Origin of the sequence: Mycobacterium sp. SMC-11 (assembly GCF_046250095.1) — a bacterium.
Classification (GTDB): domain Bacteria; phylum Actinomycetota; class Actinomycetes; order Mycobacteriales; family Mycobacteriaceae; genus Mycobacterium; species Mycobacterium heraklionense_A.
This window is the reverse complement of sequence record NZ_CP176430.1, coordinates 2,127,981-2,185,651: the sequence shown is the minus strand read 5'-3', so window position 1 is coordinate 2,185,651 and position 57,671 is coordinate 2,127,981. Positions and strand designations below refer to the sequence as shown.

The window sequence follows — 57,671 nt, the reverse complement described above, 5'->3', positions numbered from 1 at the left end:
CTGCGTCGGCGCCATGGGGAGTGTGCGCCGACGACGCTGCCGCGCCGGGTCCCGGGGCCGGCCCGGGCGCGGGTCCCGGTGCCGGTGCCGGTGCGGGGGCAGGAGCGGGTGGCGGCGCGGGGACGGGTGCTGGGCCCTGACCCGGGGCCGGTTCCTCGCCCTCGACGGGCGGTGGCGGCGGCGCTTGCGGCGGCGGCATCACCAGGATCGTCGTCGCCGGCGACGGGGTCGGTGGCGGCGGCTCGTTGGTGGGAACCGACGGCGGCCTTCGAGTCTGACGCGGCGGCGGCAACGGGGCCACTCCGTTGTCCGGCATCGCGGCGATCAGCGAGGCCACCAAGGTCCCGTGCGCATCACAGTCCGACAGCCCGTCGCCGCCGGCCATCACGTAGTCACCACCGGGGATCAGGTTCGGCAGCCGCGGGTGCGGGGTCACGCCGGTGTCGATGACGGCGACGGTGACGCCTCCCCCGCGACCGAACTTCCAGGCCTCCTGCAGGTTGAGCATGTCCATGTAGGCCGGCTGCACGCGGAAGTCGGAGTTCGGCAGCACGCCTACCTCAGTGCAGTACGCGGTCTGCCGCATGGTCTGCGGAGGTCCGGGCGTGCCGTCCGGCGGCAGCGCCGCCGGGTCGATCCCGGGCGGCTCGATGGCGCCGACAGCCGGCATTCCCGCCAGCGAGCCGCTGGCCAACATGATCATCGCGGCGCCGGCGGCCGCGGTGCGCTGCAGCCGACGCACGCCCCTACCGGTACCGGATCGCTTCATAGGTATTCATCAACCACAGTGCCAGCGGGAACAACGGCATCAGGCAGAGGTATTCGATCCACTCGACGAACTTGCGGAACAACGGGCTGTAGATGGTGTTCGGCACGATCACCGCAGACAGCAGCCCAAACATCGGCACCAGCACCAGCACGGCCACACCGACCACCAGTGCGGTGGGCGTCCACAGCACCACCGCGAAGCGCACCACCACAGCTGCGATGATCACCAGCCCAGTCAGCGTCACCGTGACCGCCTGCAGGCGGTCACGGAAAGAACGGCCCCGCAGCACCAGGAACCCGGCGGTCAGGGCGGCCAGCAGCACCGGCAGCCACGACCGGTCCGAGTGGGGGTCGCACAGCCCGGTCATGCACACCGCGATCAGCACGCCCAGCCCGGACAGCAGGCCGGTCATGAACGACCGCGCACGCTCGGCGCGCAGCACCACTTCGCGGACCGACTCCGGCCCCTCCAACGACGGCGGGGCGCCGGGAGTGCTCACCACCGTGGTGGGCAGGTCTGGGCGGGCCTCGAAGACCCACCGGCTGGTGGCCGATGGGAAGACCGGCAGCCGCAGGCCAGCCAGCCAGCGCGACAGCGACGGAGTCCACTGGTAGGCCAGCACACAGACCAGGTACACGCACGTCATGAGGGTTACCGCGCCGGTCAGGAACAGCATCCGCAGCACGCCGGCGAACATCACTGCCACGCTGATCGTGGCGACGGCCGAGTAGGCGGCCAACTGCCGTCCGGTGAGCCGGATGACAGCCAGGGCTGCGATACCGGCGACGCCGAAGCCCAGCGCGGCATGCGCGGCGCCCACCTCACCGGGCACGGCCGCAGCGGCCGCCACCACCAGCGGAACCAGGCCGGTGGCCAGCAGAATGTCACCGACCTGCCGGTCGGACGCGTTGCGCGCCTGCATCAGGATCAGGGCGGCGGCGATCAACACCAGGAAGGCCAGCCCCGCGCCGAAGCCCGCCGTCAGCCAGCTGTCGTGCTGGACCCGCCAGGCCGCGAGCAGTCCGGTGGCCAGCAGCACACCCAGCGACAGGGTCGACACCCCGACCCTCACCGCCGTTGCCGCATCGACCGGAGCGAATCGCTTCGCCAGGTTGACCGAGACCGCGGTGGAGATGTGCTCGATGACCGGCGAACGCCGCTCCCGGTCTTCGATGAAGCGCAGCCACAGCCGGTCGCCGTCGTAGACGTCCTGCTCGGTCAGCGACTGGTTCGGCCGCAGCGCCGTGCCGTCGACCAGGCACAACACCCAGCGACCGCGGCCCTCGGCTTGCAGAGTGGGTTCTTCGAGTTCCTGGAGTCGGCCGTTGATCACCTTCAACAGCGGGTCCAGCATCACCGAGACCGGGGCGTCGGCGTCGAGCAGCGTGCCGATCTGGACGCCGTCACCCGCCATGACCCCGACCACCACGGCCCGGGGGGCCGACGGCGCGAGCTCGCCACCCGCCTGGCCCGACTCGATCGCCGCGGTCATGGCTGCATCACCCGACCGACGAATACTGACCGCATAGAACCCATAGGTGCCGCCTCGCAATTTGTCATTTTTAAAGTCAGTCCAATTCTAAAGGCACTTCATGCAATTCGCACGATTGCGTTTACCCGCAGTTTTCCGTTGCGACACTTGGCATTCGGCGCCTAAATCTACCGAGCAGACCGCTACACCCGCCGATGCGTTTTCCAGGCGCCGTAGGGCAGGGTGTCCAGGACGGTCTTGACGCCCACCTGAACCAGCTGCGGGGTGGCCGGGCAGATCGCCAGCCATGCTTCGCCCGAGCCTGCGGTGCGCGCCTGCTGGTACAGCGCGATCCGGCCGCCCGACCCGTCCTTGAGCGACAGCACCGAGGCGCTGGGGCCCTTCGCATCGTCGCGGTATTGCCGCGCATAGACCGCCGCTTCGGCCGCCGGCTCCGAAAGAGCCTGCCCCAGTGCCGCGACGGTGGCGGCACTGATGCCCATCCGGCGCAGGTCTCCCCCGGTGAAAATATTGAAACCCGAGTCCTGCCAGCTCTGAGTGGCCTCCAGCATCTCCTCCATCGGTACGTTGACCGCGGTGATCTGGGCCGGGTCGGCGTGGTGGATGGATTCCATCCCGTCGATCACCAGCGCGGCGATCGAGGCGGCGTCGGTCACTGAGACGTCGTCGACGGTGATGTCCGTGCCGACGCGTACCGCCGATACCCAGTGCTCACCGCGCCGCGCCAACAGCACCCGGAACTCGTTGTCGGGGATGTCGCGGGTGCCGGGCTCCTGGTCCTCGGCGTCGATGACGCCGTAACGCAGCTTGCCCAGCGACAGCAGCGCGACCACCTCGAGGTCGGGCGCGGCAAGCACCCGCATCCGTGCCGCGACGGTCTCGTTGACCTCGTCGTCGACGACGATGCCCTGCTCGCGCATCACCGCCATGCCGGGGTGTTCCGACAACCAGTCGCTTGAGTCGGTGGAAACGTAAGGACGACACCGCAACTCGGGAGCAACATGGCGGATGTCCAGCAGTGCCTGCAGCATCCAGAAACCCTCGACGTTGACGGTGATGTCGGTGCGAGTGCTCGGGTCCATCACTACCCTCCTCTACCGGGTTGTTCGCTGGATTTGGCTAGTGGACTACTTGGCTATTGGACCACGCGAGAGGGCGTGACCGCTCGGCACCACCCGCCAATTGCAGCACGCGGCAGCACACCCATGGATCGGGTGTGCTGCCGCGCTGCGAAATTGCGGGCGATCAGGCCCAGCTGGAGCCCACCGAAGCGTCGGTGTTGGCCATGTTGTTGCCGGCCGACTGCACCTTCTGACCGTGACTGTTGGCCTGCTCGTAAATCACCGCGAAGTTGCGACCCAACTGCGCCACAAACTCCTGGCACGCCACCGAACCCGCGCCACCCCAGAAATCACCGGCAGCCAACACATCGTGCACGATCGCCTGGTGCTCCGCCTCCAACGACGCCGCCTGGGCACGAATCAACGCACCGTGAGCATCCACATCACCGAACTGGTAGTTAATCGACATGGTCCTGATTCTCCTTCTAGCTCGACAGGATCTGCTGAGAAGCAGCTTCCTGCTGCTCGTAGTGGTTAGCGTCGCGAATCAGACCATCACGCACACCATGCAGCATGTTCACAATGTTGCGAAACGCCGTCTGCATCTGACCCATGGTGTCCATCGACGTCCGCTCCGCCAGACCACCCCAGCCAGCGCCAGAGATGTTGGTCGACGACGCCCACATCCGACGAGCCTCGTCCTCCACCGTCTGCGCGTGCACATCAAAACGCCCCGCCATCGAACGCATCGCGTCCGGATCAGTCATAAAACGTGTTGCCACTGCTCTGTCTCCTTCTCTGAAGTTCGTTGTTTCTGATTGATATTCGTAGTTGACGGGTTATTGCCGCCGGTTACGTCGGTAACCGACGACCGGCTTTGAACGAATGAATGGTTCCCCTTCCATCAGCCCGTAGCCGGTATGCGGTTGGGCCCTGATCAGCCCGCCGCAGCAGCGTTGGCCGCCTCGGTGGCGGCGTAGGAGGTCGCACTGCTGTTGAGCGTGGCGACGAACATCTCGTGGATCGCCGCGGCCTGCGCGCTGACCTGCTGGTACATCGTCGCGTGCGCAGCGAACTGCGCCGCGGTCAGTGCCGAGACCTCGTCGGCGGCAGCCGGGACCACGCCGGTGGTCGGGGCGGCAGCGGCGGCGTTCTGCGCGTTCAACGCCGAACCGATACCGCTCAAGTTCGCAGCGGCAGCCGACAGCGCTTCGGGCTGCGCATTCACAAACGACATTCGAGTCCCTCCTCATCGATCGCGGTCAGCAATCTCTCCGGTGTCGATCGTAAGGGCTCAAAGTGCCCGGGAGTAGCCATAACGCCGACTGTTCACCTGCCGATAACAAGTGTTCATCTGGGGTAACAATCCGGTAGCGAAAGCCAGGCCGTTCGGCCCGTGAAATGGCTCCGTACTGGAAAAACACAGAGCTGGCATTTCCGGCGTGGTCGGCAGCCGCCCTGCCCTGCGATACCTGCGGGCACGAGGCCCTGGTTTAAATCTTGCCGCAATTAATTCACCGCCCGCTCCGGGGCTGTGACAGCTCCAGCAACCACTGTGACGCTGTTGCTCGCGTCACAGCGGTTGCTGGACAAACCGGTCAGCCGGCCGGGGTGGCCGCGCGCTCTTGCGCCGGCGCCCGCCGCAGCTCGGTGGCGGCGACCTGAACGAACACACCGGTGTCCTCGGCCATCAGCAGGCCACGACCGCGGGGCAGCGGGCCGCCCTTCATCTTGCCGCGGATGAAGCCCTCGTCCGGGTCGGCGTCCATCACCAACAGCGGCGCGTTGGCCTGGTGCAGAGCCCGTAGCAGCGGGTCGGCACCGGCGGACGACCAACCGCCGAACGTGCGGGTGGCGATCACGTGCAGGCCAACGTCTGCCGAGCGGGTGACCCAGGGCGCAGCCTTCTGGAACGGCGAGTCGAAACCGGGCGGGAACTGCTGGATGTCGTCGATGATCAAGAAGATCTCCGGCCCGCTCCACCAGGTCCGCGACAGCAGCTCTTCGGCCGACAGCCCCGGCGGAGGTTCACGGTTGGCCAGCGTGGCGGCCAACTCGTTGACCAGCGCGACGGCGCCGTCCAGGTTGTAGGCGAACTTCTCCACGTAGTCCGACCCCAGCGTGGTCAGCAACTGTCGACGCGGGTCGATCAGCCACACCTGGGCCGATGGCCGACCATCCGGGCTGGGCGCCGGGGCACTGCTGGAGCCCGGCGCGTAGAGCCGCTCGATCTCGCTCATGATGGTGGCCAGCGTGGTGGTACGGCCGCACTCGCGACGCCCGGTCACCATCAGGTGGCCGTTCTCGGCGAAGTTCAAGTAGACCGGCTGCAGGTCGAGTTCGGAGATCGCCCAGGCGATGCCGCCCGCTCCCACTCCCTCGCGACGGTCGTTGGCCGCGACCGCGCGCACCTCCTCCAGGCCGAACCGCGCCGGCAGACGCCGCACCGGGCGCACCCGGCCGACCGCCACCTGGCTGACCGCGGCCGCCACGCTGTCGGACTCGAACACCTTCTCGCTGGTGTCGTCCATGGCGGGCCGGGCGATCAGGGTGTGCAGACCAGATTGGGGGTCGCTGTCGAGGCGTACGTAGTTGACCGCGACCATGCCGCGCCCGGGCTTGACCGGGACGTCCTTGGCGAACCGGGAACGCACCAGCTTGGCGTCCTCGACCGCGGCCAGACGCAGCTCGACCCGCGATCCGAAACCGCTTCGCACCGGCGGGCGCAGCTCCGATTCGCGGTCGGCGGTCACGATCACGTGCACACCGAACGACGGCCCCTGGTTGATGATCTGGTTGACCTGCTCGACGAGGACCTCGTTGTCTTCCGAGAGTGCCCGGTAGTTGTCGACCACCAGATAGACGTCGCCGAAACCGTCGTTGGGGATGGCCCCCGGAGCACCTTCGAACTTCCGCCGACGGAAGACGTCCATCGACGCAACGTCGTTCTCCAGGAAGCTGCGCTTGCGGGTCCGCACCAACGCCAGCAGTTCGGCCACCGTGCGGCGCACCCCGTCGGGATCGGTCGGGCCACAGACACTGCCCACGTGCGGCAGTCCGGCGACCGTGGTCAGCGAGGTGCCGCTGTAGGCCAGGCAGTAGAACTGGACCTGTTCGGGAGTGTGCGTCAGCGCCGCCGAGCAGATCAAGGTCTGCAGTGCGGTCGTCTTGCCCGAACCACCGGCCCCCAGGATCAGCACGTTGGCGCCCGGGCCGGAGGTGTCCACCGTCCACGGCGGCTGGTCGTGCTTGAACGGCCGGTCGATGACACCGATCGGGAACACCAGGTCGCGCCGGGTGCCGTAGTCCTGCTGCCACGGGTGGCCCAGGTAGCGGTTCACCAGGTTCTCGACGGTCACCGGGACATCCAGCGGCGGCTGCCACAACCGGTAAGGCTCGAAGTCGATCTGGCGCAACTGGTCGATGATGACCGTGCCGACCTTCGGAGTCCGGATGAAGTCCTCTTCCTCGGCCGGCTCGCCGGGCGCGGCTGCCGGCTTGGAGTCGATCGCTGCGATCTCCTCAGGCGCCTCGATCTCGGGCGTGCTGACGCTGACCTCGAGCGGAGTGAACTCGGTGGTGAACAGCTGCGGCCGGATGTAGTCGACGGCGTGCGTCAACGGCATCTGCTCGTCGTCGAGCATGCCGCCCCGGTGGTAGTCGCGCCACAGGAACTCGGCCTGGAAACGGATGACCTCTTCGCCGCTCTTGCGGAAGTAGCCGAGGCCGGCCTTGGCCGGCAGGTTCACCGCGTTGGGCACGCCGGCGGCCTGCGCGGCACCGGCGGTCTGCGCCTTGAGCACGAGCCGGTAACCCATGTTCTCCATGAGCTTCTCGGCGCGGCTCTCGATGGTCTGTGAGGCCATCATCAGGTGCACCCAGTAGGCGCGGCCCTGCCGGCCGATCGAGTCCAGCACCTCCACCGCGGTGGGCATGATGCGGAACCACTCGTAGAACTCGTCGATCACGACGACCAGCATCGGCAGCGGCGGCAGGCTGTCGTCTCCGCGCGCCCGCATCCGGGACCGGATCTCGTTGTACTCCTTGGCGCCGTCGACACCGGCGTTGTCGCACATGGTCTTTCGCCGGGCGATCTCACCCCACATGGCCTCCAGGAAGCGCTCCATGAGGGCCTGGTCGTCTTCCAGGTCGGTGATGATCCGGGACACGTGCGGCACACCCGCGAACGGCTTGACCGCTGATCCACCCTTGAGGTCGGCCAGCACGAACTGCAGTTCCTCCGGCGAGTGAGCCAGCAGCAGCGACTCGATCACCGTGCGCACCAGGGTCGACTTACCGGAACCGGTGGTGCCGGACATGACGCCGTGCGGCCCGTCACCGCCCTCGTCGAGGGACTTCATGTCCAAGAACAGCAGTTCGCCGTTGTCCGAGCGGTTTCCGAACGGAATCCGCAGCCGGCCCCGGCTGCCCGCATCGCGCCGGCTGGCCCACAGCTCTTCGAAATTGATCCGCCCGGCGTCTTCGATGCCGTAGTAGGCCATGATGTCGCGCGCACCGATGTGGTGCGTCACCTTCTGGCCGATCTCCTCGTAGGCCGCCGCGAGCCGCCAGTGCGCCAACCGCTGTGCGAACTGTTCGGCGTCGGTGGGGCTGACCTGGTCGGCGAGGGCGAAGAACCACTCGTTGTCGTCGATCACCATCCAGGTGTCGCGGTCACGCGGCAGGGCGTTGATGATGCCCTTGTCGTCGAGACGCAGCACCCGTTGTGAGACACCACGCCATTCCGGGGCGCCGGTCAGATCGAAGAACGTCACCCCGTCGATGCCCTCGGTGGTGTTGACGTACTCCCACTGCGGGTCCAGACCGTCGACGATGATCAGGTGGTGCGGGGTCGGGGTCTCCGCCGACGAGCTGGCGTGGCGCGGCATGAAGGATCCACGCCCAGAGAACAGTTCGGCGTGTTCGGTGGCGAAGTCCTGCACCGAGCCGTACACCATGCGGGCATTGCCCGCGGCGTCCTGACGGCGCGGGTCGCCGAAGTGCGGCATCCACTTCACCCAATCCCACTGCGCCACATCCGACGTCACCACGACCATGCGCAGATGGTCGGGCCCGTGCGAGAAGGCCAGTTGGCAGATGATCGCGCGCATCAACCCGAGCACCTGCTCGCGGTCGCCGACCAGCGAGTACCACGGCTCGACCAGCAGCGAGATCATCTTGGGCAGGTTGTAGACCACGCTCTGGTAGCGCCCGAACTCCTGCAGCGCCTTACCGGTCACCGGTTCCAGCTCGATGTCGGTCGGCATGTTCTGCGGCTCACCCCAAGTCACCTCGGGGCGGGTCATCCCCACCCCGACTCGGGCCAGGCCGAAGTTGAGGTCCTTGCCGTTGGGCTGGCGCTCCCACATGCGTGACGACCCCACCGCGGCGGCCAAGGTGGACGGCGCCGGGTGGTACCACCGGTAGTTGGCGTCCATGCTGTCCGCGGACTCCGCCGCCGACTCACGCAGCCGGTCCAGCATGAGCATGAACTGGGCGCGCATCGCGTCGAGCTTGGGCCGACTCAGTTGCTGGGCGCCACCGCCGAAACGGCCGCCGAACATCATCATCGCCACGCCGCCGATCATGAAGATCGGGAAGATCGAGCCGGCGCCCAGGAACATCCGGGAGCCGCTGGCCACGGTCATGGCGACCATGCCCACGAGCAGGCCGACCACCAGCACGCCGACCACCACCAGCCACCACGGCTTGCCTTCTGGCGGCGGGACGCTCAGCGGCGTCGGCAATACGATGTTCTCCGGCTTGACCACCGGCGCGCGTTCCGGCGTCGGCCGGGCGTATCCACGTTTCACTTGGGCACCGCCAATTCTGCTGGGCTCATATCGGTTGGCAGGGTGTCGTGACGGACCAGCGCATCCTGTCGGGACAGGGTCGGGCCGTGTGCCAGCAGGCGCAACGCCACCGATGGCGCCAGTGCCGGTTCTCCGACCAGGCCCAGCGCCTTGCGCTCGTCATCGCCGGGGATCCCGAATCGCACGCCCGAGGCCGATATCCACCACAACGATTCCCGCGTGGAGGCGTCCGGGTCGTTACCGGTCACCGCGACGAAATTGCCGTAGCCGGAACCGAAGTAGACCCGGTCGGCCTCCGGCACATTGGCGTCGTTGGTTTTCACCAGTGACACCACCCGGTTCATCTGCTTCTGCGACACCGGAATTGTGGGGCCGGACACCACCTGCACCCGGGCCCGGCTGTCACCGGTGGAACGCTCCCACCACCAACACGTGGAGGGGTTCTCCTTGATGTCGACGACCTGAAGCGGTCCATCGGGGTATGCCGACAGGTCCAGTCCGGTGACCACCGGCATCTTCGCCAGATCCTGCGGCGTCACCACGGCGGGTGCACCGCCACCGGTGGCGCCGGCGTTCTGCAGGATGCGGGCCACCACCGGCGACACCGTCTGCACGCCGTTCATCAACACGACCGAATACTGTTGCGGCCCAGCCAACTGCGGTGTGGTGAACACCATGCCCACCGGGCCGGGGGCGTTCGGGAAGGCCGGCGGGTGGCCGGCGTCCGGCACAAAGGGCACCGCCAGTTCCGGGCCCACCGGCAAGGCGTCGAACAGCGCCTGGCTCATCGGGCGGGCGTGGTCGACCTGCTCGGGGGTCAGCCCCAGCGGCAGCAGCACCGCCCGGTCGGCGGCGTCGATGCGCGAGCGGCGGCCCTGGCGAACCACCCAGGAGTCGTTGCCGTAGCGCAGCACCACCGCGTCGGGCCCGTCCAGCACCCGGCGGCGGGAGTTGAGTTCCGGGGCGCCGTCGATCACCGTCACGGTCACCGGCGTGACCGCGCCGACGCCCTGGACGTTGGCGACGGTGTCGCAGATCAGCCACGACGACGTCGAGGGCGTCGTGGGCAGGATGTCCGAGGGCGCGCCGGGAATTCCGACCAGCGGGCCGTGCGGCTGCTCGGCTATTTGCGTGGAGCGCACCTTGTGCGGGTTGTCGGCCCGGCCGGCGATCAGTCGTGCCGAGGCCAAATTCAGAGCCGGATATATGGTGTCGCCGACCCGCACATACAGGGCGCCGGAATCACGGTCGGCAATGATCGGCGATTCGTTCATCTGGCCCGACGGACTCAAGAACGACCACAGCAGTGCGCCGAGGCAGACGACCGCCGCGGCCGACACGGAAGCCACCACGGCCAACGACTGGCGCCGACCGGGCTCTACTTCCATTCGAACCTGCCAGCGGGTCAACGCCATCGCAGTCCGTCGTGCCAGGAACTGGTACCCCGTCATCTGGGTACGCGTCGACAGCCCAAGGCCGTAACCGGGTCCCCGCTGTTCGTCAGCCACGGTGCGCCCCAACCCGCACCCGAAGCATTGGCAGCACTGCCGGATTACGGCGCGGTGCCGGTCCCGTATAGGTCGTCATCTACCCCTGCCTGGTCACAAGTTTCTACACTGCGCATGCTAGCTGTGTCGCGCTGCAACTGCCCGCGGTGCAGATTGCAATCTCATGGCGATGGCGAAACGCACTTCGCCTCGTCTTCCTCGAATTATGACCGCGTTAGATGAACGGTCTGTAAAGCGCGAGATCCGCGTGAGTTCACTTGCGTCTTGCTCAGCGGAAAACGCTGGTTTGCCCGCCAAAATAATCGCGGCGATCCCAAGATCGCGCCGGTCGGCGCGCCCAACATCGTGCCGGCTGCGGCACGGCGGCCGTCGCGGCCACCAAAATCCGCACTTGCGATACCTGAGTTTCCTGTCAGAAGCCTGCGCATCTCATGTCAGAGTATCGGGTCACGAGCTTTTTCGCGCTACCGTCGAAAAGTGACCACGATTGATGGACAGGGTGCTGAAGGGCAGCTCGACCCGCGGGGTCCCGCGACCTCACCAGCAACGAAAGAGACAACTCGGCCGGTCGACTACTCCGCGGACGTCGTCGACGTCGAGTTGGAGCTCGAACAGGGCTACCGGACCGAGATTCACAAGAACCACAACGAGACCGTCGACGTCGAGACTTACGGCGGCGGTTTCGACCTCAGCCGGCGCGCGATCGCCCCGCATCTGCGTGTCGGCAAAGATAAGTGGTTCAACCTGCTGTGGCTGATCCCGATCGGCTTCGTCGGGCTGGTGGCGATGATCGCGATCGGCAAAGGCATTCGGCACATGCCGGGCATCGAGGATTTCATCGCCAGGTACCCGGGCAGCAGCCCGTCCACCGAAGTCGCCGGTGGCCTACCGGCCTGGGCCGGGTGGACGCACTTCTTCAACCTGTTCATGATGATCTTCATCATCCGAGCCGGCATCCAGATTCTCTGCGACCACCCGCGGCTGTACTTCAGCCGTAACTCCACTCCCGGCAAGGACGAATGGCTGCGAGTGGGGCCGCCGGTGCCCGATGACCCGTACTGGACGGCCAACGCCGATACCGTCGCCCTGCCGGCGCAGTTCGGGCTGCCGGGCTTCCGGCACTCGATCGGGTTGGCGCGCTGGTGGCACATGGGACTGGGCGTGTTGTGGCTGCTCAACGGTGCGATCTTCTACGTCCTGCTGTTCACCACCGGTCAGTGGCGCCGCATCGTCCCGACCAGCTGGGATGTCATTCCGCACGCCGCCTCGGTGATGATCCAGTACGCATCGCTGGACTGGCCGGACGACCACACCTGGACCAACTACAACGCACTGCAGCTGATCTCCTACTTCGTCACGGTGTTCGTGGCTGCGCCCGCCGCGCTGATCACGGCCCTGGGCATGTCCCCGGCGCTGTCACAGCGACTCGGCTTGATCAGCAAGCACATGCGCCTGAACCTGCAGATCGCGCGGTCGCTGCACTTCGTGGTGCTGGTCTATTTCCTGTTGTTCATCCTCGTGCACGTCACCATGGTGTTCGCGACCGACGCATTCGACAATCTCAACCACATGTTCGCCGCTCGCGGATGCGCTGAAGGGGCGGGGCCGGAATGCCATAGCGCTACCGGCTTCTATGTCTTCTGCGCGGCGGCGGTGGTGTGCACCATCGGCTGGATCGCCGCCACGCCGCTCACCCTGCGCTACCCGCGGGTTGTCCAGAAGATCGGCTATGCGCTGATCGGGCCCTTCCAGCGCGCGCTGGAACATCTCAACCCCGAGCCCGGGACCTTCACCGAGGACGACATCTCACCGTTCCACTGGCGCAACGGCCGACTGCCGGAGACCGTCGAGTACAAGGAATACGAGGCAAACGACTTCAAGGACTGGCGGCTCAAGGTCTACGGCCTGGTCGAGAACCCGATGGAGTTCTCGCTGGAGGACCTCAAGGCCCTGCCGTATCACGACCAGATCACCCAGCACATGTGCGTGCAGGCCTGGTCGGGCGTGGCGAAATGGGGCGGCGTGTCGATGTCGACGATCATGGAGGTCGTCAAACCGCTTCCCCAGGCCAAGTGGGCGATCTTCTACTCGATGGGCCTGGGCGCCACCGGCGGCATCTTCTACAACGCACACCCGGTCGACCAGATGTGGCACCACATGTCGATGCTGGCCTACAACATGAATGACCAGCCGCTGCCCTACATGCACGGTCGGCCGCTGCGGCTGCGCAACGAGCTGCAGCACGGCTACAAGCTGGTGAAATGGATCAAGGGCATCGAGTTCGTCGAGAGTTATAAGGAGATCGGCAGCGGCCACGGCGGCTACAGCGAAGACCACAAGTTCTTCGGCCGCCATCAGACGATCTGAGCCGATCCGAGGGAATGCCGGCTCCCGCGGCCTGACAGGAACACCTGTCAGGCCGCGCCGCATCTGCGGAAGTTCCGAGGGGCGGCAGCCCGGTCGCAACGTTGTCGACGGCTGGTCCGCCGAATCGCCCCCCGCGTCGTAGGGTGGCATGAGGCAACTGAACAACGGGGAGAATCCATGCGCAATCGCGGTATCGGAAAGTCAGTCCTGTCGGTGGTGGCGGTGGGGCTCGCCGTGGGTGCGGTGGCCACCGCCTGCGGCGGCTGCGACAGTGATTCCGAGGAAGACACCTACGGCGAGGTCACCCAGGCCCCCGCAGCGCCGGTCGCGCCGACCGCACCTGCCGACAGCGAGGCCGGCGAGTCCGAAACCGGCCCGACCGCGCTGCCGGATGCCCCGCTCACCAGTGCTGCTCCGGTTGTCGAGCCCACCGCAAAACAGGCTCCGGCGGCTTCGGCAGTGCCGCGGGCCCCGTCTGCGCCCGCCGTCCCGGCGATCCCCGCGATTCCGGCGATCCCCGCGATTCCGGCCATCCCGGCGATTCCGGCTATCCCCGCGATCCCCTACCCGTAGGGATCGCACCGGCGAGCGGTCAGATACCGGTCCAGGCGGAGTCCAGCTGCTCGGCCACGTCGATGATCTGCGCCCGCTGGGATTGCGGACTGTCGATCTCGGCTGCCACATAGCTGGCGATGAATCGCCGGATCTCCCCGTCGACGCCGGCGAAGATCCGCAGCAGCTCGCCGCGGATGGACGTCGACGACACCTCGACGGTGATGTCCGAGGACCGTGGTTTGGGCACATCGATGATCAGCAGCAGCGGCTCGGCGGCTCGCGCGGTGGCGTGCAGGGCGATGTCGCCGGCCACGGTGAACCGTTGCTTGTCCAGACGCAGATCGATGAGCAGGTCGATCTCCAGCGGAATGTGGATCGCGAACGTCAGCAGATCCCCCAGACCGCGTGCCACCCGCGGCTCTTGGACCCGCACCTTCGCACTGACTTTGGCGATGCCGCCCGGTCCCTGCCGCATGGCGGGCATCTCGAACTCGTCGCCGGCGATGACGGCGAACGCAGCTGCCACTCGCTCCTCGGTGACCGCGACCTCGAAGAACTTGCGCCCGAACTCTTCGTAAGTCAGGTAATTGTGGTTCTGCATAGGTTGATACAGTCTCACGTCCCCGTCGCCGACGGGCGCTGATCTGTCTGCGCGTCGCGGTCTTCGCGCCCCACCACGCCACGATCGGTCAGGTGCTCGATGAGCGGCATCACGCCGGCCGACAGGTGCTCGGCCATCGCGGTGCGCGCCAGCGTCTGATCGTGTGCCGCCAGCGCAGCGAGCACGCGCCGGTGATCGGCCATGGAGCGTTCCGGCCAACCGGCGATGCCCGGGAAAACCGCCTCGGGCGCATACCGGGTTATCTGCGACATCATTTGGGCCAGCTTGGGCGAGGCGGCGGCCACATTGATGGCCCGGTGGAAATCGTGGTTGAGCCGCACGGTCCGCTCTTCGTCGTCGCCGGCGTAGGCCTGCTCCAGCCGGGACTGGATCTCATTGAGCTCGTTCAACTGCTCCTCGGTGATACCAGCCGCGGCCCGCGCCGCCAGCTCACCGCCCACAAACGCCTGGACCTCGGCGACATCGGCCAGATCACGCCTGGTGACCGGCAACACGACGAACCCGCGATGCGGCTGCTGGTCGAGCAGGCCTTCGGCGCGCAGCTCGAACAGCGCCTCCCGCACCGGGGTGACGCTGATACCCAATTCCGTTGCCAGTTGGTCCAATCGGACGTACTCCCCCGCGGCGTAACCGCCGTCGAAGATCCGCTGGCGCACGAAGCGTGCGACGGCCTCCGACAGTTGCGGCCGGGTGCTGAAGTCGGGAACAGCCATGGTGTCAGATGCGGTAGTCGGCCAGCAGACGCTTGCTGATGATCTGCTTCTGGATCTCGCTGGTGCCCTCGCCGATCAGCAGGAACGGCGCGTCGCGCATCAGGCGCTCGATCTCGTATTCCTTCGAGTAGCCATAGCCGCCGTGGATCCGGAAGCTCTGCTGGGTGACCTCGTTGCAGTACTCGCTGGCCAGGTATTTCGCCATGCCTGCGGCGACGTCATTGCGTTCGCCGGAATCCTTGAGTCGGGCCGCGTTGACGACCATCAGGTGGGCGGCCTCGACCTTGGTCGCCATCTCGGCCAGCCCGAACGCGACGGCCTGATGCTCGGCGATCGGCTTGCCGAAGGTGGTGCGCTGCTGGGCGTATCGGGCCGCGAGCTCAAACGCGCGGATGCCCACCCCGCAGGCGCGCGCCGCGACATTGACCCGGCCGACCTCGATGCCGTCCATCATCTGGTAGAAACCGCGGCCGGTGGTGCCGCCCAGAATGTCGGCAGAACGGGCCCGATAGTCGTCGAAGATCATCTCGGTGGTGTCGATGCCTTTGTATCCGAGCTTGTCGAGCTTGCCGGGGATGGTCAGGCCCGGGACGACTTCACCGAAGCCGGTGGGCTTTTCGACCAGGAACGCGGTCATGTTGCGGTGCGGGGTGTCGGCCCCCTCGTCGGTGTGGACCAGCACCGCCACCAAGCTCGACGTGGCGCCGTTGGTCAGCCACATCTTCTGGCCGTTGATGAGGTAGTCACCGTCGCCGGTGGGTGTCGCCCGGGTGCGGATGGCGGCGACGTCGGAGCCGAGTTCGGGTTCCGACATCGAAAACGCCCCGCGCACATCGCCGGTCGCCATCGCCGGCAGGTAGCGCTGTTTCTGCTCGTCGGTGCCGTGCTGGCGCAGCATGTAGGCGACGATGAAATGGGTGTTGATCACCCCGGAGATGCTCATCCAGCCGCGCGCAAGCTCCTCGACGCACAGCGCGTAGGTCAGCAGGGACTCGCCCAATCCCCCGTAGGCCTCCGGAATCATCAAGCCGAACAGACCCAACTGCCGCATGCCGTCGACGATCTGTTGCGGGTAGGCGTCGGCGCGCTCGAATTCGGCGGCGTGCGGAATGACCTCTTTGTCGACGAATGCCCGTACCGCCGCGATGATCTCGGTCTGGCTCTCGGTCAGCCCCAACGTCTGGCACAGCTTGGTCATTTACGCCACCCTCTCGAACACGGCGGCCAAGCCCTGGCCACCTCCGATGCACATGGTTTCCAATCCGTAGCGCTGCTGGCGGCGGTGCAGCTCACGCGCCAGCGTCGCCAGCATCCGGCCGCCGGTCGCGCCCACCGGATGCCCCAGCGAGATCCCCGAACCGTGCACGTTGGTCCGGTCACGGTCGGCCACCCCGAATCGCCACTCGGCCATGACCGCGAGGGCCTGAGCGGCGAACGCCTCATTGAGCTCGATCAGGTCGATGTCGGCGAGCGTGAGACCCGCCTTGGCCAGGGCGACATCGGTAGCCGGCACCGGGCCGATGCCCATGACGTTGGGCTTGACCCCGGCCAGTCCCCAGGAGATCAGCCGCACCAGCGGCGTCAGGCCCAGCTGCTCGGCCTTGGCCGGGGTGGTCACCACACACATCGAGGCCGCGTCGTTCTGACCGCTGGAGTTGCCGGCGGTGACGGTGGCGTCCGGATCGCTTTTGCCCAGAACCGGTTTGAGCTTGGCCAGCGACTCCATCGAGGTATCGGCGCGGGGATGCTCGTCGGTGTCAATCCGCTGCTCGCCGGCACGGGAGCGCACCGTGACACCGATGATCTCGTCGGCGAGCACGCCGCTGCGCTGGGCCGCCACCGCGCGCTGATGCGAGGTGACCGCGAGGTCGTCCTGTTCGGTGCGGGAGATCTGGTACTGGCGGCGCAGGTTCTCCGCGGTCTCCAACATGCCGCCGGGCACCGGGTGGTACCGCCCACCCGCGGTGGTCCGGCCGCGCGCCAGACCGTCGTGCACCCGTACGCCGTCGCGGCCAGCGCCCCAGCGCATGTCGGTGGAGTGGAACGCCACGTTGCTCATGCTCTCCGCGCCGCCGGCGATCACCACCTCATGCGCGCCACTGCCGACCTGCAGGCAGGCCTGGATCACCGCCTGCAGTCCCGATCCGCACCTCCGATCGACCTGCATGCCCGGAACCGTCACCGGCAGGCCGGAATCCAGGGCGACCACCCGCCCGATCGCCGGGGCCTCACTACTGGGATAACAGTGCCCCAGCACCACGTCATCGATGGCGTCGGCGGGCAGGCCGGTGCGCTCCAGTAGTCCGGTCAGCGCGGCGACGCCGAGCTCGACGGCGGTCAGCGACTTGAACACCCCGCCGTAGCGCCCGATCGGGGTACGAACCGGTTCGCAGATCACCGCCTCGCGCAGAGTCATAGGTGGCGACCGCCGGTCACCTCGAGCACGGTGCCCGTCATATAAGAGGACAAGCCGGACGCCAGGAACAGTGCGACCGTCGCGACCTCGTCGGGTTCGCCGGCCCGGCCCATCGGCACCTCGGCGACCTTGGAATCCCAGATCCGCTGCGGCATGGCCTCGGTCATCGCCGAGCGGATCAGTCCCGGCTGGATCGCGTTGACGCGGACGCCGAGGTAGGCCAGCTCCTTGCTGGCGGCCTTGGTCATGCCGACGATGCCGGCCTTGGCGGCCGAATAGTTGGTCTGCCCGACCATGCCGACCTTGCCCGATATAGAGGACATGTTCACGATCGCGCCGCGCTTCTGTTCGCGCATGATCGCCGCGGCCGCGCGCAGCCCGTTCCAGGTGCCCTTGAGGTGGACTGCGATCACCTGATCGAAATCGTCTTCGGTCATCTTGCGCATGGTGGCGTCGCGGGTGATGCCGGCGTTGTTCACCATGATGTCCAGGCCGCCGAACCGCTCGACGGCGACGCCCACCAACGCCTCGACGTCGGCGGCGTCCGTGACGTCGGTGCGCGCCGCCACCGCGACATCGGCGCCGAGGCGCTGCGCCGCGGCCTCGGTGGCCTCCAGGTTCAGATCGCCGAGCACCACCCGGGCGCCCTCGGCGACAAAGCGCTGCGCGATCGCGAAGCCCAGCCCCTGCGCTCCACCGGTGATCACCGCCGTCTGCCCGTCCAGTAATGCCACGCCGAAACCGTCCTCTACATGTCGTCGTGATGTCGTGCCCACCCGTGGTCCGCAACATCATATTTCATATATGATTTGTGGGCCAGTGCCGAAAGGGGCCGTGCCATGACGACCGCACCTGTTGAAGACGACGTCTTCGCCGAAATCCTGTCCCAGACCCGCCGGTTTGTCCGGACGATGGTCGTCCCGCGCGAACAGGAGATCCTCGACACCGATCAGGTGCCAGACGACCTGCGGCAAGCCGCCAAGGACCTGGGCCTGTTCGGGTACGCGATCCCCCAAGAGTGGGGCGGGCTGGGCCTGAACCTGGCCCAGGACGTGGAACTGGCCATGGAATTGGGCTACACCTGCCCGTCCGTTCGGTCGATGTTCGGCACCAACAACGGCATCGCCGGCCAGGTGCTGGTGGGGTTCGGCACCGATGAACAGAAGGAGCGCTGGCTGGAGCCCATCGCCTCCGGAGCGGTCGCGTCCTTCGCCCTCACCGAGCCCGGAGCGGGTTCCAATCCGGCGGGCCTGCGCACCAAGGCCGTCCGCGACGGCTCGGGAGCGGACGAGACCTGGGTGCTCGACGGGCAGAAACGGTTCATCACCAACGCCCCGCTGGCCGATCTGTTCGTGGTGTTCGCCCGCACTCGGCCGGCAGACGAACGCGGCGCCGGAATCGCGGTGTTCCTGGTACCTGCCGACACCGCCGGGGTCGAAGTCGGCGCCAAGGACGCCAAAATGGGCCAGGAAGGCGCCTGGACGGCCGATGTCAGTTTCTCCGGCGTGCGACTGCCCGCCGCCGCGCTGGTCGGGGGTAATGAGGACATCGGTTACCGGGCGGCGATGACGTCGCTGGCCCGCGGCCGCATTCATATTGCGGCGCTGGCGGTCGGAGCCGCGCAGCGCGCACTGGATGAATCGGTGAACTATGCCGCCACCGCCACCCAGGGCGGCAGCATCATCGGTGACTTCCAGTTGGTACAGGCGATGCTCGCCGATCAACAAACCGGAGTGCTGGCCGGTCAGGCGCTGGTCCGCGATGCCGCCCGGAAGTGGGTCAGCAACGAAGATCGGCGGATCGCTCCGTCGGTGGCGAAGGTCTTCTGCACCGAGATGGCCGGCAAGGTCGCCGATCTGGCGGTGCAGATCCACGGCGGCAGCGGATACATCCGTGGTGTGCCGGTAGAGCGCATCTACCGCGACGTTCGGCTGCTGCGGCTCTACGAGGGCACCAGTGAGATCCAGCGGCTGATCATCGGGTCGAATCTGATCAAGAACGCGAAGCGTTCACTGTAAGCAGCATCACTTTCTGCCCGGAGAACGCCGCGCCACTTGTGTCGATATTTTCGCCGATACCGGCGGTAATGGATATCTGTGCCGCACCCATTGATCAGGCAATTTCATCCTAATAATGCGAATTTGTGACCTTAGAGACCACGCTCAACAAACACATTCGAGGCATCTACCAGCACTTACGGAAATTAACGGTCGCGTTCGCTACATTTTTGCGGATCTACCTGGCGTTTTCCGTTGCGGCGTTACGTTTGACAACATGAATACCAAACGTGATGGGCGCCACAGATTTTGGTAAGTGCAGTTATCCATGGTTAATGTGCTCGGTCATGTTTGGTCTAGAAGCTCTGATGGCGCTCATCCAGCAGGTTTCGGGCACCCCGTACATCGTCGGTGGGAACACTCCCGCGGGTACGGATTGCTCGGGTTTGGCCTCGTGGGTGTCCAACGTCGCCAGCGGCCGGCCGGCCTTCAGCGGCCGGTTCCACACCGCCAACGAGGAGTCGGCGCTGCTGGCCCGCGGCTTCAAGTACGGCACCGCGCCCAACGCTCTGGTGGTGGGCTGGAACAGCCACCACACCGCGGTAACCCTGCCCGACGGCACTCCGGTGTCCAGCGGTGAGCCCGGCGGTGTGAAGATCGGCGGCGGCGGCGCCTACCAGCCGCAGTTCACCCACCACATGTACCTGCCCATGGACGAGGCACCGGCCCCGGAAGCCCCGGTGGAATTCGCCGCCATGGTGGAGCCGGGCCCCGAGCCCGCCGCGGAGCCGATGGCCGAGCCCATGGGCGTCGAGCTACCCGCACCGCCCATGGAGGCTCCCCCGTTCGAGGTACCGCCGATCGAAGCCCCCATGGAGCCGCCGCTCGACATGCCGCCCGGCGAGGCACCGCCGATGGATGCCCTGCCGCTCGACGAGCCCCCGGCTGAGCCCGGCCCCGAGCCCAGCGACCGCGAGGCGCCGGCTCCGGCCTAGTCTCGTCCGTCCGCGTGCACCGACGGCGTCGCCTTGCCGCGTCGCGCCAACAGCCACGCCAAACCGTCCGCTTCACCGTCGGCGAGCAAATCCAGACCGGCGAACGCCGTGCGCAGCTCCCCCGGCGCAGCCCGGAACCGCCCTGCGGTGCTGCCAACCTGACTCAACGCGGTGATCGCCAGCAGTCCGCCCGGAGCCAGCCGCTGCAGCATCGGCGCGTCGAGCCGACTGTCGCGGAACCGGGCGCAGTAAATGACATCGGCCGGCGGCCCGTCCGGGAGGCCGTCGTCGAGATCGACGACGTCGAATCGGCACTGGCCGCCCACACCGCTGCGCAGGGCGAACGCCCGCGCCTGCTCGACGGCGACCGGCGAGATGTCGCATCCGGCCACCTGTAGGCCCCGCTGGGCCAGCCAGATCGCCGCGGCGCCCTGGCCGCAGGCGATGTCGAGCGCGTGGCCGGCGGCCGGAAACGCGTCCGTGAAGCGCGCAAACACCGCAGCGGGCCCGATCCGGTCCGGTGCCGGCGCGCAGCGGCCTGTGTATTTCGCATCCCAGCGGGTGCGGTCCTCGGCGCTCATTGGAATGGACGATACTGCGGGGGTGAAATTACGCCCCCCGATCGCGTTGTTGCTGTTCGTCTTGGGTGGAGCGGCCGGTCTGATCGGTGACCACTCCCACGTCGTCACCGGGACCACCGAGTACCTGTCCCCGTCGCAGGCCGTGCCGTTCATCTGGAGCAGTCCGCTCTATTTCCCGATCCTGGTCGGGTCCGCCACTGTTTTCCTGGCGGAGTTGCGACTGCATCTCCCCTCGCCGCGGACCGCGGTCACGGTGCGTCAGGGGGTGGCTGGTCTGGCCGCGGTGCTGGGCAGCTACGTCGTCACCGCGATGTTGCATGCCTCGCCGGTGGTTCCCCTGACGACATTGATCTGCGCGTTCGCTGCGATCACTTTCTGCGCCTTGGGAGATCGTCCGGCGATCGTCTGCGGCGTGCTGATCGCGGCCCTCGGCCCGGTGGTCGAGATCGGGATCGCGGCGGTCGGCCACTTCCGCTACGCCCCCGGCTCGGACGGGTTGTTCGGGGTGGCGCCGTGGCTGGTGCCGCTGTACTTCGCATTCGGTGTGGTCGCGGCGCTGATCGGTGAGATCGCCGCCGGTGTCACGCGGGCGGCGGACTAGGGCCACTCGGGGAGGGACGCGATGGCACCGGTCACGCTTGGCGGCTACCCGGCAAAACGGTGCGCTCGCGTCACCCATAACGAGTTCGCTCCCGGCACTCCGGAGCCGGCGCCGCCGCGTCCGGACTTGGAGGCACTGCGCAGCGCCGGAATCGAATTCGAGGAACACGTCCTCGCCGAACTCCGGGCACGCTACGCAGACTCCGAGCGACTGCTGCTGCTCGACACCGAGATCGGTTGGACCGAACGCCAGCGCCGCACCGTGGCCGCGATGACTGCCGGTGTCGAGGTGATTGCCGGCGGGAGCCTGCCGGATGTCAACGGCCGCAGGGGCCTTCCCGACGTGTTGGTCAGACACCACGGCGGCTACCTGCCCGTCGACATCAAGAACCACCGCACGCTGGCCCCCGCGAAACGCGCGGAGGTGGAGATCTCGACGCTGTCACAACCCGATCGGCGACTGACCTCTCCGGGCCACAGTGACCACGGTGCACGCTGGCGGGACGACGTCATGCAGTTGGCGCACTACACCCGGATGTTGCAGGATTTGGGTTTTCACTGCGGGGTGAACCGCGGCGGCATTATCGGCAGCTCCGACCTCACTGCCCTACTGGGCGAGAGTCTCGGCATCACCTGGTATGACCTGGAAGCCGAGAACATCGTCACGTATTCGGCCAGCGATCCAACGCATCGCCGACCGCGATCGGCTCTGCAGCGCTATGACCACGAGTTCGCCTTCCGCGTCGACGTCGCGCGGGCCGCGGCGGCCGGACGAGAACTGGTGCGGCCCTATCGGATCGCCGACTGCGGCACGTGCGCCTGGTTCGACCACTGCGCCACGGTGGTCGGCGAGGACGACGCGTCGTTCGCGATCGAGACCGGCCACCTCACGATCCGGGAGTGGCAATACCTGTATCAACACTGTGGCGATGGCGCGGCATTGAGCGTTGCGCAGTTGGCGGCTGTCGATGTGGACGCGCACCTCGAAGCATTCCGCGTCCAGTCCGTCGGCACCAAGATGCCACGGGACCGGCTGGCCAACGCGGTGCGACGAGCCCGGATGGCTTGCGCCGGAATTGATTTCGAGGCGCACGAACCAGGCTCAGCGGCTGTTCCCTGCGCCGATATCGAGGTCGACTTCGATATCGAGTGGGACGATCAGGGCCGGATCTATCAGTGGGGCCTACGTATTCGCGACGGCCAGGACGACTCCACCGCCCGCTACCAACCCGTGTTTTCGTTCGATCCCCTCGACGAGGCCGGCGAAGCCGAACTGGCCGCCGAGTTCGCCTCCCGGATGCAGCAATTGCGAAGCCACGCCGCCCAGGCGGGCAGGTCGCTTCAGGTCTTCCATTGGCATCATCCCGAGATCAGCAGCACCCGCAGGTTCGCCGAGGTCGAGCGGGCACTCGACGGCCTCACCTATGACCTGCGGAAGTGGTTCGACGCGACATTCTTCGTCCGCACCTCGTCGTCGATCAAACAGGTCGCCGGCTTCTTCGGCTTCCGCTGGGAGGTCGACGATCCGGGGGGCCTGGCCTCCCTGGGTGCGGTCGAAGCCGCCCGGGGCAACGGTCCGCAGGCCGACGCCGCCCGCAAGTGGTGTCTGAGCTACAACGAATGTGATGTGGCGGCGCAGGCCGCGATCCGCGACGGGGTGCGTGCGTACCGCCGCTGAGCCGGGTTCAGCCCTGCGTCTTCGCCGTCGGGCAGATATTGCTGCGGGCCGACTCGACCACCTCACCGGCGGTGGGCTTGGCGATCTGCAGGTAGACCGAGACCTGCTCGACGATGAGGCTGGTCGGATGCTTCGGGAACTCCAGGCACGCGGTCCGTCCGGCGGCCAGCCGGCGGGCTTCGGTACCGGGCGGGAACTTCCCGCGGATGGCGTTGAGGTAGGCCATCTCCGCTGGACTCGGGTACGTCGACTGCTGCTGGGTGCACAGCAGGATGTCGGGACTGTTGCCGCAATAGTCCGGATCACGCGGGTTGAGCGGATCGGCCTGAGCGGATGACGTAGCACCGATCAGCCCGGCCAGCAGACCTGCGGCCAGGGCCGCCGCGAGTGCGGTTGATTTCACGTCCAGCGCCTTTCTGTCGCCGCTGACGCTAGCAGCAATCCGAAGCCGCTCGGGCGGACTTGCCGGGTCTGACCGGCACCGGCCACACCGCGCCGGCCCCACCGGCCGTAGCATTGCCGCTATGAGTTGGGCAGCCCGGTTCACCGGACCCTTGGCGATCACCGGTGTGGCGATGGGAGCGTTGGCCGCGGCAGCGCCGGCGCACGCCGACGACGCCAGCTTCATGAAATACCTCAACACCCACGGCTACACCGCGCGCTACGGGAATGACGAGCCGATCTCGGAATCCAGCGTGCGCGCCCTCGGGCACATGATCTGCGAGAACCTGCGGGTGGGCCGGACCGTCGAAATGCAACTCCCGCATTACCCGGCGTGGCCGCAGTTCGGCTTGATCGCCGAGGCGGCACGCCAGGAGTTGTGCCCGGGCGCCTAGCCACTGTCGGCGCTGCGTGTCGGGCGGTCCCGATGCGGGTAATTCGGTGCCGTGAGACTGCGCAGAAGCAACACCGCGGGCCCGGGGTTTCGCCGAATCGGTCGGGGCCGCGGGTTCTCCTACACCGATGGGAGCCATCCGGTCGACGACCCGCAGGTCCTCGCCCGGATCAAGACGCTGGCCATCCCACCGGCGTGGCGAAAGGTGTGGATCTGTCCCTATCCCAACGGGCACATCCAGGCCGTCGGCGAAGACGCTGCCGGGCGTCGTCAATACCTGTATCACCCGCAGTGGGAGGCCGAACGTTCCGAGGAGAAGTACGACCGGGTGCTGACCCTGGCCAAGTTGCTGCCGGACTGGCGCACCGAGGTGCTCGCCGACCTGCGCGGTCGCGGCCTGAAACGCGATCGGGTGCTCGCCGTCGCCCAGCAGCTCATCGACCGGGGCTATTTCCGGGCCGGCGGCGAGGAGTACGCCCAGGAGAACGGCAGCTTCGGGCTGGCCACCTTGTTGCGTGACCACGTCACGATGCGCAGCGACTGCGTGGACTTCGACTATCCGGCCAAAAGCGGCGTACGGCGGACGGTTTCGGTCGACGATCCGCTGGTGGTCCGTGCGGTGCGGGCCCTGTTGCGTGCGCCGACCGACCTGCCCCGGCTGCTGGTGTACCGCACCTCCGACGGCTGGTGCGAAGTGCGCGCCGACGACCTCAACGAGCGGTTCCGGGAGCTGACCGATGAGCAGTTCAGCGTCAAAGACCTGCGAACCTGGCATGGCACCGTGCTCGCAGCCGAGAGCTTCGCCGCCGCACGCGAGCCGACCTCCAAAACCGTCCGCCGTCGCGAGATCGCTACCGTAATGCGGTACGTCGCCGAGGAACTGGGCAACACGCCGGCGGTCGCCCGCAGTTCCTACGTCGACCCACGCGTCGTGGAGGCCTATGAACAGGGCATCACCATCCGCTCGGCGCTAGACCGGGCCCGAGGCCGTCGCAGGGAGGCAGCGCGCCGACTCGCCGCGGAAGCCGCCACCGCTCGAATGATCAGACGAATCGACCGAGCAGGGCGTTAGCGTCGGACCCGGCTGACCGCCGGTGCGGGGCGCCGAAGCGTTCTATTGTGCGACGAAGGCAGCGGCAGTTTCGTCGGCCGGGATGCGAGGTGACACGGTGACCGATCAACGACCGCAACGCCGCGGCCAGGCGCTGCTGTTCGATCCACTGACCACCAAGGGCACCGCCTTCAGCCAAGACGAGCGCCGCGAGTTCGGACTGCTGGGTCTGCTGCCGGTCGCGGTGAAAACCATCACCGACCAAGTCGCCCACACCTATGCCGAGTTCTCCGCGCGCCATGACGACCTGGACAAGCACATCTATTTGCGGGCGCTACAGGACCGCAACGAGACGTTATTCTACCGGCTGCTGAGCGCACATATCGAGGAGATGCTGCCGATCGTCTACACGCCGACGGTCGGTGACGCGTGCCGGCGCTTCAGCGAGATCTACCGGCGCCCGCGCGGATTGTTCATCTCCTACCCGGACCGCGATCGACTGCGGGAGGCGCTGCGCAACCGGCCGGAACAACAGGTCGACGTCATCGTCGTCACCGACGGACAGCGCATCCTGGGCCTGGGCGACCAGGGCATCGGCGGCATGGGCATCCCGATCGGAAAGCTCTCGCTGTACACGCTGATCGGCGGGATCGATCCAGCCCGCACGCTGCCGATCATCCTCGACGTCGGCACCGACAATGTCGACCTGCTGCACGATCCGCAGTACCTCGGCTGGCGCCACCGCCGGATCGGCGAGGAGGACTACTACTCCTTTGTCGACGACTTCGTGAACGCCGTGCATGAGGAACTGCCCCACGTACTGCTGCAGTGGGAGGACTTCGCCACCACACATGCACTGCCGCTGTTGATGCGGTACCGCGATCGGCTGCTGACGTTCAACGACGACATTCAGGGCACGGCGGCTGTGGCGCTTGGTGCGCTGCATGGCGCCGTCCGCGCTGCCGGGCGTCCGCTTTCGCAGCAGCAGGTGGTGATGCTCGGTGCCGGTTCGGCCGGCATCGGGGTGCTGGAGATGATCCGCCAGCAGATGGTCGCCGAAGGGCTCTCCGAAACCGAGGCCGCCGAACGGATTTGGGCGATTGACATCAACGGGCTGCTGACCGATGACCGCGAGGATCTCTCGGACAGTCAGCGCCGCTTCGCGCAATCCGCAGCTCGGGTGGCCGGTTGGGGCGGTCGGGGCCTGGCGGATGTGGTGCACCACGTCGATGTTGGCATCCTGCTGGGCCTGTCGACGGTAGCCGGTGCGTTCACCGAGCAAATCGTCCGGCAGCTGGCGGCCAAGACGGACCGTCCGATCATCTTTCCGCTGTCCAACCCCACCAGCCGGGCCGAGGCGCACCCGGCCGAACTCGACGAATGGACCGATGGGCGCGCGCTGATCGCCACGGGCTCGCCCTTCGCCCCGATACGACGCGGCGAGCGCACCCGCCCCATCGCGCAGTGCAACAACGTCTACATCTTCCCGGCGATCGGACTTGCAGTCACCGCCGCACGCGCGTTGCGGGTCACCGACGCGATGATGCGGGCCGCTGCCGAGACGCTGGGCGACGCGTCCCCCGCCCTGCTCGACGCCGACCAACCGCTGCTGCCCGCGTTCGCGGACCTGCCCGAGATCACCACCCGTATCGCTACCGCGGTGGCCATCCAGGCGGTGCGCGACGGCGTCGCTCCGGCCGCCTCCGATGAGGCGATTGCCGAAGCGGTCCGGCGGTCTCGCTGGACGCCCGACTATCCGACTCGGTGGCCGCGCGAAACCACCGATCCGGCGCTATCCAAGCTCAAGTAACTAAAGTGCTCTGGGTGGACGGACGAAAGATTGCCAGGTTCTGCGGTCGCAGCCTGGCCATTCTGACGTCGCTGGCGGTCTCGGCCGCCCTCATCCACGCCCAGAGCAGCCACGATGCGGCGCCCAAGCCCACCGAGACTGCCGTGGCGGCGCCGTCGAACCCGTCGAACCCACCCCCGCCGACCGCCGGGGGGATGCGCATCGCCAACCCCGCCGAGGCCGCGGCGCTGGCGGCCAGCGTGCCGATGCCCACCGAAGGTCAGCAATTCACCTTCCCGCTGCCCCCCGGGGCGGCACCGGAGAACGGGCTCCAGGTCAAGACCATTTGGGCGGCCCGCACCATCGGCGTGTTGTTTCAGGAGATCAAGACCATCTACGGGTATCGCCAAGACCCGTTGAAGTGGCATCCCGACGGATTGGCCATCGACGTGATGATCCCGGACTACCACAGCGAGACAGGCATCCTGCTCGGCGACCAGATCGCCGGCTACGCGCTGGCGAACGCCCAACGGTGGGGTGTCAACCACGTGATCTGGCGGCAGAAGATCTACCCCGGCGTCGGTGGCGGCAACTGGACGTCGGATTACGGCAACGAGACCGCCAACCACTACGACCACGTCCACATCGCCACCGATGGCGGCGGCTACCCCACCGGGCAGGAGACCTACTACATCTCCTCGATGACGCCGGCGCACACGGATTGAGAGATGGCGTCGACGATGACCCCGTCGCAGTCCCCCGGCGCAGCTTCGCGGAAGGGCCACTAGATGCCCAGGGGCATGGGCCCGGCGATTCGCGCCGGTCTGGCCGGTACCGTCATCGCCGCGGGGATCGGGCTCGGTGCCTTCAATGCCTGGTGGATGGCCGCGTTCATCGGGATTCCGCTGATCCTTGCCGGATTGCTGATCGCGCCGCGGCCCTCACGTATCTCGGGGCTCACCACCTTCCAGGCCGGGGTATCTGATCGCTTCGTGCCGGCACGGGTCGAGGCGCTCACCCGCAGCACCCTGGCCAACGAGGATCAGCAACCCACGTTGGTGACCGCCACCATCAGCCCCGCCAATGACACCTCATATCGGGCACGCTGGGTGACAGCGATGTCACGCAAGGACTTTCAGGCGCTCGCCGATAATCCCCTCACGTCCCTGCCCCCGGACCGGCTGCCGCCGCGCGAGTCGAGGCGCTCCCCCGATTTCGGCGATCACCCCGGAATGCGGGCCGTGATGTATCCGGCGATCACGGTGGTGACCGCGCTGGCGGTACTGTTCGCGGCCGGTGATGTGTGGCGTGTCTCGGTCAGGCTGCCATCGATTCCGGTCACCGCGTCGCAGACAACCGCCAAAACCGCCAATCTGGATGCACGCCGGGACAATATGCTTCGCGCGATCATCGAAAAGCTGGGATCTGGTGCTGCCGACAATCTGCTTGATCTTCGCTTCTCCGACGGCGGATCCGATTATGGCTCGGTGCTCAATCCGACCAACGGCGAGTCGACGACGGTATACATCAACAACGGCCGCGACACATACACCATCGCAACGCCGAACACGCTACGCAAAACCAGCACCTTCACCGCTGGCGACGTGGCGTCGATCGAATTGACCACGATCGCCGAGCGGATGGCGCAGCAGTTCCGCGCAGTGGGCAACGACGGCAAGCTGGAGGACTTCCAGATCAAACGGTCGGGTCCCGCAAAGCCGGTCATTCTCACCGGTAAATTCAACGGTCCCAACACATTCCCGTTTCCCACCACCATCCAGGCGCGGCCCGACGGGACGGTTGCCGAGTTGTTCGACCCGGCCGATTTCGCCGAAGCGTTCAAACGCGCGCACCAGGCGTTAGAGCTGGCCGGCATCGCGGCATCCGAGCCCGTGTTGACCAGCTTTCAGATTCGCGGAATCGTGCGCAACACCCCGCATCTGCACGCCAGCACCATTCAGAACAGCGGAGGGGTGCTCATCGAGTTCCGCTCCGATCACCGCAAGGGCGAGGCCGTCGTGGTTCCCGGGGAGCTCCCCGAGGTCGTCGATCGCTCCTGGGGATCGAGCACGCCGGGATTCAGCTTCGACGACGTGTCAGTGACGGCGTTCGAATCGGTTCGCAGGCAGGCGATGCACCGCGGATCCCTTGAACCCTATGAAAGCCGCGCCGTCGATATCGAGATGTCCCATGAGACCAGCGATGGACGCGGACTGGCGATACGCATTCAGCTCGCCAACGTGGACGCTGCGGCGGGCACCTACTCGCCCACCGGCGAGTTCCTCCAACCGGGAACCCACTGACGGTTACCGCGCCGACTCGATTGCCCGACGGGTCACGCCTTCCAGTTGTGCGAGCTGAACTTTCGGCGGGCGGATCGCGCCGCGCTCGGCGAGCTTGCCGACGATCGCGCGGACGCGCCCGTAGTAGGTGGCCTGTTCGGCGGGCATGGTGCTGGCCGCCGCGTGATTGTAGAGCTTGAGTGCGGTGTCGAGTTCGTCTTGGTCGGCTTGATCGAGGTAGCTGGTCCCGACCTTCTTCCCGTGCGCCTCGCAGCCGATCCAGGCGCGGCGCAGCACGACGACCGCCTGCTGGTAGGCGTCGGCCAGTCCGCGATTGCCCGGGTAGGCCTCGGTGCGCAGGGCCTGCGCCTCGTCGAGTGCCTCCTGGAAGGTCTGGGTCTGTTCGACGGTCACATCGGTGACGGCCGGGTAGCGCAGCAGCATCGCCGGGTCGAGTTCATAGGCGCCGTAGGCACCGAGGATGTCATTGTGGTGCCGGAGTGCGTCCTCCCACAACCGTTTAGCCGCTTCCTCGGTGCCGGCGTCGGCGATCCGCGGCCCCACCGGCGGCGGGGTCGAGGGAGCCGGCGGTGGCTGCGGGGGCGGTGGCGCGGCAGGGCGTGCGCGGGTGGATGTGGCTGCCGGTGCCGGCAGCACCGCCTGCAATCGCCGCAGTATCTCCGCTGCTGCGGGATCGGATTCGATGATCGCCACCCACCATTCGTCGCTCGTCCCGGTGTCGGTGGAAAACGTCAGCTTCAGGTACTTCTGGCCCTGCACCGTCAGGTGCCGGCCGTCGATCGAGGTGACCGCGGCCGGTCCGCCCCGCCGTGCCGCGGTCAACGAAGTCAGCGGGTAGCTCACGATCTCGCTGTCCTCGTTACCGAAATACACGGCGTCCGAGTCGAGGGTGATCACTATCGCCGCTCGGTCGCCGAGTCGTCCGTAAGCACCCACACCCAGCGAGGCGGTGATCAACGACGCCGTCGTCGTCGCGATCGCGAAAGCGGTTGCCCCGGCAAGATTCAGTACCACCAACGCGACCAGACCCGCCCCCAACAGCAGCGCCGCCAGCGTGGCAGCCCCGCAGTGCCGGTCGGACAGGTATTCGGTCCGCGCGGACACCGCGACCGGCGGAGTGTGGGCTCGAGAGTTCAGCGGCACGTCGGGTTCCTCGGCGTCGGGGACGTCGCCCCAGCATAGGGTGTGGCATCGGGCACCGTGGGTGACCGGACGAACCAAACCTCATCGAACATGTGTTCTAATACGTGGTGAGCTTGCCCGCCGCCGCGGGCGACGATTGAACAAGGAGGTCGCCACGATTATGACTGCACCCACGTTCGCCCCCGAAGCCCCGGCCATCACCCCCGACAGCCTTGGGATGGGTTCGCTCGCCGACGCTGCCACCACTGTCCCCGAGGCTCCCGAGACTCCTGAGGTCAAGGAGCCGGTCAAGGAGCCGGTCAAGGAGCCGGTCAAGAAGTCGGCCGGAAAGAAGGCCAAGACGCTCGAGTTGACCCTGACCGTGACCGGTACCGCCGACGGCGAGTGGCGCGCCGAGATCAAGCAGGGCAGCAGCTATCTGGTGCGCAACCTCGCGGTCGCGGCGGCCGCGGTGTCGCGGGCCGCCAAGGAACTGCACGAGGACCTGTTCGCACCCATCGAGGCGCTGATGGACGAGGCGCGTTCCCAGCATGCCGCCCGGGTGGCCGCGCTCGAAGCCGAGCTCGAGGCCGCGCGGAAAGCCTTGGCGGACTTGGACTGAATCCTGCCGCTCAGCGGCGCGCGAGCCAATCCAGGAACTCGTCGACGGTGAATACCGGCTTGCCGTAGTCCTGGGCTTTGCGGGCCTTTCCGGACTGCGTGCCCGCTTCGGCGATGACCAGCACCTCACAGCGCGTCTTGGTCACCGAGCGCACCGGCGCCAGCCCGGCCGCAGCAGCCCGCCGCTCGATTTCGTCACGGTCCAGCACGCGGCCGTTGCCGTCGACGGCGGTTCCCGTGAAGCAGACGCGGGCGCCGGGGACCAGGACCGCGTCGATGTTGTCGGCCATCGACGGCGTCTGCTCCAGCCCGGCCGCCAAGTCATCGGCGCCCAGCGCGCGCAATGCGTCGCGCAGCCGCGCCGACACCGCATCCGGGAGCCGGGTGCGGGTGGCCGCCAGGACCAATTGGTCGGCGGCGGTCTGGCGCGCCGCCTGCTCCCAGTCGGTCTCCCCCGGCACCGACACCTGATCGGCGCGGCTGGTGCCCAGCAGGATCGCTCCGAGGGTTCGGCTGACCCGCAGCAACGCGGACAGCGCCGGAAGGTGTTCTGCCGTCGGGGTTGTGACGTCCGGGTCGCGGCTGAGCAGGATTCCCGAGAGGGCGTCGCTCTCGTCGGGTTCGTCGAAGGGCGATGAACCGCAATCCGCGTCGACGGCATCGAGGCGCTCGAGCGCGGTGCGGGCACGCTGCAGCGCCGTCTCGCCGGTGAGGTTGGTGCCCCGCAGGTCGATCCCCAGCGGCATCGGAGTCACCTGTCCCAGTCGCTTGAGTTCGAAGTCGATCAACCCCAGGGTCTCGTCGACTTTGACGCCCACCGGGGTGCAGCCGGCCAGCATCGGCGCGATCACCGCCCAGGCCTCCCGCAGCGTGGGCGCCAACAGCACGTCGGCCACCCCGATCCGATACGCCTGGCGGGCATCGGCCAGATCCCGCTGCGGATTGATCAGCGTCGACACGGCCGAGCCGTCATCGAACGCGACCGCCAACTCCACCGGCCGCGGCCGCGACATCCGCCCCTCATCGCCCACGGTGAGCAATCCGATCGCGCAGTAGCGGCGCGCGTGGTCGCCGTTGGCCGAAGCACGCAGGAACCGGGCGATCCGGCGATCCACCTTCAGATCCTTCGGCAGCACAGGGCGTTTGAGTACCAGCCCGGCCAGCGAGGTACACCGGCTCAACGCCACATACAGCTGGCCGGTGGAGAACATGCCGCCGGACAGATCCACCACCAGCCGCTCCAATGTCTGGCCTTGACTCTTGTGAATGGTGATCGCCCAGGCCAGCTTGAACGGCAACTGGGTAAAGGTGCCGACCACGTCGCGGCGCAGGGTTCCGCCGTCGACCACCGGGCGGGTGGCCTCCCAGGTGAACGGGGCGACTTCGGCGATGTCGCCGTTGGGGAACTCGATTTCGACCACGGCGCCGTGGCGGTCGTAACCCACCCCCACCACGCGGCCGATCGAGCCGTTGACCCAGCGCTCGGCCTGATCGTTGTTGAGCATCATCACCTGGGCGCCGACCTTGAAACGCAACTCGTCGTCCAGCGGCTTGTCGAACAGCGACAGGTCGCCGGATTCGGTGGCGCGGTGCACCATCTCCTCGCCCGGCAACCGCTCCAGCTGCTGGCGATTGCGCGCGGTGACCAGCCTGTTGGTGGGCGCCAAGGTCAGCCACAGTTCGTCGTCCGGCGGCACGAAGTCGGGGTCCACCCGGGCGTCCAGGTGCGCCCTCGCATGGCCGAGCAGCACGCCTTCACGAATCTCGTTGAGGATCGCGGTCATCCGATCATCGCCGAGCTGGCGAAACACCGTCGTCAGCGAAACGCTCGGGAACTCCGCACGGTGGAAGGTGTTCGCCGAAAAGAAGTACGGGGTGTCGTAGGTCGTCGAGAAATAATGCTGCTCGCCCTCGGTGACCACCGGCGGCAGCTGGTAGAGGTCGCCCACCAACACCACCTGGACCCCGCCGAACGCAGTTCCCGGCTCCGGCCCGAAGCGCTGAAGCGCGGCCGCGATCATGTCGAACACGTCGGCCCGCACCATGGACGCCTCGTCGATGATCAGCGTCTGCAGCTTGGCCAGCGTCTTGGTGAAACGCCCGGGCCGGTAGTCGCCGCCGACGACATCAGACAGCGTTGTGGTGGGGCGGAATCCGAACAGGCGGTGGATGGTGTGGCCGTCGACGTTGAGGGCGGCGATCCCGGTCGGCGCGACCACCACGACGTTGCGGTCAGTGGAGGCCATGAAGTGGCGGATGAGCGTCGACTTGCCCGTGCCGGCCTTGCCGGTCAGGAAGAGGTTTCGGCCCGCAGCCAGCAGCCCCAATGCGGCACGGAACTCCTCGGTCAGCACGAGGGTACTGCTGGCTGCCACCACGGTGGCACCATACTGGCGGGCGCCGGTACGGGCGGGCGAGGGCGTCACTTGCCCAGCACGGAGACGATCTTCTTCGCGGTCGCCTTGGCCGACCCCGGATTCTGGCCGGTGACCAGCCGGCCGTCGACGACGACGTGCGAGGCAAACGGGATCAGCCCCTTGCCGTAGTGGGCGCCGCGTTTCTTCATCTCCGCTTCGGCGTTGTAGGGCACCAATTTGTTGACGCGCGCCAGCACCTCTTCCGACCAGGCGAATCCGGTGAGCTTGCGCCCGGCGGCCAACAGCGAGCCGTCGGAGAGGGTGGTGTTGAGCAGGCCGCAATAGCCGTGGCACACCGAGGACACCACTCCCCCGTTCTCGAAGATCTCCCGGGTGATGCGTTGCAGGCCTTCACTGTTGGGGAAGTCGTACATGACGGCGTGCCCACCGGTGAAGTAGATCGCGTCATAGTCCGCAGCATTGATCTCCTCGGGTGCGGCGGTGCCGGCCAGCAGCGCCATCTTCGAATTGTCGGCCTTCCACGCCTTGGCGCTCTTGTCGAAGTTGGGGAATTTCAGCGACCGCGGTTCCAGCGGCGATTGTCCGCCTTTCGGGCTGACGATCGTCTGTCGGTAGCCCGCCTCGGCGAAAACGTCATAGGCGTGCGTCAGCTCCGAGAGCCACAACCCGGTCGGCTCGGCCGGGTCGTCGTAGTGGGCGACGTTGGAGACGACGTTGAGGATGCGCTTGGTCATCTCCCCAGGATTCCCCTGGTGCTCGGGCGGCGCCAGCGAACTGGTCAGGTACTGCGTTTGCGTCCTACTGTGACCAAATGGGAGCGATCTCGCCGAAAACGCAGCAGCCGAGTTCCCAGCATCTCGCCGCATTCCTGGTCTCGGTTGGGCTCGTCATCGTCGTCGCCGCCCTCGGCGGGCTCGCCTCGGCCGACGCCGCGGAAGACTACGGGAAGCTCGCGCAACCGAGCTGGGCACCACCGAGCTACCTGTTCGGCCCGGTGTGGAGTGCTCTTTATCTACTGATGGCGGTCGCGGCCTGGCTGGTCTGGCGGGCGGATCCGCGGTGGACCAATCCCGCGATCGTCGCCTACGGCGTCCAGCTGGTCTTGAACCTGGTGTGGTCGCCGCTGTTCTTCGGACTGGGCTGGCGCGGCCTGGCGCTGGTCGACATCCTGCTGCTCGACGTCGCCGTGGTGGTCACCATCGCGGCGTTCTGGAAGGTCCAACGCGGTGCGGCATTGCTGATGCTGCCGTATTTCGGATGGATCCTGTTCGCCACCGCGCTGAACTACTCGGTGTGGTCCCTGAACAGCTGAGCCGGACCGCTTGTATAACGCTACTCGCCGTAGTGTAATTGCGGGATGAATCGCACCGCACCGCTGGTCACCGACCCGTCGAGCACAGCCGGCACCGACATCCAGCTGAACGAACTCGGCTATTACGCCGTCACCAGGCATCCGGCGGATGCTCGGGTGGTGCTGCCCGAAGCCCGGGAGGCCGACGCGCTCGGTTTGGGGTCGTGCCACATCGGGGAACGCTTCACCGTCAAGGACCCCGCGGTGCTCAGCGGCGCCGTGGCGGGCTGCAGCTCCAGTTTGGGTATCGCCCCGTCGACCAACCACCACACTCGCCACCCCACTGTGACCGCGACCGTGGGATCGACCATGCACGCACTGACTGAGGGACGTTTCGCGATGGCGTTCGGCCGCGGCATGGCCGGGTATTGGCCGGCGATCGGCCTGCCGGTGGTGACCGCGGCTCGGCTACGCGACTTTTTTTCCATCCTGCGCCGGCTGTGGGCCGGCGAGACGCTTTTCAACCACGACGGCCCCGCCGGGAAGTGGCCGATGCTGCGCCATGCGAACGGTTTGGGCGAGGGGCCGCCGATCGGTTTGGTCGCCGTCGGCCCCAAGACGATGGAACTCGCCGGTGAGATCGCCGATTTCGTTGTGCTGCACACCTTCTTTTCTGACGAGGCCACCGCGGCGTCGGTGGCGGCGGTGCGCCGCGGCGCCGAACGTGCGGGCCGTGATCCCGACAGCATCCGCATCTGGGCCTGCCTGGCGACGGTGTGCGACTCGCTCTCGCAGGACGATCAGCTGCGCCGCGGGGTCGGCCGCTTGGCGACGTATCTGCAGGCCTATCCCGATGTGCTGGTCTCCGCCAACGGCTGGGATCTGCAGGTGTGGGAGCGGATCCGGCAATCCGACCTGTTCACCGATGCGGCCACCGCCGGGCCGATCGACGCCAGCGCCTCGTACGAGACGCTGCAGCGGATCGCCGAGCTGATTCCCGACGAGTGGTTGGCGGCGGTGGCAGCCGGTTCGGCCCGCGACTGCGCGAGCACCATCGCCCGGCAGTTCGACCTGGGTGTGCACTCGGTGATCATGCATGGGGCCAGCCCCCACGAGCTCGCGCCCGTTGTGCAGGCCTACCGGGCCAACCGGCCGACGCTGCACCGGGCCGTCACGGCGAACCCGGGCAGATTCGCCTGAGTCCTAGGCACTTCAGCGCGGGTCAGTCGACTTTCGGGCAGTAGAAGTGCGGGTCGTTGCGGTAGTCCACCGGCGGCAGGTTGCGCGCCGGGGTCTGCACCAGGGGTGCGTCCACCGGGAGGCGGCCTGAGGCCCGGTCCAGCGCCGAACGCTTGCGCGGGTGCATCAGGGCACGCTTGGGGCCGTACTTGGAGACGAGGGTGATGGCCTTGCAGACATACCCGTGCAGACGCTCCTGGCGCGCAGACCAGGTGTAGCCCATGAGTTCGCGCACCGGCGGGTCATAGAGGGCCACGGTCATGAACGTCAGGAAGCGCTGGCCGACCTTGAGGTTCAGCGCCCACAGCCAGTCCGGAATCCACTCCAATGACGGGTGTTTGGGCATGGTCGACAGGTCCATGACCTCGCGGGCCGCCCAGTTGTTCTCCAGGACGTTGTTGCACATGTGATCCCAGTACTCTTGGAACTCTTCCCAGGACTTGGGCACCGGGCGCATGCTCATGCCGTACATCCGGTACCACTGCACGTGCTCGTCGAACAGCTGCCGCTTGTCGGCCTCGGTCAGTCCGCCGGCGAATTTCTCGGCGGCCAGCAGGGTCGACTTGAAGAAGGTTGCGTGCGCCCAGTAGAAGACGTCGGGGTTCAGCGCGCTGTAGCGGCGCCCCTGCTCGTCCACGCCCTTGATACCGATGTGGTAGTCGCGGACCTCGGCGCCGGTCTGCGGTGCGCGGTAGCCGTCGAACACCACGCCACCGATCGGGTAGATCGACCGCATCAGGCGTGGGATGCGCTCGATGAAGAAGATCGAGTGGTCTTTGACCGCGGCACCAAGCTGCGGGTGCATGTTCTGCATGGACCCGGCCCAGGTCCCCTGGAACAGACCGGTCCATTGGCCGAAGTACTTCCAGGTCAGCGAGTCGGGGCCCAGCGGGATCGGGGGTGCGTCGTAGCCATTGCTGCTCACGGGGCAGCCGGCCGCTATCGGCTCATCGCTGGCCGCGGGGCAGGTTTCCGACATGTCTTGACTCACGAGCGCGCACTCCCAGTCATCGTTGACCACTTCTGACAACATGCGTTATCAGTATTGGGAGTGTAGGGGGCCTCTCGGCTCGGGTCAATGAGGGAGCTCGGGTCACACGGGCCTACCTGGGGTTGTCGGCCTGAATCCGTGGCGGTGGGGACGGCCGGGATGCCAGAATCCTCATCGGTGCGCACACGGCAGCAGCGCGAGTCGGGGGATCGTGATTCACGCCAAGGCGCGATGACTGCCGCGGATGGAGACACCAATGACGACCGTCGACCTGCCCCTGTCGGATTCTCGGGGCGCGAGCACCACACATACCAGTCAGTGCACGCTGTGCGAGTCGCACTGTGGCATTCAGATCACGGTGACCGACGCCAAAGTCAGTCGTGTCCAGGGCAACCCCGACGACGTCTTCTCCCGCGGATACATCTGCCCGAAGGCGACCGCGATGGGCGGTCTGCACGACGACCCGGACCGCCTGCGTACGCCGGTGCGGCGCGTTGGCGACACGTTCGAACCCGTGAGCTGGCAACAAGCCCTCGCCGACATCGGCACTCGGTTGCGCCGGGTCCGCAAGGCCCACGGCAACCGGGCTATCGGGATGTACCTGGGCAACCCTGCTGCGCACAGCTCGGCAGCGATTTACGGCCTGCTGCTGCGCGCGGCCCTGATGACGCCGAACTTCTTCTCCGCATCGAGCATCGATCAGATGCCGCATGAGTACGCGGCGTGGAAAGTGTTCGGCTCCAACGTGCTCATCCCGATCACCGACATCGACCGGACGCAGCGCTTGGTGATCCTCGGCGCCAACCCGGCCGTGTCCAATGGATCGCTGTCGATCATGCCCGGCGCCAAACGACGCATCAAAGCGCTGCGCGATCGCGGTGGCACCGTCGTCGTGATCGACCCGCGACGCACCGAAACGGCCAAGCTCGCCGACGCGCATATCGCGGTGCGTCCCGGTGGCGACCCGTACCTACTGCTGGGCATGCTGCATGTGCTCATCAACGAAACTCTCTGCGACACAGCGGCGATTGCCCGCCAATCGGTAGGACTGCCCCAGCTGCGCCGCCTGGTTGCCGACGCCAGTCCCGAGGCGGTCGCCGCCCGCGCCGGCGTCGACCCAGAGGCGATCTACGCCCTGGCCCGCGACCATGCAGCGGCGGAATCGGCGGCGCTGTACTGCCGTATCGGGGTCTGCCAGCAAGAGACTGGGACACTGGTGAGTTGGCTGGTCATGGTCATCAATGCCGTCACCGGCAACCTGGACCGAGCCGGCGGGACCTTGTTCTCCACGCCGGTCATGGATGTGCCGCGCCTCGCCAAGTACATTCCGTCTGGTCACGGCGCATGGACGGACCGGTCGGGACGCCACAAATCGTTCCGCGGTGAGCTTCCCGCGGTCATCATGGCCGACGAGATTCTCACCGACGGTGAAGGCCAGATCAAAGCGATGATCACCTGCGCCGGGAACCCGGTGTCCTCGATTCCGCAGAAGGGCCGCCTGGACCAGGCCCTGGCCTCGCTGGATCTGTATGTGGCGGTGGATATGTACATCACCGAGACCAGCCGGCACGCGGACTACATCCTGCCGCCGGTCTCACCGCTGGAACGCGAAGACGTCGGATTGCTGCTGCCGGTCTTCAATGTGCGCAACAACATCCGGTATCAGCATCGAACCTTCGAGCCGCCGACCGACGGCAAAGACGACTGGGAGATCCTGAGTCTGCTGATGCTGGAGCTGCTGCCGGCGCCGCTGCGGCAGATCCTCGCCCCGGTGCGCAAGCCGCTGATCGCCGCGATCAGTCCGCTGCGGATGGCCGGCATCGCGCTGGCCGCTGGCCCATACGGTTGGATCCGGAAGGGCCGCAAGGGCATATCAATGCGACGCCTGCGAAACAGTGCCGGCGGACTGGACCTCGGCCCGCTGCGTCCCCGGTTACGCGAGGTGATCGCCACCCGCGATCGCAAGGTCCAGCTCGCGCCGGACGAGTTCATCGCGGCCGCGGCCGCCTTGCTCGACGGGTCAGCCGGCCCGGAAAGCGCCTACGACCTTCAGCTCATCGGACGACGCCAGCTGCGCAGCAACAACTCGTGGCTGCACAATGTGCCGTCGATGACCAGCGGCTCGAACCAGTGCACACTGCACATGCATCCCGATGACGCCAAGAACCGCGGACTTGTCGAGGGCGACACGGTGCAGGTCACTTCCGACATCGGCAAGATCGAAGTTCCGCTGCACATCAGCGACGACATGCGGCCCGGCACCGTCTCGGTCCCCCATGGCTGGGGGCACCGCAACACGGGCTGGCGCCACGCGGACTCCCTGCCCGGCGCCAACGTGAACGACCTGCACGATCCGGAGCGGGTGGACACGTTCACCGGGACCGCCGCCGTCAACAACACCTGGGTCGCTGTCGCCGCTACCACGACGGTTGCGGGCGAAGACAATTCGATTCAGCGGTAGGCGTTCTCGATCAGCTTCCGATCGGGACAAAGCCGCTGCCGGGCCCGTCACCAGCGTTGACGTCGTCGAGGATCGCGTTGAATTTCGTCACGTATGTGACCTCCATTGGTGGGCTGTATCTGCCGCGATAGATGAGGTTGCCGCCGTAGACCAGGCCGACCAGCCGACCGTCCATCGTTACCGGGGCACCCACATCGCCCACCTCAAATTGGCCAACCATCGGCACGTCCGGCCATCCGTCGCGCCAAACGGAATTGCAGATACCGGGGGTTGCAGGTCCCCACTTGCACACCAGCGAACCGGCCACCGGGTCTGCACCGATGCCGTTGATCACGGTACCGGCATAGTCAGATACCGGAATCAGGTCGGGCGCATCGAATTTGATCACCGCGTACCGAAGGTTGCCGTTGACGGCCACCACGGTGCCCACGGTCGTGTCGGTTCCCGCGATCGTCACCACCGCCCCTGGCCCGCCGCACTGCGATCCGGTGAAGCCCACCACATCACCGGCCCGATCACGCCCGATCGTGGTCAAGGTGCAATAGCTGTTTCCATCAACGACGATGACGGCCCCACCGCCCAAGATCACCATCGCAGCCGCGGGCGGGGCGGCGGGAAGGCACGCGCCGAATAGCAGTGCGAAAGTGAGGATTACCCGCCAACGAGCGAGTTGCAAGGTCTGCTCCGTTCGATTCAGCCGGCGTCGCCACGGCCCCGTAGCCCCGGTTTGCCCCAGAGCGCCCTCGCGCGTGGGGTCACAAGGGCTGGTGAGTCCCGTCTTCGGTTAGCTGAGTGGGTTCGGGACGGGTGCGCCATCAGCCCCCGGTGTTCCTGGCGTACCGTCCGAGCCGCCGTTGCCACCGTTGCCGCCGGGGTTCTGGAAAGTCCCTCCGCCGTTGCCGCCGTTTCCGCCGGCACCGTTGCCGTTGGGGCCGACTTGGCCGCCGTTTCCGCCGTGGCCACCGTTGCCGCCTGGCGCCCCCAGCGGGTGGGAGCCGCCGTTACCGCCGTTTCCGCCGACGCCTCCAATACCGCCTTCGGCGCTTCCGCCAGTCCCGCCGGTCCCTCCCGTCCCGCCTAGATCATTGGACTCAGATACCCCAGCCCCTCCACGTCCGCCGTTGCCGCCATTGCCGCCGTCACCACCTTGGCCAGCGGTACCAGCACCGCCGCCGCCACCACCTCCGCCGCCGGCACGCATCGAACCGGCGGTGCCGTTGCCTTCGCCGCCCTGGCCACCAGCGCCGCCGACTCCCCCGTCGCTGGAGCCGCCGTTACCCCCGACACCGCCATTGCCGCCATTGCCGTTGGCGCCCAGACCGGTACCACCGCCTATGCCGCCCGCACCGCCATGGCTGGCAGCTCCGCCATCGGCGCCATCACCACCGTTGCCGCCATTGCCGCCCGCCCCGCCGTTGCGGGCAGCGCCCAGAGGACTACTCATCCCTCCAGCGCCACCGTTGCCGCCTGCCCCAGCCGTGCTGCCGGCACCGCTGGCCGCACCGCCATTACCGCCGCTGCCACCAACGCCGCCGTCACGGGCGCCGCCCAGGGCGCTGCCAACGCCGCCGCTGCCCCCGTCACCACCATTACCGGCGGTGCTGCCTACACCGTTAGCTGCACCGCCGTTGCCGCCGCTGCCACCCACACCACCGTCACGGCCACTACCCAGGCCACCAGCGACGCCACCGCTGCCACCGTCACCACCATTACCGGCAGTGCTCGCGACACCGATTGCCGCACCGCCATTGCCACCGTTGCCCCCGACGCCACCATCGCGGCCACCACCCTGGGCGCTGCCGGCGCCACCTCGACCACCGTCACCACCATTACCGGCGGTGCTGTGGTCACCTATAGCCGCACCACCATTGCCACCGTTGCCACCGGGCCCGCCATCGATGTCTCCCTGGCCGAAGACAAAGAGGCCACCCTTGCCGCCAGTACCGCCATTCCCAGCGGTACTGCCGGCACCGTTGGTAGCGCCACCGTCTCCGCCATTGCCGCCCGCGCCGGCATCTCTACTCAGCCAATAGCTGGCCTGACTGCTGTTGCCGCCGTCACCGCCAAGGCCGCCGCTACTGCCGACGCCGTCAGCGCTGCCGCCGTTACCACCGTTTCCGCCGTTGCCGCCGGCGCCCCCAACGGCATACACGCCCGGTGCGCGACCGCTGGCACCACCGTTACCTCCGGCGCCACCGGTGCCACCATCGCCGACCGAGTTGCCGCCATTGCCACCGTCACCGCCGTCGCCGTTGGTACTGAACAACATTCCGCCACGGCCACCGGCGCCGCCGTTGCCACCGTCACCCGCATGGAGGCCATCGAGGCCCGCGCCACCGTTACCACCGGCGCCACCGTTGCCGATCCAGTTGGCGGCACCACCGACACCGCCATCAGCCCCGGCACCACCATCGCCACCCGCGCCGCCGTTGCCCAGCCAGCCACCGGCACCGCCAGCGCCGCCGGCCACGCCGTCTTCGGTACTGCTCCAACCGGTGCCGCCGTCACCGAAGATCCAACCCCCGTTACCGCCATCGAGATTGGTCTCGGTGCCGTCGACACCGTTGCAGACCAGGCCGCAGGCGCCGCCGAAAGCAAACAGCGGGTTGACGAAGTCGGTGACCGTTGAGCCGAAAGGACTCTCAATCCAGTCCTGCATCGCAGCATGCAGTGGCAGATAGATGTCGTTCTGGAACCAGTCGGCAAAGTCAGTACCGACAGCCGCACCCACCAGGTCGTCGCCGCTGGACAACGTCGCAAGGTCGAGCGTCCAAGCCGAGTCCGAGCTGTCCCAATAGCCGGGCTCGAATACCGCACCCCACGCGGCCGGGTCCAGCAGGTCGGCGAAAAAGTCCTCGAAGTCGGCGTGCGCCGCCGGAGCCAAACCGAACGCGGCCAAAGCTCCAACAGACGCGCCTGCAGCGGCCACCCGTCGCGCCGACACGGAACCGTTTTCCTTAAGCCAACCTGAGATCTTCACGGCAACTGCCTATCACGGAAGGGAGTGAACCGCCATTCGAAAATAGACGCGATTGCAAGAAAAAGCCGCTGAACTGGCCGGATCGGGGCAATTTTCGTCTGGGCCGACGCCAGCGCAGAACCTGTGTCGACGCCTCAGCAAAAGCTCCGCGGACCGTCGCGCTCAGCCTCCGATCGGGACAAAGCCACCGCCCGGTCCGTCGCCGGCGTTGACGTCGTCGAGGATTGCGTTGAACTTCGTCAAGTATGTCAGTGGCCGCGGAAGCGAATACTTGCCGCCCAGGGTCATGCCGCCCGCGTAGACCATGCCTACCAACAGGCCGTCCATGGTTACCGGGGCGCCCGCATCGCCGGGGTCAAACTGCGCCAACAGGTTCACGCGCGGCCCGAAGGGGGTCGTGATGCGACCACAGAGACCAGGGGTCGCGGGTCCCCACTTGCACACTGCCGAATCGAACTGGGGTTCTGGGCCTAAGCCGTTGACCACAACGCCGGCGTAGTCCGATACCGGGATCAAGTCAGGCACATCGAACTTGATCACCGCGTAACGAAGGTCGCCGTTGACGGCCACGACCGTTCCCACGGTCGTGCCTACTCCCGCGACCGCGACAGGAGCCCCCGGCCCGCCGCACACCGCTCCCGTGAAGCCCACCACGTCACCGGCCCGATCACGTCCGATCGTCGTCAGCGTGCAGTAGTTGTTGCCGTCAACGACAATGGCTGCCCCACCGCCCAAGATCACCATTGCGGCCGCGGGTGGGGCGGCGGGTAAGCAAGCGCCGAAAAGCAGTGCGAGGGTGAGGACGAGGCGCCAAGGAGTCAATTGCAAAGCGCCACTCCGTTCGATTCAGCCAGCGTCACCAGGCCCAGTGGATCGGGCATCACGGCCGGGCGCCAGCGCCGCCCGCACCTCCGGCACCTCCGATTGCAGACCAGTTGTACTCATCGGGATCACCATGCGGGCCGCCAGCAGCGCCGACACCTCCCGCGTTGGGTCCTGAACTGCCGCCATCACCGCCAACCCCGCCTTCACCGGAAGTCCCGAGCCCGGGGCCGGTTACGACCGGGGGCGGAATTGGCGTAAAGAATTCTCGAACGACGCCGCCGCCAAAGCCGCCAGTTCCGCCGTCGCCTCCGGCTCCGACGGCCGTAGCGTTGCCCCCTCGCCCGCCGGTCCCACCATCCCCACCGTCTGCACCCTTGTAGCCGGTTCCCCCTATGCCGCCGTTGCCGCCTCGGCCGCCCACACTGGTGCCTCCGCCAGCGTCTCCACCGGCGCCTCCGTTCCCGCCGGCCCCGCCTACCGCACCGGGCTCATTAGTTCCCCCGCCATTGCCGCCGTCACCGCCGGCTCCGCCGTCACCCGAGCGGCCGTCGATTCCGCCCAGCAACGCCTTGACCTGTCCAGCGCTGCCGCCGGCACCTCCGTCACCCCCGTTGCCTCCGACCTGACCGTTGCCACCTGGCCAGGATGAGCCAAGGTAACCGTCACCCGAGCCGACGCCGCCTCGGCCGCCCTGCCCGCCTTGGCCTCCGTTGCCACTATTTCCGACGATCAAACCGCCGTCACCGCCCTTGCCGCCAGCCCCTCCGCTGCCGCCGGTAGCGCCGTAGTCACGTTCGTCAATGCCTACGGGCAAGGTGCCGGGTGCGTAGCCAAGATCGGCTCCGGCCCCTCCTGCGCCTCCGCTTCCGCCGTTGCCGAAAAGCCCGGCGTTCCCACCCGAGCCGCCCGCGACGCCGTCACCCCGAAAAACCAGTGACCCAAGCGGATCGGAAGCTTTTCCGCCGCCCGCGCCGCCATCGCCACCGTTACCGAACAGCCAGCCGCCGTTGCCGCCGTTCCCGCCGGCTACCGTCACTGCGGAGTACTCGTCGCCATCGCCGACCTGCTTCAGGTAGCCATCACCGCCGCTGCCCCCGTTCCCGAAGATGCCAGCTGACCCACCCGTCATGCCGGCCGCACCGTCTCCGCCATCTCCGATGAACCAGCCGCCGTGCTGAGCTGCGGTACCACCGTTGGTGTGGCCCCATGCATCGGTTAGCACCGTCGAATCGGCGCCATCGCAAATCAGTCCGCAACGGTTGTCGAAAGCAAACAGTTCATTGATTGGGTTCAGCCACCACGTGTTCCCGCTGATGAAGCCCTCAAGTTGTGCATGTAGGCCACTTTCACCGCTAGCACCGACCCAGAACAGGTCGAACATCTCGGCCAGATCGGGTGTAGTACCCACCGCCACACCGGGTTCCAGCGCGCTGAAGCTGTCGAAGAGGTCCTCGAAGTCGGCGTGCGCGGTCGGTGTCAGCAACCCGAAGGCCGCGAACACCCCTGCTGCGCCGGCAGCAGCAGCCGCCCGCCCGACTTTGCGCTTGCCCGCGCTAGCACCCATGCTGCAACTCCTCTTCACCCAGCAAAAACCTGTTCCATCAATGCTACATTCAGCATGCTTCCAGAATTTACATAGCTTTTCCACAGTTATGTTCTTGGTTCTTCGAGAGAGGGTCGAACTGATGGGTCGTCGGTACGGGCAGCGTCGCCCTGGCCAGGTTGGCAAGTCAGCGTCTCGCGCATCAGGCGCCGTCGGTGTCGCGGGTGCATTCCTGGCATTCGGGGTGACCCCGGTGACGGTCGCACCTGCCGCCCAGGCCGAGGGCTTTGACTGGTTTGCCGACCTGCTGGATTCGACAGGCATCTCCTCGCTCGCGGCGTTCAGCGACCCGCTGGCAGCTGAGTCAGCCTCGAACCCCAACTTCATTTCAGACCTGTACAACTCGTGGGTCTACATGCCGATCCACAGCTTGCAGCAGGGCTGGATCGACAGTGACTTCGGCGCGTGGATCAACGACAACCTGATCAACCCCCTACCCCAATTGCTGTTCGGCCAAGACCTGATTGGCAACGGAGCCGACGGCATTAGCGGCGGCACACTGGCCGAGGCCGCCGGCGGCAACGGCGGACTGTGGTTCGGTGACGGCGGGGCTGGGGGCACCAGCGTCGATGGCTTCGGCGGTGCCGGCGGCTCAGCCCTGGGCATGTTCGGCAACGGCGGCGCCGGCGGCGCCGGCACCGGCGTCGTTGACAGCACGTTCGGCAGCGCCGGCAACGGCGGCGCCGGCGGCGACGGCGGCTGGCTCATGGGCATCGGCGGCGACGGCGGCGCTGGCGGCAACAGCTGGATCGCACTCGACGGAACCGGTATCTATGGCAGCGGCCATGGCGGCCACGGTGGCACCGGTGGCCTACTGTTCGGCAACGGCGGAGCCGGCGGCAATGGCGGAGCAGGCGTGACCGGCTGGGCAGGTGCCCGCGGCGCCGACGGCACCGATGCCGTGCTCGGCGGCACCTCCGGCGGCAATGGCGGTACCGGCCACCAAGGCATCTTCGGGTCTGCGGGCGGCACTGGGGGGACCGGCGGCAGCGCTGGCTGGATCATCGGCGTCGGCGGTAATGGTGGCGCCGGCGGCGCGGGCGGTAACGGTGGCAACGGCGGCGACGGTGGTGACGGCGGCAACGGTGCTACCGGTATCGCCAACGCGGTCGTGAGCAACGCCAACGGCGGCAACGGCGGGCACGGCGGGGCCGGCGGTGCCGGCGGCACTGGTGGCACTGGTGGCAACGCCGGTGCCGCAGGCCGAGGCGGCCTACTCGGCGCGTCCGGCCTAACCGGAACCCAGGGCACGGCAGGTGTCCAGGGACTCGGTGGCAACGGTGGGAATGGCGGCAACGGCGGAAGCGGTGTCGGCGGCGCAGCAAACCCGACAGCTGGTGTCGGCGGCAACGGCGGCAACGGCGGCAATGCCGGAGGCGCCACAGCCACCGGGGGTGCCGGCGGCAACGGCGGGCAAGGCGGCACCGGCCACAACTTCGACGAGTATTGGCCGAGCGAGTCGCAAGCTGGCGGCAACGGCGGCACGGGAGGAACCGGCGGCACCGGGATCGACGGCGGACAAGGCGGCAATGGCGGACAAGGCGGTGCCGGTGGAGCAGGTGCCGCCGCCGGCGGCGGCCAGGCCGGGTCCGGCGGTCAAGGCGGCGCCGGCGCCACTGCGGACCACGCCAATCCCGGTTACGGGGGCGGCGGCGGAGGAGGCGGCGGCGTGGCCAGCATTGTTTCCGCAGGCCCGGGCGGTCACGTTGATGGCACGGCGATAGGCGGTGACGGCGGCGACGGTGGTGCCGGCACTGCCAGTGGCGCCGGAGGTCAAGGCGGTCTCGGCGGTAGCGCGTTCGTCCAAACAATGCACGCCAACGACAGCATCACCGGGTCGACCGTTACCGGCGGCAACGGCGGCAACGGCGGCACAGGCGGAGGTACCGGGGGCATGGGCGGCCAGGGCATGCTGATTACCCAGCAGACTGGCACCATTGCGAATGTCACCGCTACCGGGGGCAACGGCGGAAATGGCGTCGCCGGCGGAGAAGGAGGGGCAGGCGGCCAAGCCATTGTGATGGCGGGCGGCGGCGAAGTCCCGAACGCAACGGCTCAGAACAGCACCGTTACAGGAGGTAACGGTGGCGACGCGACCGGCGGCGGCACCGGCGGCTCAGGCGGTACCGCCGGCATCGTCAACTATGGAAGCCAGGTCAGTGGATTCACCGCGGTCGGCGGCCACGGCGGAATGGGCATCGATGGCGGTTCGGGCGGTGACGGCGGTGTCGCAGGCGCCGAAAGTTCGGCCGGAACAATCGGTGACACCACCGCGACCGGCGGCGCCGGCGGTAATGGCATCGACGGGACCGGGGGCGCAGGCGGTTACGCCGTAATCAGGACTGCCGACGGAGGCACCGTTGACGGCAGCGCCGCCACCGGCGGTAAGGGCGGCAGCGGCACCACCGGCGGTACGGGTGGAGCCGGAGGCAACGCCATAATCACCGAGCACTACGGAGCCATCGACGGCGTCGCCACCGGCGGCGACGGTGGCGCGGGAAGCAACGGAAACACCGGCTCCAATGGCCAGAACGACCCCAACTCGTAGGCAAGTATCGAGTTGCCGCGATCCAAGACATCGAGGGCCAAAGCGCGCAAACAATTGCCGAATATGCTTGTCGCGGAACGTGGGCCACTGGTCCGCGTTCCGCGACCGTCCCTGTCGGTACACGCAGCATCTGCCATCGGAACCTGAAGTCCGACACACGCAAACTCAAAAGCCAAAGTCCGCCCGAACTGCTCTCCACGCAATCGCACCAACGTCGATTCTTGCTGGATCGCGGCGTGTCGCTACGTGCCTATGCTTCGTGAATGGCTTCTCGCCCTGCACTTGAAACAGCGCCTCCCGGAGACTATCTCGGCGATGATGACGTCGTTGAGGTCTCGCATCCGGCCATTCAGGTGCTCGCCCGAACGTTACGACAGCAAGCTGATGGCGATGTGGCCATCGCCAAGACTGCATTCGACTCCGCCAGCTCAGAGATTCGGTCCAGAACAGCTGACGCGACGGCACCTATTCCCCGGCGGATGCGCCCGCCATTGCGTCCAATACCCGATCGATGAACCGGTCGGCATGAGCACGAAGACTGTCGTTCGTGTGTTGGGTCGTGTCGACCTCGATCGGATCCCCCAATGCGAAGTGCACCCGCATTGCACGCCGGTACGTCCGCTCCCCGAAACCGTCCGCCGAACCAAAGGCTTTGACGTCGACCCCAGCGACCTGGCTCAGCGGCCGGATCACCGCAGCCAGATCCTGCTCCTCCGCAGCGTCGGCGATGTAGATCAACTGTCCGATCGCCTGCCTGTCGATCCACACAAGGCGGCACCGCTGATCTGGCAGCTTCTCGCGGGCGAAGCCTTCAACCGGCCATCGCCTAACCAGCTCGCCGATCTGCTCAACCACGATCCTGGGCGGCCGCGACCAGTCCGGGAATACGTCCCTGGCGATCTGCCGCAGTTGTTCTTCATTGGTCATGGACGTCCGAGTAGCCCCCATCGAACGACGGTCGCCGGCTGGTGCGGTTACCGTCGCCCTACCCTTTGACCTCTGTCGCGCTTACAGGTTTTGAACCTGCGACCGTCGCGGCGTTGATCGGCACCGAACCCATGCCAGAAAGTTAACAGCACTTCTGGGCTGCCGCCACTTATCCCAAGGAGGCCGCGCGAACCCAATGTCCGTAGGCGTCCATATCGACGTTGTTGCCACACACGATGGTGACCACGTGTCGGCCAGCGAAGCGGTCGCGGTCCTCGATGATCGCCGCGATACCGAGTGCGGCCGCCGGCTCAACGACCAGACCAGGGTGTCTGGGCACAGCTCATGCTTGGAGGCATCGATCACCTGAGGGGTCAGGTACCCGTACATCCACACCGCCCGGTCACCGAACACCCGCACCGCCAGGTCGTCAGTCGACGGGTTGATGCGCAGCTGACTACAGATCATGTGCCCCATGTCGACGAGGCCCGCCGGCGCGATCGGACCGGGCATCGGTCCCGCAGCCTCCAGAAAAGCTCGCATCATCCGCGTGCGCCGGCCCGGCTAACGCGGCCGTTGAGATCACAGCCGCGCCAACGACAGTGAGCAGCCGCGGCATCACTGCGCGGGTCCCAGCGTGTCCGGGCACAGCTCCTGTTGGGCCGCCGGAACGATGCCGTAGCCAGCGCGGCCATCGAAAGCCGCCATCGCACTCTCTGGCGTTTCGAGCCCGGCACGCAGCCAGCCACACGCTCGATGACCCATCTTCACCTGAATGTCGGGAACGGTGTACGCGTAATTCGCGGGCTCATACGGCTGACTGTGCAGGTAGCCGAGGTAGCGCTGGTCGTCCTCCGGTGAGGCGGCGGGGTATTTGGGTGGGGCCGCGGAAAGTGTTTCTGGGCAGAGTTCGTGCTGTGCGGCCGGAACGATGCCGTAGCCGGAGTTGCCGTCAAAAGCCGCCATGGCACTTTCGGGTGTTTCTTGGCCCGCACGCAGCCAGCCGCACGCTCGATGTCCGAGCTCCAACTGGGTGTCGGGAACGGTGTACGCCCAATTCGCAGGTTCATACGGATGGCTGTGCAGATAGTCGAGATAGCTCCGGTCGTCGGCCTGCGCCGGTCCGGCGAGAGCGAGCGCGGAGAACAGCGCCGCGCCGACGATCATGGCGAGCCGAGCCATCACGATCCCGCTCCCAGTGTGTCGGGGCACAGCTTATGTTGGGCGGCGTCGATGAATACGTTGCCATCGACCTGGATGAATTGGGGTACGAGGTCAGCTCTCGGAACGCCAGCGTGGAGTTGACCGCAGGTCCAGTAGCCGCCTCCGATGCGAGCCTTGTCCAGCCATGGCGGCATGTATTGACCTTGATCGCGCAACGTCTGCAGGAAACTCTGATCGTCGGCCTGCGCCGGTCCGGCGACTGCTAAAGCAGACAGCGAGGCTGCAACGGTGGCGATCAGAACCCGTTTCATACACCTGGACGTTACCCACAGGCCATGCACTCGCAACTCGACCACCGCGCCGCCGCTGGCGCCGGCGCTGGCACCCGTCCTGTCGCCCCGCCGTGCCATGCTCCCCGCATGACCGACCCCTCCGGTGCCACAGAGCGGTGTGACTGTCCGCGTGGCGATCACCCCTCCCCCGACGGCCGGTGCACGAATCCGTCGATACGCAGCGAGGATCCCGAAGATGCGGGGATGGAGCGGTTTTCGGCGTGCGGCTGCTGCATGGCCGACTGCCCCGACGTGCACCCGACGCCTGAGGCCGGCCCGGTCCAGTAGCTGCGCCGGCCCCGCTACCGGTGGTGCGCCTCAGCCGGTCCTGACGTTGAGTTGCAGAATCCGGGAGAAGAACGTCTCGTCCGGCTTGCGATACAGGTCGAGTTGGTATCCCGCAGCAATCGGAAGAGTGTCGTCTGAGACCACATCGAACCCTAGCTTCGTATAAAACGGCGCTAGGCCCTCCAGCGTGCGAAACTGCCCATAAACCTGTCCGACCATCGACTTGCTGGCAACATCGACGGCTTGTCGCACCAGTCTCGATCCCAGCCCTCGCCCTCGGTGTTCAGCAGAGATGGACACGATCTGGAGCTTGGACAGCATGACCAGCGTCCCCAGGAGAACCTGGTCGATGACCTTCTGGCTGGCGCCCGCCACTTCTCGAATGGCTTTTTCGTACAGAGACTGAGGTGGCGCCATCACCAGCATTCCGATCGTCTGCCCGTCCAGCCGCACTGACGAGACCAGAGTCCGCGCCAGGAATCGAGCGGTCATGTCGAGGCCGCTATCGAACAATCGGTTGCAGGTAGCCGCCATCGGTAGCTCTAACGCCGATCCCAGAACTCCCGATCGAAATGCTTTGACATGACGCTCGTTTAGGTCCTCGTCGGGCTCGTTAGGCATTCCTGGGCCGGTCAGGTGGTACCAGGACGCTAGATCGGTCAGCTCATCTTCCGACGCTCGCTGCACGGTGACCTTGTGTCTCGCCACGAAAACTCCTACCTACTTCCGATTCCGCGAAGCTCGCGACGGGAAACCTCCGACCGAACGCGGCATACGTTAACGACGACTTCGTTCAGCTAAGGGATATTGGCGCCACCTCACCGGCATCGCCATCCTCGCTTCGGTGGTCTCCCCAGTAGCCTGTCACCGCCCCGTGCGACGCTTGCGCCTGTGACCCACACAGCCGAGCAGTTGCAGTCCCTGGTCACGCGCTGCGAGCAGTTCCGCGGCAACGCGGCACCGCAGGGTTACCGCGACGGTCTCGCTCTCTGCATCGTCGACAGCATTCAGTCGACGGGCGTGAAGTACTCCAGCGTGGAGAAGGTCGTCGACCGGTACCGGGACTACCGCCGAACGCAAGGCGGCGACCCGAAGCGCGACGGTGTCCCCGAGCTCCTCGCCACCTTCGAGGAGCTGGGCGGCCCAGACTGCTGGGCGAAAGAGATCGGCAACCGGAACCGGACCTCCACCCGCGGCGGGGTATTGAAGGCCGAGGCAATCCGATATGCGGCTCAGGCGCTCGCCACTGAAGGTGTCGAAACCACGGGCGCGCTTCGCGACGCGACTGGCGACGAAGACCGTCTCGCACGACTGGGGACAGCGTGGCGGGCCGTAGTCGGTCAACGCTCTGGCATCACCTGGCACTACGTGCAGATGCTCGCCGGGATCCAGGGGGTGAAACCCGACCGGATGATCTGCCGATTCGTGGCGGACTCACTAACGGTGCCGCGCAAGACCATGACAACGGAGTTCGCCGGGGCGATCGTCACGGCCGCGGCCACCGCGATGGGCGTGTCGCCGACCGACCTCGACCACGCGATCTGGCAGTGGCAACGGGTTAGGAAATAGGTCCGACTCACACCGAGGATGCCCTCGGGATTCCGAACAGGTACTCCAGGTCTCCGCTCTGCTTCAGGTTGTCGGATCGCTGGTGGTACTCGTCTCGGCGGGCCTTAGTGTGGGCGTCCACTGTCTCGTTATCCACGGTTGCTCGGACCACGTTGTTCAGCGCCATCCTGGCGATCCGGTGGGCGAACACTGCGATCGATTCGCAGGCTGCCGCTGACAGGGTTCCGCCGTGAATAGCGGCATTGCGCGACCTCCGCAAGCGGTCCACCCGCGCATTGACCCGAGATTGCTCCTGCGTGAATGCGGCGGCGAGCGACCCCGCCGAGGCGAGGGTGTCGTCGAGTTCGGCGAGTCGGCGCCGCAGCCAGTGATCCGTGTAGATCCTTCGGAGCGCAGCTGTGTGGGCGACGGTCTTATTGCGGATGATTCGGTTGTCCCAGTCGTCGATGGTGATATCTCTTCGAATGGCGTCGAGGTCGGGCTGCGCCGGGGCACCGGGTGTGTGGTCTGGGAGGTACCTCACAGCCGCGTCGAACACGTCTGTCACCGCGTGATGCGCGAACGTCTCGACCGTGTGGACATCCAGCAGGTACTCGTCGATGAACGTGGCCCAGTCCAGCATTCCGTGGGTGGCCCAGGTGTTGCAGTGCTCGATAGCGCGGACAGCTGCTCGTACGATGGCCTCGGCGTCCGAAAGCGGGGTATCCATCAGTTCTGTCTGCAGCCGAAGGACAGGCGCAAGGCTCTGGGCGGTCTCCGCGGAAATCACGTGGCCCCCGTCGGTCATCCCCTTCAGAGTCTCCGTGAAGTGATCGTTCTCGTAGTAGAGCTGACCGTAATCCCGAGTTTCCTTTAGGCCCCATTCGAGTGAGTTGTAGAGGTAGCGCTCGCCCTCCCCGAACAGCAGTTGGCCCCGCAGAATCTTCCACGCGTTCTCCGGAGTTCCGTTCACTTGGAGGATGGCGTCGAGGAGTGTTCGGGCGCGCGCCGCGGCGAGATGCCGTTTCACACCGCGCACTTCGACGCGGGCGTACACCAGTCCCCGGTCCTGCCACTCAAATCCGCGGATTTCGGAAGGCCCGTCATCGCCTGTAGCTCCTTGGAACTGTCGAATTTCCTCGATGAGCAGCTCTTCGGGGACCACGTCGAACATTTCACGCGCGACATTGGGGTCCGTCAGAGCCGTTGAGAGCGAGTGGGCTTGATAAAAGGTGACATCGCCGTGGCTGACCGACACCCCGCCCTTCACGTAGGCACGCGCTATCCGAAACCAGACCACGTAGTCTCCGTCGGGCGACCGCGCCGCCACACTTCGCGCGGCGAGGTCTTGCAGTTCGCTCGGGGTGAGGTCCGAGTCCTGACCGACCTCGAACTCACCCAGCCCCTCGATGTCTCCAAGCATGAACTGTGCGCGGCGTACCTGGAGGTCGGAACCGAGGAGGACCTCCACCGCCGTGCGGAGAGAGCCGAACGGTCCTAGATCCTGCTCCCTGCGCGCGCAGAGGGCTACGACGGTGTCGCGCAAGAACTTCACGCGCTCTGTCGGATAAAGGGAATGGTCCAGGCTTTGGCACGCCGCCACGAGGTCGAGCCACGCCGCGGAGATCGTGTCATCGCGCTCCAGGAGCTTCGCCAGCGCCTGCACTTTCGCCAGCACGAGTGGCCGCTTCGAGTTGTGGAGGTCGAAGTTTCCGTTGCGCTTGGGTGTCAGAAGGTCGGCAGTGATCGCCGTCGAGACGTCCGAAGCCGCCGGCTCCACCAGGGCACGGAGCCGAGGCCCCAACCACGCGCGAGTGTCGTCGAGGTCGCGAGCCCGCGACTTCCAGTCGTACCTCTGTAAGTGGGTGTGCGGCCGCGGATCGGCAGCGGCCTCCCTGATCTCGTCGGTGATCGCCGGCAGCGACATGTAGCCGGCATCGCAGATGATCGACTCGTCGCGATTCACATACTCACGCAGCTCTTCGAGCCAGCATTCGCGTTGCTGAAAAATATCGCGTCCCAACAGATCCTCCCGCGCGTCATGGTTCGCCAGGAGTCGAGCCGAATGGATTCGTCGGTGTTTCCTGCCGCGTCTCCGGCAGCGTAGGCACGGCCAGCGGCCGCTCCTCTGCAACGCGCCGACACGTATGCTGCCGTTTGCCGACGACCGCCTCTCCAGCCGAGCCGCCTGTGTCCACAGCCGAGCCGCCCGCCTACGCCGCATTGTCGCGCCTTCGCAATAGGCTCGTCGTGTGCACCCGGAGACTGGCAAGCCCGTCACGCTGGATGATATTGACCGCACACAAGCGATGCGCACCCCCGACGAGTTGCAAGGGCTCGTCGCGGCGATCCACCGCTCCCCAGCCGGCACCCAGGAGACGAACTGGCTGGAGTGGAAGAGCTCCCTGAACATGGCAAGCCCCGAAGGCCGGTTCACCGTTGCCAAGGCGATCCTGGGGTTCGCGAATCGATCCGTTGAACAGGCGCAGCTCGCATGCGAAGGTGCCGCATACGTGGCCGTTGGAGTCGAACCCGGCGCCGCCACCGGGATCGCGGCTGACGACCACGCCACCCTCGGGCAACGGCTCAAGACCTACGTCGACGGCCCTCGTTGGACGCCTCACCACGTCTCGTTCTTGGGCGTGACGGTGCTGGTAATCGTCGTGGAGCCGCCGAAACCGGGTAACCGGATTTACACGTTGCAGAAGACCTACAACAAACAGAAGACCTACAACAAAGACAAGTACAACGTCGATGCCGGCACCATCTTTCACCGCGGCGCTGCGCTATCTGAACCTGCAGGTCCGAAGGAAATCGAAATGCTACAAGACCGCCTACTAGCTGGTGCTCGGCTGGCGGAGCTGGACATCCAGCCGACATGCACTGCTAAGCCGCTCACCCGGCTCAGCGGTGACCTGGCGCAACTTGAGGACTGGCTGCAACGACACGAGGCGCATGTGCGGACAACCAGCGGCAAGCCCCCGGACCGTCCGCCGCCACGCCCCACGCCGCCGCCGAACCCGGCTCGTCCACGTTGGGGCGACTTGCTTAGCTCGCAGAGCGGCTACACCGGCCCGATGGGAATCTTCAGGTACGCCGACCCCAAAGACGCCGAGGAATTCAGCCGGCGATTGCGGGTCTACCTGATGGATATCCGGCGACTGTTGCTCGATCACGTTCTGCGGAAAATCGTCTTGGACGACGAAGCCAACACCGTGTGCTTCCGCGTAAGTAACGAGACCGACGACCCTGTGTCCGGAGTGCAGCTGACCGTGCGCATCCCAAAACACGGCCTTCTGGTCTGCACCTCTCCGCCGAGCGTCGATGAACTCCCGCCGCGCCCACAGTGGCCAAACCCGCTCGACAAGATGAGGCCGAAGCCCGTCGCGTTCACCCAGGCACGTCTGTCGAAGCCGCTCCGCACCCAGTCGCAAGCCGGGTCGGTCGTAGAAAGCGTGGACTCGTTCGAAGTCACTTGGGACGTCGGCGACATCCGCCCCCACGACTCGCGCACTTTCTCCGTAACCGTTGTCGCCGGCCCGAACACGCCGGAGCGGCTCCCTGTGGAAATGATCGCGCGTGCCATGAATCGCCGTGGACTGAGCTCTGAGACGGAGGTGCTGGCGGTCGGGGCGGATACCTGGACCGTCGATGACTTCTACGACGCGGAGGGAGCAAGGTAGCCGGCACTCAAGATGAGTTGCCCGCGCCGCGCTCGAACCACCGCCTGCACCCCTGATGTCTACGGTGCGGTGCATGATTCTCCACGATGAACCACACAGCAGGCGTCCCCATGGACGACTACCTAAAACTCGCCAATGTCGTCTCTCGGTTCGGCGACGCAGTGGAAGCTCTTCTGACGCAGGAATTCAGGTATCCGTTTGCGCCCCTTAGCGACGCGCGGCTTGACTGCGACGCTGACGGAGAGCATCGCGGTACACGCTCGACACAGCCCCTAACCAAACTCGCTGCGGACCAGCTCCGGGCGGTCGTCGTACAGGGTGACTTGCATCATGGAATCGCCGCCGGGCTATCAGCGCCGAAGGTATTCTTCGCGCCGTATCCGGTGGCACGGACCTGTGTGATCACAGCGGCGAAGGCTTGGTTCATCGTCGGCGGCGGTACGCGGCAGGAGCGACTTCAGCGCTACCTCAACGAGGAGCTTGCAGGCCTCTACGATGCGCCGTTGAATCGCACTGACGAAGAGATCAGTGAACACATCGTCGCCCGCACCGGTGATCTCGTTGAAATCGGCGCGTCCGCCGGACTGCGGATCGGGCGCAGACGCAGGCCACGACCGCATGATGCGCCGTACCTTGTCGGTGCAGACCAGGCGGATGAGGATCAACCCGCCGCGGAGACCAACATCGTGCGGCAGCTGTTCGCTGCATCTGGTCTCAGCGAGCACGAGGCCCGGATGCCCTACAAGCTGCTTTCAGCCGCAGCACATGGTCGCCTCCATTACGCCGGCGTCCGGGAGTCCATCCCCACCGGCCGACACGTGAATGGGGTGCCGACAATCCTTATGCACTCGTCGCCGAGAACGAGCGCCAAGGTGACGGCGCTCGCTGCGATTGCGACTCGGACTCATCTCCGTGCGCTGGCGCGGTACGTCAACGCGCCCGAAGCCGCTGTGCAAGACCGTCTCGGCGATCCACTGGCCGAGTGGTGCGCGATAGGCGGAGTTCCGCTGCCTGAGTGAGAATTACTCCCGTCACCTCAACTCACCGCCCCGCCGCGCCCTGTTCACCGCGGAGACCACCGCCCGCAGCGATGCGGTGGTGATCGATGGCGCGATGCCGTTGCAGCTGGAGCACGTAGACGTAGTGCGGGTGGAGGTCCAGAGTCCTCCCAGCCACGCTCGGGCAGCCGCAAGTGCCGCACGGACTTCGGGGTAGGCCAGGCGACTGGACAACGCGGTATCCCAGCCGTCCCATAGCGCGGTCCCTCTAGGACTTATCCGGCTGGAGCGCGACGGCGGTGAGTCCGCGCGTTAGGAGTGTCAGCATATCGCTGAACGAGTCCTGCGAAATGGCTTGCGGGTCAGTGTGCGCCAGTGTTGCGATGCCGTGCTCAAGTGCAAGGGCCAGCAGTGCGATGTCGTTGGGTGATACTGGTGGGGTCAACTTCGCCCGCGCGAAGGCGTCCATTACGGACCGTGCGAACCATAGGCGTGAGACTCGGTCGTATTCCTGGAGTCGATCGGCGGCCTCCGGGTGCCGGAGTGCGTAAAGCCGGAACTCGGTGAGTAGCAGGTGACGTTGCTTGTCGGCGAAGCGGTTACCGCCGCCACCGCGAAGGGCATCGATGTCGTGCTGCACGGTGGTGCCCGAGCTGATGATCTCGCGATGTTCAGCGATCTCAGCGCCGAGCCACCTGTCCAGGAGTGCCAAGAACAGCTCGGTCTTGTTGGCGAAGTTCGCGTAGAGCGCGCCGCGGGAAAAACCCGCGCGCTCGCCAATCTCGCTGAGTGAGGCATTGGCGAACCCTCGCTCAGCGAACACGGCTTCTGCTGCCTCAAGCAGCAGCTGACGCGTTCGAGCAGCACTGTCGGCCCTGCTCAATCTGGACATGACAACTACACCCATGCTGGACGGTGATTGAGGCTCGGCCGTCGGTCCCAAAGGAGATCGGGACGGGGGATGGCAATCGGTGACTACACCTGGTGATCGCGCGGGCTTTGCGGGCGACCCAGCCCCCTCCAGAACCGGCGACCCAGCTCCTTCCAGAACGCAGACTCGCGGTCGCGCGCGTCGTGGACGCCCGAGCTATGCCCGGCGGCGGTTAGCCGCAGCTACTACTGCTGCTATTGGAGATGCGTTTTGTAGAGCAGTTTTGCGATAGCGAGCGTGGCGGAGGCCTGGGCGTAGGCGATGCGCTGGGAAAGATGAGGAAGGTCACCGACCTCGATCTTGGACAGTGCGGTCTTGGCCTCGTCGATGTCGGCGCCGATCTGGATCATGTCGGTCAGTGGCGGATACTCGGTCGTCATGCGACCAGCGTCCCCAAACCGTGAGACATCTTCAAGAGGAACCGCTCCCGCGCTGTATGGCTGCGCGGGAGCGTCAGCCAAGTTCCTCGCTGTACACGTCGTGTTCCGTCAGGCCCGGCAGTCGATCCCGCAGCAGATTCGCCACCATTCGCCGCGCCGACACCTCGGCCACACGTGCGGCGCCGAGTAGCTGTTCTCCTGGCCGCGTTCGATCAC

At 66.7% G+C, this 57,671-nt stretch carries 51 protein-coding genes and 3 pseudogenes (2 of these 54 cut by a window edge); 19 read left to right on the top strand and 35 right to left on the bottom strand.

Annotated elements, in window-relative coordinates:
- The 8 genes from ACKY0X_RS10170 to eccB form a co-directional block, all read right to left on the bottom strand.
- On the bottom strand, window positions 1-769 hold the 5' end (the start) of the coding sequence (locus tag ACKY0X_RS10170; protein ID WP_409429318.1) for a S8 family serine peptidase. Its footprint begins 1,049 nt before the window's first position; 769 of the gene's 1,818 nt are visible here — the first part of the coding sequence; the start codon lies at window positions 767-769; the stop codon falls past the left edge of the window.
- Window positions 747-2,261: a type VII secretion integral membrane protein EccD gene (gene eccD / locus ACKY0X_RS10165; RefSeq protein WP_409429317.1), complete on the bottom strand. Its 1,515-nt coding sequence runs from the start codon at window positions 2,259-2,261 to the stop codon at window positions 747-749. The genes ACKY0X_RS10170 and eccD overlap by 23 nt, the downstream gene beginning before the upstream one ends.
- A gap of 182 nt (window positions 2,262-2,443) precedes the next feature.
- On the bottom strand, window positions 2,444-3,343 hold the full coding sequence (locus ACKY0X_RS10160; protein WP_046286646.1) for an ESX secretion-associated protein EspG: 900 nt from the start codon (window positions 3,341-3,343) through the stop codon (window positions 2,444-2,446).
- 163 nt (window positions 3,344-3,506) lie between these two features.
- Entirely contained in the window at window positions 3,507-3,791 is a 285-nt protein-coding gene (locus ACKY0X_RS10155) for a WXG100 family type VII secretion target (protein WP_047317298.1), read from the bottom strand.
- Window positions 3,792-3,807: 16 nt separating this feature from the next.
- Window positions 3,808-4,104 (bottom strand): WXG100 family type VII secretion target, encoded by a 297-nt coding sequence (locus tag ACKY0X_RS10150; RefSeq protein WP_047317297.1) that lies wholly within the window; start codon window positions 4,102-4,104, stop codon window positions 3,808-3,810.
- A 155-nt stretch (window positions 4,105-4,259) separates the two neighbouring features.
- The gene (locus ACKY0X_RS10145; protein WP_046283697.1) at window positions 4,260-4,559 is read right to left on the bottom strand and encodes a PE family protein; all 300 of its coding nucleotides are present in this window, start codon (window positions 4,557-4,559) and stop codon (window positions 4,260-4,262) included.
- A gap of 361 nt (window positions 4,560-4,920) precedes the next feature.
- On the bottom strand, window positions 4,921-9,135 hold the full coding sequence (gene eccCa / locus ACKY0X_RS10140) for a type VII secretion protein EccCa (RefSeq protein WP_409429316.1): 4,215 nt from the start codon (window positions 9,133-9,135) through the stop codon (window positions 4,921-4,923).
- Entirely contained in the window at window positions 9,132-10,643 is a 1,512-nt protein-coding gene (eccB, locus tag ACKY0X_RS10135; protein ID WP_409429315.1) for a type VII secretion protein EccB, read from the bottom strand. The genes eccCa and eccB overlap by 4 nt, the downstream gene beginning before the upstream one ends.
- Before the next feature lie 600 nt (window positions 10,644-11,243).
- Between eccB and ACKY0X_RS10130 the strand changes: the two genes are divergently transcribed.
- Complete coding sequence (locus ACKY0X_RS10130; RefSeq protein ID WP_409429580.1) at window positions 11,244-13,010, top strand: molybdopterin-dependent oxidoreductase; 1,767 nt, start codon at window positions 11,244-11,246, stop codon at window positions 13,008-13,010.
- Window positions 13,011-13,187: 177 nt separating this feature from the next.
- Window positions 13,188-13,583, top strand: coding sequence for a hypothetical protein (locus tag ACKY0X_RS10125; RefSeq protein ID WP_409429314.1), 396 nt, complete (start codon window positions 13,188-13,190; stop codon window positions 13,581-13,583).
- 19 nt (window positions 13,584-13,602) lie between these two features.
- Here the strand turns inward: ACKY0X_RS10125 and ACKY0X_RS10120 are convergent, their stop codons facing one another.
- The 5 genes from ACKY0X_RS10120 to fabG are packed head-to-tail and all read right to left on the bottom strand — an operon-like array spanning window position 13,603 to window position 18,050.
- Complete coding sequence (locus tag ACKY0X_RS10120) at window positions 13,603-14,166, bottom strand: hypothetical protein (RefSeq protein ID WP_046283694.1); 564 nt, start codon at window positions 14,164-14,166, stop codon at window positions 13,603-13,605.
- A 14-nt stretch (window positions 14,167-14,180) separates the two neighbouring features.
- Entirely contained in the window at window positions 14,181-14,900 is a 720-nt protein-coding gene (locus tag ACKY0X_RS10115; protein ID WP_409429313.1) for a GntR family transcriptional regulator, read from the bottom strand.
- Window positions 14,901-14,904: 4 nt separating this feature from the next.
- Window positions 14,905-16,098 carry an acyl-CoA dehydrogenase family protein gene (locus ACKY0X_RS10110; protein WP_409429312.1) on the bottom strand — a complete coding sequence of 398 codons (1,194 nt, stop codon included), beginning with the start codon at window positions 16,096-16,098 and terminating at the stop codon, window positions 14,905-14,907.
- On the bottom strand, window positions 16,099-17,316 hold the full coding sequence (locus ACKY0X_RS10105) for an acetyl-CoA C-acetyltransferase (RefSeq protein WP_409429311.1): 1,218 nt from the start codon (window positions 17,314-17,316) through the stop codon (window positions 16,099-16,101).
- The gene (gene fabG / locus ACKY0X_RS10100) at window positions 17,313-18,050 is read right to left on the bottom strand and encodes a 3-oxoacyl-ACP reductase FabG (RefSeq protein ID WP_409429310.1); all 738 of its coding nucleotides are present in this window, start codon (window positions 18,048-18,050) and stop codon (window positions 17,313-17,315) included. The genes ACKY0X_RS10105 and fabG overlap by 4 nt, the downstream gene beginning before the upstream one ends.
- A gap of 105 nt (window positions 18,051-18,155) precedes the next feature.
- Here fabG and ACKY0X_RS10095 point away from each other — a divergent pair, with 105 nt between their 5' ends.
- Window positions 18,156-19,334: an acyl-CoA dehydrogenase family protein gene (locus ACKY0X_RS10095; RefSeq protein ID WP_065038934.1), complete on the top strand. Its 1,179-nt coding sequence runs from the start codon at window positions 18,156-18,158 to the stop codon at window positions 19,332-19,334.
- Between the two features lie 326 nt (window positions 19,335-19,660).
- Window positions 19,661-20,308, top strand: coding sequence for a peptidoglycan endopeptidase (locus ACKY0X_RS10090; RefSeq protein WP_409429309.1), 648 nt, complete (start codon window positions 19,661-19,663; stop codon window positions 20,306-20,308).
- On the opposite strand, the gene ACKY0X_RS10085 is transcribed toward ACKY0X_RS10090, so the two are convergent.
- Window positions 20,305-20,889: a class I SAM-dependent methyltransferase gene (locus ACKY0X_RS10085; protein WP_409429308.1), complete on the bottom strand. Its 585-nt coding sequence runs from the start codon at window positions 20,887-20,889 to the stop codon at window positions 20,305-20,307. The genes ACKY0X_RS10090 and ACKY0X_RS10085 overlap by 4 nt on opposite strands.
- 22 nt (window positions 20,890-20,911) lie before the next feature.
- Between ACKY0X_RS10085 and ACKY0X_RS10080 the strand changes: the two genes are divergently transcribed.
- A complete protein-coding gene (locus ACKY0X_RS10080; RefSeq protein ID WP_409429307.1) occupies window positions 20,912-21,490 on the top strand; it encodes a hypothetical protein in 579 nt (192 codons plus the stop codon).
- Between the two features lie 21 nt (window positions 21,491-21,511).
- A complete protein-coding gene (locus tag ACKY0X_RS10075; protein WP_409429306.1) occupies window positions 21,512-23,167 on the top strand; it encodes a recombinase RecB in 1,656 nt (551 codons plus the stop codon).
- Window positions 23,168-23,174: 7 nt separating this feature from the next.
- On the opposite strand, the gene ACKY0X_RS10070 is transcribed toward ACKY0X_RS10075, so the two are convergent.
- A complete protein-coding gene (locus ACKY0X_RS10070; RefSeq protein ID WP_065038929.1) occupies window positions 23,175-23,570 on the bottom strand; it encodes a hypothetical protein in 396 nt (131 codons plus the stop codon).
- Between the two features lie 121 nt (window positions 23,571-23,691).
- Here ACKY0X_RS10070 and ACKY0X_RS10065 point away from each other — a divergent pair, with 121 nt between their 5' ends.
- The 5 genes from ACKY0X_RS10065 (at window position 23,692) to ACKY0X_RS10045 (ending at window position 29,145) form a co-directional block, all read left to right on the top strand.
- Complete coding sequence (locus tag ACKY0X_RS10065) at window positions 23,692-24,003, top strand: hypothetical protein (RefSeq protein WP_409429305.1); 312 nt, start codon at window positions 23,692-23,694, stop codon at window positions 24,001-24,003.
- A 51-nt stretch (window positions 24,004-24,054) separates the two neighbouring features.
- The gene (locus ACKY0X_RS10060) at window positions 24,055-25,074 is read left to right on the top strand and encodes a DNA topoisomerase IB (protein WP_409429304.1); all 1,020 of its coding nucleotides are present in this window, start codon (window positions 24,055-24,057) and stop codon (window positions 25,072-25,074) included.
- Window positions 25,075-25,171: 97 nt separating this feature from the next.
- The gene (locus ACKY0X_RS10055) at window positions 25,172-26,863 is read left to right on the top strand and encodes an NAD-dependent malic enzyme (RefSeq protein WP_409429303.1); all 1,692 of its coding nucleotides are present in this window, start codon (window positions 25,172-25,174) and stop codon (window positions 26,861-26,863) included.
- Window positions 26,848-27,567: a glycoside hydrolase gene (locus ACKY0X_RS10050; RefSeq protein WP_409429579.1), complete on the top strand. Its 720-nt coding sequence runs from the start codon at window positions 26,848-26,850 to the stop codon at window positions 27,565-27,567. The genes ACKY0X_RS10055 and ACKY0X_RS10050 overlap by 16 nt, the downstream gene beginning before the upstream one ends.
- A 63-nt stretch (window positions 27,568-27,630) precedes the next feature.
- Complete coding sequence (locus ACKY0X_RS10045) at window positions 27,631-29,145, top strand: hypothetical protein (RefSeq protein WP_409429302.1); 1,515 nt, start codon at window positions 27,631-27,633, stop codon at window positions 29,143-29,145.
- A gap of 3 nt (window positions 29,146-29,148) precedes the next feature.
- On the opposite strand, the gene ACKY0X_RS10040 is transcribed toward ACKY0X_RS10045, so the two are convergent.
- Window positions 29,149-30,282: a hypothetical protein gene (locus tag ACKY0X_RS10040; RefSeq protein WP_409429578.1), complete on the bottom strand. Its 1,134-nt coding sequence runs from the start codon at window positions 30,280-30,282 to the stop codon at window positions 29,149-29,151.
- A 223-nt stretch (window positions 30,283-30,505) separates the two neighbouring features.
- Between ACKY0X_RS10040 and ACKY0X_RS10035 the strand changes: the two genes are divergently transcribed.
- Complete coding sequence (locus ACKY0X_RS10035) at window positions 30,506-30,889, top strand: DUF6319 family protein (protein ID WP_409429577.1); 384 nt, start codon at window positions 30,506-30,508, stop codon at window positions 30,887-30,889.
- 10 nt (window positions 30,890-30,899) lie between these two features.
- Here ACKY0X_RS10035 and ACKY0X_RS10030 read toward each other — a convergent pair whose 3' ends face one another.
- Together ACKY0X_RS10030 and ACKY0X_RS10025 are read right to left on the bottom strand one after the other, a co-directional pair.
- Window positions 30,900-33,266, bottom strand: a complete 2,367-nt coding sequence (locus ACKY0X_RS10030; RefSeq protein ID WP_409429576.1) for an AAA family ATPase — start codon at window positions 33,264-33,266, stop codon at window positions 30,900-30,902.
- Window positions 33,267-33,310: 44 nt separating this feature from the next.
- Entirely contained in the window at window positions 33,311-34,000 is a 690-nt protein-coding gene (locus ACKY0X_RS10025; protein WP_409429301.1) for a type 1 glutamine amidotransferase domain-containing protein, read from the bottom strand.
- A 77-nt stretch (window positions 34,001-34,077) separates the two neighbouring features.
- Between ACKY0X_RS10025 and ACKY0X_RS10020 the strand changes: the two genes are divergently transcribed.
- A complete protein-coding gene (locus ACKY0X_RS10020; RefSeq protein WP_409429300.1) occupies window positions 34,078-34,578 on the top strand; it encodes a TspO/MBR family protein in 501 nt (166 codons plus the stop codon).
- A 45-nt stretch (window positions 34,579-34,623) separates the two neighbouring features.
- Window positions 34,624-35,757: a TIGR03857 family LLM class F420-dependent oxidoreductase gene (locus tag ACKY0X_RS10015; RefSeq protein WP_409429299.1), complete on the top strand. Its 1,134-nt coding sequence runs from the start codon at window positions 34,624-34,626 to the stop codon at window positions 35,755-35,757.
- A gap of 22 nt (window positions 35,758-35,779) precedes the next feature.
- Here the strand turns inward: ACKY0X_RS10015 and ACKY0X_RS10010 are convergent, their stop codons facing one another.
- A complete protein-coding gene (locus ACKY0X_RS10010; RefSeq protein ID WP_409429575.1) occupies window positions 35,780-36,775 on the bottom strand; it encodes an oxygenase MpaB family protein in 996 nt (331 codons plus the stop codon).
- Window positions 36,776-37,043: 268 nt separating this feature from the next.
- On the opposite strand from ACKY0X_RS10010, the gene ACKY0X_RS10005 reads away from it, so the two are divergent.
- Window positions 37,044-39,248 (top strand): molybdopterin-dependent oxidoreductase, encoded by a 2,205-nt coding sequence (locus ACKY0X_RS10005; RefSeq protein WP_409429298.1) that lies wholly within the window; start codon window positions 37,044-37,046, stop codon window positions 39,246-39,248.
- Between the two features lie 10 nt (window positions 39,249-39,258).
- On the opposite strand, the gene ACKY0X_RS10000 is transcribed toward ACKY0X_RS10005, so the two are convergent.
- From ACKY0X_RS10000 to ACKY0X_RS09985, 4 genes are all read right to left on the bottom strand, one after another.
- A complete protein-coding gene (locus tag ACKY0X_RS10000; RefSeq protein WP_409429297.1) occupies window positions 39,259-39,924 on the bottom strand; it encodes a serine protease in 666 nt (221 codons plus the stop codon).
- A 108-nt stretch (window positions 39,925-40,032) separates the two neighbouring features.
- Window positions 40,033-42,192, bottom strand: coding sequence for a PGRS repeat-containing protein (locus ACKY0X_RS09995; protein ID WP_409429296.1), 2,160 nt, complete (start codon window positions 42,190-42,192; stop codon window positions 40,033-40,035).
- A gap of 198 nt (window positions 42,193-42,390) precedes the next feature.
- Entirely contained in the window at window positions 42,391-42,972 is a 582-nt protein-coding gene (locus ACKY0X_RS09990) for a serine protease (protein ID WP_409429295.1), read from the bottom strand.
- A gap of 136 nt (window positions 42,973-43,108) precedes the next feature.
- Window positions 43,109-44,617, bottom strand: a complete 1,509-nt coding sequence (locus ACKY0X_RS09985; RefSeq protein WP_409429294.1) for a hypothetical protein — start codon at window positions 44,615-44,617, stop codon at window positions 43,109-43,111.
- Window positions 44,618-44,849: 232 nt separating this feature from the next.
- On the opposite strand from ACKY0X_RS09985, the gene ACKY0X_RS09980 reads away from it, so the two are divergent.
- Window positions 44,850-47,204: a PE family protein gene (locus ACKY0X_RS09980; RefSeq protein ID WP_409429293.1), complete on the top strand. Its 2,355-nt coding sequence runs from the start codon at window positions 44,850-44,852 to the stop codon at window positions 47,202-47,204.
- Window positions 47,205-47,669: 465 nt separating this feature from the next.
- Here the strand turns inward: ACKY0X_RS09980 and ACKY0X_RS09975 are convergent, their stop codons facing one another.
- The 6 genes and pseudogenes from ACKY0X_RS09975 to ACKY0X_RS09950 all read right to left on the bottom strand — a co-directional run bounded on the left by ACKY0X_RS09975 (window position 47,670) and on the right by ACKY0X_RS09950 (window position 50,623).
- Window positions 47,670-48,131, bottom strand: a complete 462-nt coding sequence (locus tag ACKY0X_RS09975) for a hypothetical protein (protein WP_409429292.1) — start codon at window positions 48,129-48,131, stop codon at window positions 47,670-47,672.
- A 169-nt stretch (window positions 48,132-48,300) separates the two neighbouring features.
- Window positions 48,301-48,471 (bottom strand): hypothetical protein, encoded by a 171-nt coding sequence (locus ACKY0X_RS09970; RefSeq protein ID WP_409429784.1) that lies wholly within the window; start codon window positions 48,469-48,471, stop codon window positions 48,301-48,303.
- A gap of 50 nt (window positions 48,472-48,521) precedes the next feature.
- A pseudogene (locus ACKY0X_RS09965) lies at window positions 48,522-48,599 on the bottom strand (hypothetical protein); the annotation flags it as partial.
- Window positions 48,600-48,749: 150 nt separating this feature from the next.
- A complete protein-coding gene (locus tag ACKY0X_RS09960) occupies window positions 48,750-49,313 on the bottom strand; it encodes a DUF732 domain-containing protein (RefSeq protein ID WP_409429574.1) in 564 nt (187 codons plus the stop codon).
- Window positions 49,313-49,606 (bottom strand): DUF732 domain-containing protein, encoded by a 294-nt coding sequence (locus ACKY0X_RS09955; RefSeq protein ID WP_409429291.1) that lies wholly within the window; start codon window positions 49,604-49,606, stop codon window positions 49,313-49,315. The genes ACKY0X_RS09960 and ACKY0X_RS09955 overlap by 1 nt, the downstream gene beginning before the upstream one ends.
- A 339-nt stretch (window positions 49,607-49,945) precedes the next feature.
- Window positions 49,946-50,623: a GNAT family N-acetyltransferase gene (locus tag ACKY0X_RS09950; protein ID WP_409429290.1), complete on the bottom strand. Its 678-nt coding sequence runs from the start codon at window positions 50,621-50,623 to the stop codon at window positions 49,946-49,948.
- A 183-nt stretch (window positions 50,624-50,806) separates the two neighbouring features.
- Between ACKY0X_RS09950 and ACKY0X_RS09945 the strand changes: the two genes are divergently transcribed.
- Complete coding sequence (locus tag ACKY0X_RS09945; RefSeq protein ID WP_409429289.1) at window positions 50,807-51,484, top strand: hypothetical protein; 678 nt, start codon at window positions 50,807-50,809, stop codon at window positions 51,482-51,484.
- Between the two features lie 7 nt (window positions 51,485-51,491).
- Here the strand turns inward: ACKY0X_RS09945 and ACKY0X_RS09940 are convergent, their stop codons facing one another.
- Window positions 51,492-53,486 carry a hypothetical protein gene (locus tag ACKY0X_RS09940; protein WP_409429288.1) on the bottom strand — a complete coding sequence of 665 codons (1,995 nt, stop codon included), beginning with the start codon at window positions 53,484-53,486 and terminating at the stop codon, window positions 51,492-51,494.
- Window positions 53,487-53,715: 229 nt separating this feature from the next.
- On the opposite strand from ACKY0X_RS09940, the gene ACKY0X_RS09935 reads away from it, so the two are divergent.
- Complete coding sequence (locus ACKY0X_RS09935; RefSeq protein WP_409429287.1) at window positions 53,716-55,146, top strand: helix-turn-helix domain-containing protein; 1,431 nt, start codon at window positions 53,716-53,718, stop codon at window positions 55,144-55,146.
- A gap of 110 nt (window positions 55,147-55,256) precedes the next feature.
- Window positions 55,257-56,165, top strand: coding sequence for a hypothetical protein (locus ACKY0X_RS09930; protein ID WP_409429286.1), 909 nt, complete (start codon window positions 55,257-55,259; stop codon window positions 56,163-56,165).
- A gap of 12 nt (window positions 56,166-56,177) precedes the next feature.
- On the opposite strand, the pseudogene ACKY0X_RS09925 reads toward ACKY0X_RS09930, so the two are convergent.
- The 5 genes and pseudogenes from ACKY0X_RS09925 to ACKY0X_RS09905 form a co-directional block, all read right to left on the bottom strand.
- Window positions 56,178-56,264 (bottom strand): annotated as a pseudogene (locus ACKY0X_RS09925) (hypothetical protein); the annotation flags it as partial.
- 63 nt (window positions 56,265-56,327) lie between these two features.
- Window positions 56,328-56,423: pseudogene (locus tag ACKY0X_RS09920) on the bottom strand (VapC toxin family PIN domain ribonuclease); the annotation flags it as partial.
- The gene (locus ACKY0X_RS09915; RefSeq protein ID WP_409429285.1) at window positions 56,413-57,036 is read right to left on the bottom strand and encodes a TetR/AcrR family transcriptional regulator; all 624 of its coding nucleotides are present in this window, start codon (window positions 57,034-57,036) and stop codon (window positions 56,413-56,415) included. The pseudogene ACKY0X_RS09920 and the gene ACKY0X_RS09915, both read right to left, overlap by 11 nt.
- A gap of 233 nt (window positions 57,037-57,269) precedes the next feature.
- Window positions 57,270-57,455, bottom strand: a complete 186-nt coding sequence (locus ACKY0X_RS09910; RefSeq protein WP_409429284.1) for a hypothetical protein — start codon at window positions 57,453-57,455, stop codon at window positions 57,270-57,272.
- A gap of 108 nt (window positions 57,456-57,563) precedes the next feature.
- Window positions 57,564-57,671 carry the final stretch of a hypothetical protein gene (locus tag ACKY0X_RS09905; protein ID WP_409429783.1) on the bottom strand. Its footprint extends 231 nt past the window's final position, so only the last 108 of its 339 coding nucleotides appear in the window; its start codon lies beyond the right edge, outside the window — the gene reads right to left on this strand; the stop codon is at window positions 57,564-57,566.

Coding starts and splice junctions, on each gene's coding strand:
- eccD (WP_409429317.1), bottom strand. CDS start 2,261: ATGACCGCGGCGATCGAGTCGGGCCAGGCGGGTGGCGAGCTCGCGCCG.
- ACKY0X_RS10160 (WP_046286646.1), bottom strand. CDS start 3,343: ATGGACCCGAGCACTCGCACCGACATCACCGTCAACGTCGAGGGTTTC.
- ACKY0X_RS10155 (WP_047317298.1), bottom strand. CDS start 3,791: ATGTCGATTAACTACCAGTTCGGTGATGTGGATGCTCACGGTGCGTTG.
- ACKY0X_RS10145 (WP_046283697.1), bottom strand. CDS start 4,559: ATGTCGTTTGTGAATGCGCAGCCCGAAGCGCTGTCGGCTGCCGCTGCG.
- ACKY0X_RS10125 (WP_409429314.1), top strand. CDS start 13,188: ATGCGCAATCGCGGTATCGGAAAGTCAGTCCTGTCGGTGGTGGCGGTG.
- ACKY0X_RS10120 (WP_046283694.1), bottom strand. CDS start 14,166: ATGCAGAACCACAATTACCTGACTTACGAAGAGTTCGGGCGCAAGTTC.
- ACKY0X_RS10115 (WP_409429313.1), bottom strand. CDS start 14,900: ATGGCTGTTCCCGACTTCAGCACCCGGCCGCAACTGTCGGAGGCCGTC.
- ACKY0X_RS10110 (WP_409429312.1), bottom strand. CDS start 16,098: ATGACCAAGCTGTGCCAGACGTTGGGGCTGACCGAGAGCCAGACCGAG.
- ACKY0X_RS10105 (WP_409429311.1), bottom strand. CDS start 17,316: ATGACTCTGCGCGAGGCGGTGATCTGCGAACCGGTTCGTACCCCGATC.
- ACKY0X_RS10095 (WP_065038934.1), top strand. CDS start 18,156: ATGACGACCGCACCTGTTGAAGACGACGTCTTCGCCGAAATCCTGTCC.
- ACKY0X_RS10090 (WP_409429309.1), top strand. CDS start 19,661: ATGTTTGGTCTAGAAGCTCTGATGGCGCTCATCCAGCAGGTTTCGGGC.
- ACKY0X_RS10085 (WP_409429308.1), bottom strand. CDS start 20,889: ATGAGCGCCGAGGACCGCACCCGCTGGGATGCGAAATACACAGGCCGC.
- ACKY0X_RS10075 (WP_409429306.1), top strand. CDS start 21,512: ATGGCACCGGTCACGCTTGGCGGCTACCCGGCAAAACGGTGCGCTCGC.
- ACKY0X_RS10065 (WP_409429305.1), top strand. CDS start 23,692: ATGAGTTGGGCAGCCCGGTTCACCGGACCCTTGGCGATCACCGGTGTG.
- ACKY0X_RS10045 (WP_409429302.1), top strand. CDS start 27,631: ATGCCCAGGGGCATGGGCCCGGCGATTCGCGCCGGTCTGGCCGGTACC.
- ACKY0X_RS10035 (WP_409429577.1), top strand. CDS start 30,506: ATGGGTTCGCTCGCCGACGCTGCCACCACTGTCCCCGAGGCTCCCGAG.
- ACKY0X_RS10025 (WP_409429301.1), bottom strand. CDS start 34,000: ATGACCAAGCGCATCCTCAACGTCGTCTCCAACGTCGCCCACTACGAC.
- ACKY0X_RS10020 (WP_409429300.1), top strand. CDS start 34,078: ATGGGAGCGATCTCGCCGAAAACGCAGCAGCCGAGTTCCCAGCATCTC.
- ACKY0X_RS10015 (WP_409429299.1), top strand. CDS start 34,624: ATGAATCGCACCGCACCGCTGGTCACCGACCCGTCGAGCACAGCCGGC.
- ACKY0X_RS10010 (WP_409429575.1), bottom strand. CDS start 36,775: ATGTCGGAAACCTGCCCCGCGGCCAGCGATGAGCCGATAGCGGCCGGC.
- ACKY0X_RS10005 (WP_409429298.1), top strand. CDS start 37,044: ATGACGACCGTCGACCTGCCCCTGTCGGATTCTCGGGGCGCGAGCACC.
- ACKY0X_RS09990 (WP_409429295.1), bottom strand. CDS start 42,972: ATGGTGATCTTGGGCGGTGGGGCAGCCATTGTCGTTGACGGCAACAAC.
- ACKY0X_RS09985 (WP_409429294.1), bottom strand. CDS start 44,617: ATGGGTGCTAGCGCGGGCAAGCGCAAAGTCGGGCGGGCGGCTGCTGCT.
- ACKY0X_RS09975 (WP_409429292.1), bottom strand. CDS start 48,131: ATGACCAATGAAGAACAACTGCGGCAGATCGCCAGGGACGTATTCCCG.
- ACKY0X_RS09960 (WP_409429574.1), bottom strand. CDS start 49,313: ATGGCTCGGCTCGCCATGATCGTCGGCGCGGCGCTGTTCTCCGCGCTC.
- ACKY0X_RS09955 (WP_409429291.1), bottom strand. CDS start 49,606: ATGAAACGGGTTCTGATCGCCACCGTTGCAGCCTCGCTGTCTGCTTTA.
- ACKY0X_RS09930 (WP_409429286.1), top strand. CDS start 55,257: ATGGACGACTACCTAAAACTCGCCAATGTCGTCTCTCGGTTCGGCGAC.
- ACKY0X_RS09915 (WP_409429285.1), bottom strand. CDS start 57,036: ATGTCCAGATTGAGCAGGGCCGACAGTGCTGCTCGAACGCGTCAGCTG.
- ACKY0X_RS09910 (WP_409429284.1), bottom strand. CDS start 57,455: ATGACGACCGAGTATCCGCCACTGACCGACATGATCCAGATCGGCGCC.